The sequence below is a fragment of the Dyella sp. ASV21 genome (genome assembly GCF_016428975.1).
In the GTDB taxonomy this organism is placed as follows: Bacteria; Pseudomonadota; Gammaproteobacteria; order Xanthomonadales; family Rhodanobacteraceae; genus Dyella.
Genome location: NZ_JAELTT010000007.1, coordinates 1 through 57,671 on the forward strand (window position 1 = coordinate 1; position 57,671 = coordinate 57,671).

Genomic DNA, 57,671 nt, shown 5'->3' on the forward strand with positions numbered 1-57,671 from the left:
CGTAAGCGCGAGTTGCGGTAAACGAGCACGGATAGCCGCGATGGCCGCCTTGCCTTCGCGCCCGAAGCCCCACACCGCGACGCGGCGTCCGGCAAGATCGGCGATGCGCAACGCCGGGGTGTCGATCACGCGAAGAACGCCAAGGCCCGCTGCAGCCGTGCCGGGATGCGATGCTCGCCCGCCGGCTGCAACCAGGGCTCCAGTGCCAGCTCGGCGACATGGAGTTGCGGCAGGATCTCGCTACGGAAGCGCGATACCAGGGCGTCTTCCTGCCATTCCGAGCGCTCGCTCAACGCGTACATGGCCGCACGCGCTTCGGCGCCCTCGCCCACGCACTCGAACGGCTTGTGGTCCTGATATTCCAGCAGCGCATCGAAGCCCGGCGCAAGGTTCTCGTCGTCCAGCAGGTTGCGCCCGAAGATGGACAGCAAGCGCGGCTTGGCCAGGAACGGCGCCAGCGCCAGGAACACGAAGTGGCACTTGGGACACTGCCCGCACCAGCGGTCCGCCGGCTTGGGGCCGAGCAGTTTGAAGTTGCGGTTGCAGCTGGAGAACACGTCGAAGTACGGCGTGAGCCTGGCGAAGGCGCGCGTTACCGCCAGTTCGGAATACGGCCGCAGCAGCGAGCAGTAGGTAAGGTCCGCCGCCACGTGCTGATGCAGCCAATCGCCCAGCAATTGCTCAAAGGTATAGCCCTTGCTCCACTGGTGGTTGACCTGCTGGCCGTCGTACTCCAACGTCGCCGCCGATGCGGAGCGCTCGTTGGCGAAGGCGATGCTGTCGTAACCGTAGAGAATCGCCGCCACCGCCAGGATCGCCGAATTCACCGCCGTCACCGGAATGTGGCCGTTCCAGGCGCCCAGGCGATTGAGCTCGAACAGGCCCGGGGCCAGCTCGCGCTGGATGTTGAGCGTGGGCAAGCCGGTGCGTTCGGCGCAAGCGGCGATCAGCGGCGAATTGCCTACCCACACGGCAGTGGCTTCGCCGCCGATGGATTTGATTGCTTCCACCGCCACCAGCGAATCCTTGCCGCCACCGATCGGCACCAGGGTGCGGTGCGGCAGGTTGAGCGCGTGCGCCTCGGGCAGCACGTCGCCACCACGCGGGAATGCAATACGACCGCGCAGATCCAACCCGTTGCGGTACGCAAACTCGGCCAGCCCATGCAGGTAGAGCGCATCGAGCAGGTCGGCGGTGCTGCCATCCAGCGGACCACCGACTACCTCGATACGCGGTGGCACACCGGCCTTGTAGTAACTGACGCCAGCGATGAGGTGAAGCAGTTTCAGCGCCTGGTCAAAGGCAGCCTGGTGCGTGCCGGGCAACGCGGGCGCATGGGGAAAGCGCACGCGCTCGATCAGCTCCTCGCCATGATCGAAGGCGTACACCAGCTCCGCCACGCCATCGGCGTAGCTGCAACGCACGAAGCGGAATACCTGGGTCAGGCGGGGGTTGATGTTGGTTGTCACTCTCAAGTCTCCGTCGACGCTACTCCCTCTCCCATGCGGGGAGAGGGCGGGGGTGAGGGGCCGGGCTGGCCAAGGCCTCCAAAATCACCTCGAGCACGCCTTCCACGTTGTTCAGTACGTCATTGTTCCAGAAACGCGGCACGCGATAACCCTGTTGCTGGAGCTTTCTCGTGCGCCCTTCGTCATAAATCATCTGCGCGCCATGCCGACCGCCGTCCATTTCCATGACCAGGCCAGCTTCGAGGCGTTTCATTTCGAACCGTCCTGTGGAGCGGCTTCGCGAGCACCTGCCCTCCCGCCCTTTCCGGGACTCTCCCCGACCCTCTCCCCCGCAGGGGAGAGGGAGGGAAGCTTTACGCCAGGATGATCTCTTCCGCCTCATCGCGCAGGTTGTACGGCGAGGACATGACCTTGCCGTATGCACCCGCCTGGGCCACCAGCATCACGTCGCCTTCCTGCGGCTCCGGCAGGCGGCGATCGGTGCCGAGCACGTCGCCGCTTTCGCAGATCGGGCCCACCACCTGGAACAGCGAGGTGGCCGGCTCGTCGAGGCGGCTAAGGTTCACGATTTCGTGCCAGGCTTCGTACAGCGCCGGGCGGATCAGGCTGTTCATGCCCGTGTCCACGCCCAGGTAGCGGATCTGGCCATTGCCCTTGCCCTTGGTTTGCGTGACCTTGGTGAGCAACACGCCGGCATCGGCCACCAGGTAGCGGCCCGGCTCCATCCACAGCTTGTAGTGCGGATACGCCGCCTTGACCTCGCGCAGCACTTTGTCGAGCGCGGCTATGTCCAGCCGCGCCTCGCCCGGATGCGAGGGCACGCCAAGGCCACCGCCGATGTCCAGGAAGCTGATGCTGCCGATGCGTTCGGCAATGCTCGCCAACTGGCCGTAGACCTCGCCCCAGTGCCCGTCATCGAGAATGCCCGAGCCCAGGTGGGCGTGCAGGCCTCGCACGGTCACGCCATGGGTATCGGCCAGACGCAGGAAAGCGTCCAGTTGCTCCACCGGCAGGCCGAACTTGCTGCCGCTGCCACCCGTGCGCACCTTTTCGTGATGCCCCAGGCCGCGACCCAAGTCCAGGCGCAGCACCACTTCGCGACCACGGAACAACTCGCCCCACTGCTCCAACTGGTACAGCGAATCCAGCGAGAGCGTGGCGCGCGTGGTGAGCGCCCAGGCGTAATCTTCGCGCGGCGCGAAGTTGGGCGTGAACAGTAGCGGCGCTGATTCGGGCACCACCGCCATCACCGCCTTCAGCTCGCCCGGCGACACGCACTCGAAACCGAAACCTTCTTCGGCCAATGCCTTGAGGATGGCCGGGTGCGTATTGGCCTTCACCGCGTAGTGCAGGCGATCCACCGCCGCCAGCGATTTCAGCTCGCGCGCCTGTTGGCGCACGGTGGGCAGGTGATAGACGTAGCGCGGGGTGCTTTGCGCTCCGATCTTCAAAAGCTCGTCGCGACGCTCCTGGCGCCACCACGAGGCGGCCGGCGGCAGCACTTCACCGCTGCCATACAGGGCCTGCCAACTCGGACCGAACAGCGCACTGTCGTCCGTGCGCAGGGCACCGGCGGTAATCAGCAGTTCGTGCAGGTGCGGCAGCAATTCGTCCACCACGTTCTCATCCACCACGAAGGTGAGATTGAGGTTGTTGGAGGACTGCGAAATCATGTGCACGCGCAACTGACCGAACTCCGCCAGCACGGTGGACAGCGTGTGCAGCATGGAGCGCATGCCGCGACCGACCAGCGTGATGGCCGCGCACGGCGCGATCACCTTGACGCGACATACCTTGGCCAGATCGCTCGCCAGCGCGGCGAGCGCGTCGGAATCGAGCAGGTTTTCGGTGGGGTCCAACGACACCGTGACGTTGGTTTCGGCCGAGCCGATCATGTCCACCGACAGGCCGTGCTGCTTGAAGTTGGCGAATACGTCGGCCAGGAAGCCGACCTGCTGCCACATGCCCACCGATTCCATCGACACCAGGGTGATGCCCTTGCGTGCGCTGATGGCCTTGACGCTGGGGGCATGCTCACGCACTTCCGGACCGATCAGGGTGCCATCGAGCTCAGGCCGGTTGGTGTCCTTGATCAGCAGCGGCACGCGCGGCTCGCGCAGCGGCGACAGACAGCGCGGATGCAGCACCTTGGCGCCGGTGGAGGCGATTTCCTGGGCTTCTTCGTAATCCAGGCGCTGCAACAGGCGTGCGCTGGGCACCTGGCGCGGGTTGGCGGTGAACATGCCCGCCACGTCGGTCCAGATTTCCACGCGCTGCGCTTTCAGCAATGCGCCAAAGTACGAAGCAGACGTATCCGAACCGCCGCGACCGAGCAGCACCGTGCGGCCGAGTTCCTCGCGGGCAATAAAGCCTTGCGTGATGAACACGTTGCCCTGCGCGGCCAGGCGCGCGTTGAGCGCCGGGTCCGGCTTGGTCTCCACCATCGCCGAGAGCAGCTTGGTGCGCTCGTTCTGGTTGGGCAGCGCAATGGCCTTAAGGCAGTCGCGCGCATCCACCCACTGCGTGGGCAGCCCGCTATGACTCAGGAAAGCCGCGCCCAGCGCGCTGGACATCAGCTCGCCGTGTGCCTGCACCAAGGCCTGCCAGGCCAGCTCGCCCAGCAGCGAAGGACCATCCTCCGCAAGCTGTGCCAGTTCGGCCAGTCGGGCGCCGAGCGTGTCCGGAACCGCCAGCTGCATGTGATCGAGCAAGTCGTAATGACGTTGCGCGATCGCCTTGGCAGCCTCGATGCGTTTGCCCTTGTCTTCCTGTGCGCACAGTTGTTTGAGTGCGTCGGTGATGCCGGAGAGCGCCGAAACGACAACGAGCACGCGGGCGCCTTCGGCGCGGCGGCTGGCTACCAGCTCCAGAATGTTCTGCCAGCGCGGCAGGGTGGCGACACTGGTGCCGCCAAACTTCATCACGATCCAGGATGCGTCTGCAGGGAGCGACGCGGGGCTTTGCGGGTTCACGGTTACCTTCGGTAGTGGTGGTTGAAAAGACAATCTTGGAGTGTTGCGCCGCAGCAGGCGGAATGCAACCGCCACGCGCTGTCGGCGTTTGGATGGCTAAATGCGCTGGCGCATGGGAATCGTCTCAACCGATGACCCGCCGCATGCTCAGGAGGCGGCCGGTTGCCACCGACCTGCCCCGTCATGCCCGCGAAAGCGGGCATGACGAGGCGGGGTGCGTGCGGTTACCGCACCCCGCTCTGCCCTCCCCCTCGCGGGGAGAGGGAAAGAGCAACTTGGCGTTACGCCACCACCACGGGGATCTTGCCGATGCGGGCCTGCCATTCCTTGGGACCGGTCTGGTGCACCGAGGTACCGGCGGAGTCGACGGCGACCGTTACCGGCATGTCTTTCACATCGAACTCGTAGATGGCTTCCATGCCCAGGTCGGCAAAGCCCACCACGCGGCTGGCCTTGATGGCCTTGGACACCAGGTAGGCAGCGCCGCCCACGGCCATCAGGTACACCGACTTGTGCTTTTTGATCGCCTCGATGGCTGCCGGGCCGCGCTCGGCCTTGCCAACCATGCCCAGCAGGCCGGTCTGCGCGAGCACCTGCTCGGTGAACTTGTCCATGCGGGTGGCGGTGGTGGGGCCGGCAGGGCCCACCACTTCGTCGCGCACCGGATCGACCGGGCCCACGTAGTAAATGAAGCGGCCCTTGAAATCCACCGGCAGCGGCTCGCCCTTGTTGAGCATGTCCACCATGCGCTTGTGCGCGGCATCGCGACCGGTGAGCAACTTGCCGTTGAGCAGCAGCACTTCGCCGGGCTTCCAGCTGGCGACTTCTTCCGCCGTCACCGTGTCGAGGTTCACGCGACGACCCTTGCTGGCGTCGTAGGTGAGCTTGGGCCAGTCTTCCAGCGACGGCGGATCGAGTGCGACCGGGCCGGAGCCATCCAACGTGAAGTGGGCGTGGCGCGTAGCGGCGCAATTGGGAATCAGCGCCACCGGCAGGTTCGCCGCGTGGGTCGGGTAATCCTTGATCTTGATGTCGAGCACGGTGGTGAGGCCACCGAGGCCCTGCGCGCCAATGCCCAGCGCGTTGACCTTTTCATACAGTTCGATGCGCAGCTCTTCGGCCCGATTGCTCGGGCCGCGGGCGATCAGATCCTGAATGTCGATCGGCTCCATCAGTGCTTCCTTGGCCAACAGCATGGCCTTTTCGGCGGTGCCGCCGATGCCGATGCCCAGCATGCCCGGGGGGCACCAGCCGGCGCCCATGGTCGGCACGGTCTTGAGTACCCAGTCCACGATGGAGTCGGACGGGTTGAGCATGGCGAATTTGGACTTGGCCTCCGAGCCGCCACCCTTGGCGGCCACGATCACATCCACGGTGTTGCCCGGCACGATCGAGACATTGATGACCGCGGGGGTATTGTCCTTGGTGTTGCTGCGCTTGCCGGCCGGATCGGCCAGCACGCTGGCGCGCAGCTTGTTGTCCGGATCGTTATAGGCGCGGCGTACGCCTTCATTGACCATGTCTTCCAGCGACAGGGTGGCATCCCACTGCACGTTCATGCCCACCTTGAGGAAGACGGTGACGATGCCCGTGTCCTGGCACAGCGGGCGATGGCCTTCGGCGGCCATGCGGGAGTTGATCAGGATCTGCGCCATCGCGTCCTTGGCCGCCGGCGACTCCTCGCGCTCGTACGCGGCGGCGAGGTTGGTGATGTAGTCGACGGGGTGGTAGTAGCTGATGTACTGCAGGGCGTCGGCGACGGACTGGATCAAATCGTCTTGCTTGATGGTGGTCATGGCGGCTGCTTCGACTCCGGGGGGAAACGGCGCCGAAAACAGACTGTCAACGACGCACAACCCTTCTATTGTGCCGCAAACCAGCCTCAAGCCCGAAAAAATGCCCGCCAGCCCCCGGGCCACGCGACCCGCCGGACGACCGGGACACCCTTCCATCATTCTTATCTGCCAAAAGGCATAGCCGCAATTTCATGCGGAAGGATTTTGAGACAGCGCAACGATTTCGTATTTTTTTGCGCAAATCCAGTCACTTGCCGGATTCTTGCGCTCGCCGGTAGGGTCGTCTCGCCAGCACGGATATTTCAGGGGGCCGGGCTGCGCATGTTGGGGAAATGGATCAGTCGTAAGGCTCACTGTCTCGCCGGAAGTCCGGTGGCATTGCCCACGCCGCCGCACGCATCCGCCGGGCCGCTTCTACCCTGGAGAATCAAAACATGCTCTCGACCTTGCATCGCAAGTCGCTCGCGGCTTCGCTCGCTCTGCTGTTTTGTGGCTACACCACCGTATCGATGGCGGGCGCCGCCTCGCCCTCCGACCTCGGCCCCAGCGATACCAACCAGCAGGTGAGCGTCACCCTGGTGCTGGGCTTGCGCAACCAGGACTCGCTTGAGAAGTTCATCGAGAGCACGGTCACCCAAGGCAATCCGAACTACCACCGCTTCCTTACCACCGACCAGTTCGCCGATCGCTTCGGCGCCAGCGCCAGCGACATCGCGCAGGTGCAGGCCTTCGTCAAGCAGCAAGGCCTGACCCAGCTGGAGTTGCTGCCCAATCACCTGGCGATCAAGGTGAGCGGCACGGTGGGGCAGTTCAACAAGGCCTTCCAGACGTCCATCCACGACTACCGCGCGGCGGATGGCAGCACATTCCGTCGTCCCAACGCCACGCCTTCGCTGCCCTCCTCGCTGTCGGGCACGCTGGTGGTAGCCTCGGGCTTGAGCACGCAGGCGCGCTATCGCTCGCATCGCTTGAGCGCTATCGAGCCGCCGCAGCCGACCGCCGCGCTTGCACAGGCGCAGACGCTCGCCAAGAGCGCCACTGCCGCCGCGCCAGCCAGCAATCCCTGTCCGGGCAACGCCACCGCCACCTGCAAGCCGGGCGCGTTCACCGTGGGCGACGTCGCCAATCGCTACAACATCAACCCGCTCTATCGCGCGGGCATCAACGGTCGCGGCGCCACCATCGGTATCGCCACCCTGGCGGACTTCGTACCCGCGGATGCCTACACCTACTGGAGCACCATCGGCCTTCCGGTGAAGCCCAACCGCATCAAGCAGGTGCACGTGGATGGCGGCGGCCAGCTCGGCGGCGCCGCCGGCTCGGGCGAAACCTCGCTGGACGTGGAGCAGTCGGGTGGCCTGGCGCCATGGGCCGACATCATCGTCTACGACGCGCCCAACACCGACTCGGGCTTCTTCGACGTCTTCAACCAGGCCGTGTCCGACAACAAGGTGGACAGTCTGTCGGTGAGCTGGGGTTCGCCGGAGATCTTCTATTTCCCGCAGCTCAATGGCGGCGTGGACTTTACCGACGAACTGCGCGCGTTCCACCAGGTTTTCCTGGAAGCGGCAGCGCAGGGCATTTCCATGTTCGCGACGGCGGGCGATTCGGGTGCCTATGACACCGTGCGCGATCTCGGCGGCCTGCCCACCGATCCGGTGCCCCCGCCGCTCACTACGGATGCCCCGGGCTCTGATCCGTACATCACCACCGCGGGCGGCACCACCGTGCCCTTCACCTACAGCTTCCGCAAAGGACCGACCGCGTCGATCACCAAGGAATCGGTCTGGGGTTGGGATTACATCGCCAACTATTTCCAGAACAACCTCGGCATCGACCTGCTGCCCAATGTGTTCTCGGTGGGCGGCGGCGGCGGCGTGAGCGTGTACTGGCCGCTGCCGCGCTATCAGCAGTTCACCCAGGGCATCCGGCGCAGCGAAAGGAACCAGACGCTCTCGCTACCGGCGGATGGCATCAACTACACGCTGCCGGCCAACTACCGCGGCCGGAACGTGCCGGATATCTCGCTCAACGCGGACCCGGAAACCGGCTACAGCTTTGTATCCTCGACCGATGGCGCTGGCCTGCTTACCGGCGAGGGCGGCACCAGCTTCGTGGCGCCGCAGCTCAACGGCATCTCGGCGCTGATCACGCAAACCACGCACGGTCGCGTAGGCTTGTGGAATCCGCAGGTGTACGCCTTGCAGAACATCTTCGGCTACGGGCCGTATTCGGCCTTCGGGGATATCCGCTCGGGCGACAACTGGTTCTACTACGGCGCGCCCGGCTACGAGCCCGGCTCGGGCATCGGCACGCTCAACGTGACCAACCTGGCCTTGTTCCTCAGCGTGTTCTGATCGAAACGGTCTGACTCAACACAGCTCGCGTGCAACCCAGGGCCGGCGTCGCCAGACGTCGGCCCTTTTCATTGGCGAAGCGGCGCCAGGGCTTGCTGAGGGCGGGCCCAACCGCCATGCTCGCCCCATCTCCAGCATTGCAGAGTTCCATGAGCGACACCTCGACGCCCGGCGGTTACGTGCGCCGTCTCCGCCCGTTGGACGCGGCCATGATCGTGGTCGGCGGCATCATCGGCGGCGGCATCTTTCTCAATCCGTACGTGGTGGCGATGCGCACGTCGTCAGGCTTGTCGCTGCTGCTGATGTGGATCGGCGCGGGCCTGCTCACCCTGATCGGCGCACTCTGCTACGCGGAACTGGGCGCCCGGCGCCCGCATGCGGGCGGCAGCTATGTGTATCTGCGCGAGGCCTTCGGGCCGCTGGCCGGCTTCCTGTTCGGCTGGAGCATGCTGCTGGTGATCTATTCGGGTTCCACCGCGGCGGTCGCCACCATCTTCGCCAGCTACGCCACCGCTCTGTTCGGCCTGCCCGCCACGGCCACCACCAGCCTGGCTATCGGCGCGCTGGTGTTCGTGGCGCTGATCAACCTGTTTGGCTTGCGCCTGGGCGCGCAGGTGCAGAACCTGTTCACCCTGCTCAAGCTGCTGGCCGTTGCGGTGCTCGTGGTATGCGGGCTGTTCCTGGCGGGTGTGCAGGGCCAGGGCATACTGGCTACGGACCCGCAGACGGCCGGCGTGGGGTTCATGGGCGCGGCGCTGCCGGTGCTGTTTGCCTACTCCGGATTCACCTATCTCAATAACCTTGCTGGCGAGGTCAGCGAGCCGCAGCGCACCCTTCCTCGCGCGCTGTTGATTGGCATGTTGCTGGTGATCGCCGCTTACGCCCTGGTCAATCTGGCTTATTTGTCCGTGCTCGGCCACGCCGGCCTCGCCGCCAGCCGTGCGCCGGCTGCGGACGTGATGCAGCGCGTGTTTGGTACGGCGGGAGCCAAGCTGATTGCCGTGGGCGTAGCCATCTCCGCGCTGGGCTTTTGCAACATCACCCTGGTGGCGGGTGCCCGCGTGCTGCAAGTGATGGGCGAGGACGGCCTGTTCTTCCGCAGCGTGGCCCGGCTGCACCCGAAACACCGCACGCCGAACATCGCGCTGTTGTTGCTCTCCGGCTGGGCCATCGTGCTGGTGTGGTCCGGCAGCTACGGTCAACTCCTCGACTACGCCACCTTTGGCGACTGGCTGGCCTGCGCCGTGGGCGTGGGCACGCTGTTCTGGTATCGCCGCCACGACGGCGCGCAGGCGAGCTTCCGCGTGCCGGCCTACCCGCTGCTGCCACTGATTTTCATTGCCACCATCGCGCTGGTGATGGTGCAGAGCCTGCGTGCCAGCCCGGTCAATACCGGTATCGGCCTGCTCATCATGGCAGCCGGCATCCCGGTGTACCTGATCTGGCGACGCCTGTTCAGCCGCGTCACCTCCTAAGGCATGCCCTGCAATGCCACAATGGGCAGATAGAACTGGAGGCTTTCAACGATGGCGCACGCGCAAGACCAGATCCTGACGCCCCGAACCGGCACCACCATCGTGCCCGAGAAGATGCGCGATGGCGTCGATCTGGAGATCAACGGACGCTCCTACCGTCACACGGGTGACGAACAGATGCCGTTGCTGTGGTACCTGCGCGACGTGCTGCGCCTGACCGGCACCAAGTACAGCGGCGAGCACGGCGAAGGCGGCTACGACCTGGTGCTGGTGAACGGCAAGCTCGCTTCCGCCACCCATCTGCCGGTCATCGAACTGGCCGGCAAGTCGGTCACCACCGTGGAAGGGCTGGCAGCGGCCGACGGCAAATTGCACCCGCTGCAGCAGGCCTTTGTGGACGAGGATGCGATCGGCTGCGGCTATTGCACGCCCGGCTGGCTGATGGCATCGCTGGACCTGCTCAACCGCCATCCGCAACCCAGCGACAACGATATCGATCAATTGCCCAACCTGTGCCGCTGCGGCTGCCAGACTCGCGTACGCCGTGCGATCAAGCGCGTGGCCAATGGAGGCCACGCATGAGCGCCCGCCACGAGGCTTCCGCGCAGCTCTCCCGCCGCCGCTTCCTGCAGGTGCTGGCTGGCACCGCGGGCGCACTGATCATCGGTATCCCGTTCGCCGAGGCGGTGGATGCACCGGTACCGGCGGCGCTGCTGGGCGATACGTTGTACGGCCTGGGCGCTTATGTGCGTATCGATGCCGACGGCAGCGTCATCATCGGCGCGCGTGACCCCGATACCGGCACCGGCACCGCCACCGCATTGCCGCGCATCATCGCCGATGAAATGGATGCCGACTGGACCCGCGTCAGCGTGGTGCCGCTGGGCCTGGGCGTGGAAGACGACAACGGCAAGCCACGCTGGGCCTATGGTCATCAGACCAGCGGCCTGGGCGACTCCATTCCCGCCGCGTGGAGGGATCTGCGCCAGGCCGGCGCCCTTGCCCGCTGGTTACTGTTGCAGGCCGCCGCACGACGGCTCGGCGTGCCGGCCGATCGCCTGCGCTGCGAGGAAGGCAACATCATCGCCCCCGATGGACGCCGCCTCGGTTTTGGCGCGCTGGCCGAGGCCGCCGCGAAGATTGCGCCGCCCGCCACGCCGGTGCCGCTGAAGACGCCCGATCGCTACACCCTGATCGGCCAGCCGGCGGGTGATGTGGACGCGCGCGCCATCGTTACCGGCCAAGCCCTCTACGCCCTCGATAGCTACGCAGGCGACGCCCTGATCGCGGTGCTCAGTCATTGCCCCTGGACCGATGGCAGCGTGGAAAGCCTGGACACCACCGACACCCTGGCGGTGAAGGGCGTGGTCAAGGTGGTACGCCTCAAGCCGGAGGCCGGCGTACCGCTGGGCCAGACCGTACGCGCGCCGGCCATCGCCGTGCTCGCGGAAACCACCTGGGCGGCCCTGCAGGGCCGCGCCAAGCTCAAGCTGCAATGGAAGCCCGGCAGCCAGAGCGAAAGCAGCGCCTGGTTCGAACAACAGGCGGCGGACCTGGTCAACGACAAGGACGCCGCACCTACCACGCGCGTGCGCAACGACGGCGATATCGATACCGCCGGCAAAAAAGCCGCGCGTCGCATTGAGGCCACCTACGTGCAGCCCTGGCTGGCCCACGCCACCAGCGAGCCGATGAACTGCGTGGTCAGCGTGGACAAGGACAGCGCCAGCCTGGTGGTGCCCACGCAAGCACCGCAACAGGCCTGGCAGGTGGTGCAGCGCCTCACGGGCCTGGGCCCCGCGCAGATCCAGATCCGCGTGCCGCGTGTCGGTGGCGGCTATGGCCGTCGCCTGGACCACGACTTCGTCGCCGAAGCGGTGATGCTGGCCAAACAGGTCGACAAGCCGGTCAAGCTGATGTGGACGCGCGACGAAGACCTCGGCCAGGACTATTACCGCTCCGCCAGCGTGCACAAATTCAGCGCCACGCTGGATGGCAAGCGCCAGGTCGTTACCTGGAACCAGCGCATGGCGAGTGCCTCCGCGCTGGCGCAGCGCGGCGTGCCGGACAATCGCCTGTGGACGTCCGAAGTGGATGCGCATCAGTTGCCCGCCGGCCTGGTGCCCAACCTGCGCAATGACTGGTACGCACTGCCGTCGGTGATGCCGCGCGGTCCCGCTCGCGGCATGCCGCACCTGAGCAACGCGTTTGCGGTCGAGAGCTTCGTCGATGAAATCGCCCACTCGCTGAAGGAAGACCCGTTGATCACGCGCCAGCGCCTGATCGGCGCACCGCGCAGCATCGCGCTTGGCGATGGCCGCACGCTGGACACCGCGCGGCTGGCCAATGTGCTTCAGCTGGTGGCCGATCGCCTTGGCTGGAAGAACTGGCTGCGCACGGTCAATGGCTTCGGCATTGCGTGCTGGCACATCGACGGTGCCTACGTGGCGCATGCGGTGGAGGCATCCTTGCAGAGCGACCGCCTCAATATCGAGCGCGTGGTATGCGCGGTCGACGTGGGTCGCGTAATCAATCCGCTCGGCCTGGAAAAGCAGATCGCCGGCGCCACGCTGGATGCGCTCTCCACTGCGCTCAACCTGTCCATTACGTACAAGGACAGCCAGGTGCAGCAGCACAACTGGAAGGACTATCCGCTGGCAAACATGACGCAGCTGCCCGATACCGCCGAAGTGATCCTGGTACCGGGCGATCGCGACCCCAGCGGCGCCAGCTTCCTTGCCATGCCCACCGCGGCGCCCGCGCTGGCCAATGCCGTATTCCGCGTCAGCGCGGTGCGCGTGCGCCGCCTGCCGCTGATGAAGGAACTGCTGCGCATGCTGTAACCGTTTCGACACGGCAGCGCCGCGCGCTGCCGTGTCGAAACCGGGTAGACGTCATGGAATGATGGATGCTCATCGGCAACACCGTGCGCTCTGGCACGGTCCTGCCGTAGGATGCCCGCTGCGGCGAAGATGGGACGGCGCCGCCTTTACGGCTCAAAGGAACACCCATGCGCCTTTCCCTGGCCTGGTTCGCCATGCTCATGTTGCTGCCGGTGCTGCCTGCGCGGGCACAAACATCCACGGCTACCACAAGCCCCTCCTGCATCGGCTTGGTGCTCGGCGGCGGCGGTGCGCGCGGTGCAGCGCACATCGGCGTATTGCAGGTGATGGAGCGCGAGCACATTCCCGTTTGCCGCATAGCCGGCACCAGCATGGGCTCCATCGTCGGCGGACTTTACGCGGCGGGTTACACGCCCGACGAGATGGAACACATCATCTCCACCCTGGACTGGAAAGAGCTGTTCTCCGACGACCCTGCGCGCACCGAAATGCCCATGCGGCGCAAGGACGCCGACTACCGCTACCTGCTCAATTTCGAAGTGGGCTACAAGAACGGCCACATCGTTACACCGGCCGGCGTGGTACAGGGTCAAAAACTATTGCTGCTGCTGCGACGGCTGCTGATCTCCACCTGGAACGTCAACGATTTCGACCGGCTGTCGATTCCGTTCCGCGCGGTGGCTACCGACATCGTGGCGGGCAAGCCCATGGTTTTCGGCTCGGGCGATCTGGCGCTGTCGATCCGCTCCAGCATGTCGGTGCCTGGCGCTTTCGCGCCCACCCAGGTGGACGACCAACTGCTGGTCGATGGCGGCCTGATGGACAACGTTCCCATCGACGTGGTGCGCGACATGGGCGCGCAACGACTGATCGTGGTGAACGTGGGCTCGCCATTGCTGGATCGCGCGCAGCTGAGCAACCCGGTGGCGGTGCTCAACCAGATGGTGAGCGCGTTGATGGAGGAGAAGACGCGGCGCCAATTGGAAACACTCACCCCCGACGACATCCTGATTACGCCCGCGCTAGGCGACATGAGTGCGGCGGAGTTCAATCGGGGTGCCGACGCCATCGCTATTGGCCGCGCCGCGGCGGAAGCCGCGCTGCCGCGCCTGCGCGCGCTGGCGGTCGGCCCCGCGCAGTGGGACGCATTCGTGGCCCAGCATCGCAAGCGCGAGTTCGACCCGGGCTTGATCGCCTTTCTCAAGGTGGATGCCAAGCACACCGACACCGCCAAGTACGTCGACGAGCGCCTGGCCAAGGATGTCGGCAAGCCGTTCAATCCGGAGAAGCTCGAAGACCAGATCGGCAGCATCTATGGTCTTGGCAACTACCAGCAGATCGACTATCGGCTGCAACAGGATGGCGACCAGCGCGGCCTGCTGATCATCCCTCGCGACAAGCCCTGGGGGCCGTTGTACGGCAAGCTTGGTTTCCAGCTGGATGACGATTTCTCGGGCCGCAGCGAATACCTCGTGTCCGCCGAGATCACCGCCACCAACATCAATCGCCTGGGCGCCGAATGGCGCAACACCCTGTGGGCCGGCCGTCTCGGCGGCGTCGCCAGCGAGTTCTACCAGCCCTTCTGGCGCGGCGCGGGTGGTTACGTGATGCCGTATGGGCTGCTGCGCAATGAGGATTACCCGGTATTCGACGGACAGGGTAACCACCAACTGGCCGAATACCGCATCAAGCGCCGCTATCTCGGTCTGGAAACCGGCTGGTCGCCTTTCTCCAATTGGCGCGTGCTGGCAGCCATCCAGCACGGCCGCGACAGCGGCGATCTGCGTATCGGCAACCCCACCGACTTCCCGCCCAGTCGCGATGCCGACTACAGCATGGCCAAGGTCGGCATGGACTGGGACAGCCTGGACAGCGCGCAATTTCCCTCGCGGGGCGCGCGCATCAGCTTCGACTACGAGTGGTATCGCCACTGGCTGGGCGGCGGAGTGAATGCCGATGCCGTACGCCTGAATGCCGATTGGGTACCCGACCTCAGCAGCGTCGGTGACGGCCGTTACAACGTGCTCCTGGGTGTACGCATGGCCAGCACGCTCAACAACGCCACCTTGTTCGAAACGCAGAATTTCCTCGGCGGCTTCCTCAACCTGTCCGGCTATGCCGAGCGATCGTTGAACGGCAACCAGTCCGCCCTGGCTCGCGCCGTGGTGTACCGGCGCACCGGCCAGATGGACGCGATCTTCTCCACCCCGGTCTATATCGGCGCCAGCCTTGAAGCCGGCAACACCTGGGCGAGCAAGAATCAGGTGCAGCTCGGCTCGCTGATCTACGCCGGCAGCATGTTCCTCGGCGTGCAGACACCGATGGGCCCGCTGTTCCTGGGCTATGGACTGGCGCAGGGCGGCCACTCCTCCATCTATCTCACTTTCGGTTCCCTGCTGCGGCCATCGCCCTGATTGCTTGCAGGCCATCGCGCCGCGTGCACGCGGGGCTTTCCAGAATGGAGCGCCCACTTCAGGGGCGGTGCCCTATCCAGGAGCCTTTTCGATGAAACGACTGCGTGTTCTGTTTGCCATGGCCGCCAGCCTGGTGCTCGGCGCTTGCGCCTCCGTGAGCGTGACCAACCAATGGCGCGATACTTCCTGGCCCGGGCCGCCCGCATCGAACGTCGTGGTGGTGGGTATTTCGCGCAGTGACACCATCCGCCGCGTATTTGAAGACACCTTTTCCCAGCAACTGCTCGCGGCCGGCGTGCAAGCCGTGCCCAGTTACACGCAGATTCCGGCGGGGACCGACGGCACCGTAAGCCTGCGCGACCTGGTCAAGCGCAGTGGCGCCACCGCCGTGCTGGTGACGCGGGTGCAGCGCGTGGAACAGAAGGTCAGCGTGACGCCCTCCGGCCCGATGTACGGCGGCTTTTATGGCTGGTACGGCGGCGCCTGGGCGGGTACGCCGGATGTCACCCAATACGATGTGGTGACGCTGGAAACCAGCGTGTGGGACCCGCGCACCGAAAAGCTGGTATGGACGGTGACCACTGAAGCGGTGGGCACCAAGAACATTCCCAAGGCCACCACCCAGCTGGCGCAGACCTTGATTCCCAAGCTCAAGACGGACGGCATCCTGCGCTGAGCGCGTCCGTCTTGCGCGCATGATCGCCGCGGCGCCTCAGGCGAGGCGCCGCAGCCTCAATGGAATTGATCGCTGGCCGGCACCCAACTGCTGCTCGGGCGCGCCGGCATAGCGGACGGCAACGACGTATCGACATCGCAACCGGGCGGCAAGGGGCCACCCGCTACACGCGCCGCGGCGCACTGCGCGCTGTTATCCAGCTTGATCGTCGCCATGGTCGGCGCGCCCGCGCTGGGAGCCGGTGGCGGCACCAACGGCTGGCTCGGCGCCAGCTTCATCTTTTCGTAGACCACGTCATCCACCGGCTTGGCCGGCGGGTCGCCGTTGCCACAGCCGAACAGCGCCACCGGGAACAACGGCATTACCACGCACTCCACGCGCACGCCGCGCGGCAGGTGGAAGGTATGGCGAACGGTGGTCTTCTCCACCGCACGGCGTAGTGCGGTATCGATGGAGCTTTCGCCCTCCGGCGTCCAATCCTTTTCGAAGCGAGTCGCCTGGTAACCGATGTTCGGTGTGCCGTGCGACATGATCTCGGTATTGCCGTGGGGCTTGAGCTGCACATAGCTGCCATGGATGCCGTTCTTGGACTCGCCCTGCGCGTTTCCACCCGCGCTTTGCCCGTTGCCCTGCCCCGGCGGCAGCGCCAGATTGAGCCCGCTCTTTCCGGTGGCCGCCGATGACTGCGCGACGCCATTGGGCTGGCCCGGCGTACCACGGTCGCTACCTTGGGGCGTGGCATTGGGCGCACTGCTGACGCCGCTTTCGCCGGTGGCTTTGCTCGCCTCGTTGCCACTGGCGCTGGCCTGCGCGCTGGCCGCGCTTTGCGCCGCGTTGGCGCTGGACGGCGCCGAGGCCGCGGAGGGCTGATTGGCCGGCTCCGCCGCCGGCAGCTCCACTGAAATCTGCGGACGCGCCACGCTCGGCTGGTTGTCCAGGGCAATGGCGGCAGGCGCCACGGTTTGCAGGCGGGGCGCCTGCGGATGCTCCAGGCTCGGTTGCGGCTGCGGCGGCAACGGCACCGCCTCCAGCTCCGCTTCGGCCGCGCGAATGGCCTGGGCTTCCACACGCGGCTGTTCGCGGGGTACTACCGCGGTCACCGTGCTGGGTTGTGGTTGCAGGTTGACCGTGGGTGCGGCTTGCGCGGGCAATGGCACCGCCTGCATCTCCGGCTCCGGCGGCGCGGCTGGCAGCTCCGGACGCGTCACTTGGGCCACGCTCGGACGCGTATCCACCGGCGCGGGCTTCTCCATGGCGATGGTGGGCACATTGAGCTGGGGTGCCGACTGCGGGGGCACCTCAGGAATGGCCAGCGACGCCGGCGGCGGTTGCGGCTGGTTACCCTCGATCTGGGGCTTGCGCACCGGCTCGGGCTGGAACTTGGGCGGCGCTGGCGGCGCCGTCGGCGGTGTTTCCAAAGCGACCTGCGGCGGTTCGGGCGCCACCGGCACCGGCTGCAACTGCTCGGTCGGCGCCGGCTTGGGCAGGCTTACCGGCGGCAACGGCGCGGCGGTCATGGTGGGCTTGGGTGCGCTGGCCTTGGGCGCCATGGCGATCACCGGCGTCTGCACAGCCGGCACCGGGATGGGCGCCATCTCGGTATTCGTTTGGGTGGACGAACTGCTACGTCGTGCCGTATGCGGCGCATCGCTGGCATTGCCGCGATGCACCGGCCCTACCTGCTTGGGCGGTGTGCCGCGCACCGGCGGAGGCGGCGGCGGTTCTTCCTTGGGCTTCTCGATCAGGCGCACGACCAGCGGCGGACTTTCGTTGTCCGGCTCCTCCAGTTCATAGGCCGGCCCCAACACGATGCCGACCAGGAACCCCAAATGCACCAGCAGCGCGCCGACCAGCGCGAGAATGCGCAGCCAGCGTTCGCGCGGCCGCTCCGTGCGGCGGCGGCGATACACAAAGGCGGACTCCGCCGCCGACTTTGGCGATGGCAGTGTGACTGTCAGTCGGCGCGAAGATTCCCTATCCATGGGCGAAGTGTAACGGTCGCCAGCGACTTTCTGAGCAGCGACGAGCTAGGCTCAGCCGCCGCCTTGCGCTCCTTGCCGGTGTGCGCGCTCTTGCATCTCCGCATCCACCGAACGCGTAGGCGTATCCACCGGGCACCCCTGGGGCAAGGGCTTGTCGGCGCGATAGAGGGCGATGCACTCCTCCACACTGGGCGCCTTGGGCGAATTCACATCCGGCACCAAGGCGTTGGCTGGCGCCATGTTGAGGCGCATGTCGCCGCTCTTGCTCGACGGCGGTGGCGGCGGATCGCCGCCGCAGCCACCACCCAGCGCTAACAACGACACCGAGCAATGAATGCGCACGCCCGGTGCCACATGGAAGGTGTGCTTGACCGTGCTGCTGTCCACCGCGCGCTTGAGCGCATCATCCACACTGCTACCACCGCCCTGCGACCAATCCTTTTCGAAGCGCGTCGCCTTATAGGGAACGGGGGTGCTGTGCTGCATCAGCTTGGTGTCGCCCTGTGGGCCATGCGACACATAGCCAGGCTGTTCCGGCGTGGCCGGTGGGGTCGACGACAGCAGCGGCTGGCCCTGCGCATCGAATAACGGGGGTGCACTGGCCACCGATACGGCAGGGGCTGGAGCCGTGGCGGGCAGGCTTACGCTCATGGCGTTCTTGGACGGTGCCTCATGCACCGGCGGTGGCTTGGGCGCTAGCGGCGGGGGCGGAGGCGGCACCTCGACCGGCGGCGCGGCGGCGACGCGGGCCGGGCGCGGAATCAGCCGTACCAGCAAGGCGCCGGTGCGCACGGGCGTTGGCTCCGAGGGCCGCAGCCAGTGCATTTCATGCCAGGTCAGCAACGCAAACAGGACGTGGAGCACCAGCACGATGCCCAACACCAGCCAACGCCGCCGCCGCTGGGGCGGCATGCGTCGCCAGCGCAGCTCGTGCAGCAGCGCGCGCGTGGGTCCATCGAGGGGCGCCAGCCCACGCACATGGCTGTCGGGCGGCGTCCAGCGATGGTGTTCGACCTGCTCGGTACGTTCGATGTGGGTGCCCTACAGTCCAGCCGGGGATAGGCGCGGTCGGCGTGAATGACGACCGGCGCAGATGGAGACTTCTGCTGACAAGCAAGAGCCACCCGAGGTTCCCCGCAGTGCAGCTTGACCCTGGCAGGCAATGGTTCAAGGCTATACCGACGGTCGTCCCTGACCGTACCCGCCATGACCGCCCCCGCGTCCTGCACGCCTGGACGACCATGACGGCCCGCCATCGTCAGCCGCCAGCGCGGCGTCGTGCGGCGCCGCAGGTCATCGCCGGCACGATTCCGCGCCCTTGCATGGGAGGGTCGCATCGTGTCGTACACCACGGAAAACATCCGCAACATCGCGCTCGCCGGACATGCCGGCGCCGGCAAGACCAGCCTGTTCGAAGCTTTGCTGCATGCCGGCGGCGTCATCCAGACCCAGGGTTCGGTAGAGCGCGGCAGCACGCAATCGGATACCGATGAGCAGGAAAAAGCGCGTGGACACTCCATCGATACCGCCGTCGCCAGCGTCCCCTTCGGCGAAAGCCGCATCAACCTGATCGATACCGCCGGCTACGCGGATTTTCGCGGGCCGACGTTATCGGCCTTCGGCGCGGTGGAAACCGTGGCCATCGTCGTGAGCGCCATCAACGGCATCGAATACGGTACACGGCGCATGATGGAGCGCGCCGCCGAGCGCGGCGTGGCGCGCATCATCGTCATCAACAAGATCGATACCGACGCGGCCAAGGTGGGCGCCCTGGTCGACGCATTGCGCGAGGAATTCGGTAATCAATGCCTGCCGGTCAACCTGCCTGCCGATGGTGGCAAGCGCGTACTCGACTGCTTCTTCCATAACGAAGGCACCACCGATTTCTCGTCGCTGCACGAGGCACACCAGCGTATCCTCGACCAGGTGGTGGAGATCAACGAATCGGTGATGGGCCACTACCTGGACGCGGGCGAAGAAGCACTCAGCCCCAAGGAACTGCACGATGCGTTCGAGCAATGCCTGCGCGAAGGCCACCTGATTCCCATCTGTTTTGTCAGCGCGCGCAGCGGTGTCGGCGTGAAGGAGCTGCTGGAGCTGGCCGATCGCCTGCTGCCCAACCCGGCGGAGGGTAACGCGCCGCCCTTTCTCAATGGCGAGGATGAGCCGATCACGGTCAACGCCGATCCCCGCCAGCATGTCATCGCCGACGTGTTCAAGATCGTCAACGATCCCTTCGTGGGCAAGCTCGGCGTGTTTCGCGTCTGGCAGGGCACGATACGGCGCGATACCCAACTGTTCATCGACGACAGCAAGAAGCCGTTCAAGGTCGGCCATTTGTTCCGCCTGCGCGGCAAGACGCATGAAGAGATCGAGCAAGCGATTCCCGGCGACATCGCCGCAATCGCCAAGATCGAGGAAATGCATTTCGACGCCGTGCTGCACGACTCGCACGATGAAGACCGCATCCATCTGCTGCCCATGCGCTTTCCGCAACCCATGTTCGGCCTGGCCTTGGAACCCAAGCACAAGGGCCAGGAACAGAAACTCTCGCAAGCACTATCGCGACTGGCCGAAGAAGACCCCTGTTTCCGCGTGGAGCATCACAAGGAACTCAACGAAACCGTAGTGCGTGGCCTGTCCGATCTGCACCTGAAGATCATGCTGGAACGCATGAAGGAGCGCTACGGCGTGGAGGTGCTGACGCACCCGCCACGCATTGCCTATCGTGAAACCATTGCCGGTCACGCCGATGGCCATCATCGGCACAAGAAGCAGACCGGCGGCGCGGGGCAGTTCGGCGAAGTGTTCCTGCGGGTGGAACCGCTGGATCGCGGCGCTGGCTTTGAGTTCGTGGATGCGGTGAAGGGTGGCGTGATTCCCGGTCAGTTCCTGCCCGCCATCGAGAAAGGCGTGCGCCAGGCGATGGAGATCGGCGCCGTCGCCGGCTATCCGATCCAGGATCTACGCGTCACCGTGTACGACGGCAAATACCATCCTGTCGACTCCAAGGAAGTGGCCTTCATCAGCGCCGGCAAGAAAGCGTTCCTGGATGCCGTGGGCAAGGCGCGCCCTATCGTGCTGGAGCCGATTGTGGATGTGGAGGTGGCCATACCCGAGGGCAGCGTGGGCGACGTCACCGGCGGCCTCGCCGGCAAGCGCGCGCGCATTCTCGGTACCGATTCGCTGCGCGGCGGTGAACTGGTGATCAAGGCACAGGCACCCTTGGCGGAACTGGTGGACTACCCCACCGAGTTGAAGGCCATGACCGGCGGGCGCGGCCGCTACAGCCTGGACCTCAGCCACTACGAGCCGGTGCCCGCACTCGTGCAGAAGCAGCTGAGCGAAGCCTGGAAACCGCACCTGGACGACGACTGACCACACCCCTGCACCCGTGCGAACGCGGCGACGCGTGCCCGTCCGCGCGCACTGCATGCGCCTTGTGGCACGCCCCTCGCGTCGCCATGTGCATGAGTACACACACGCCGAGCGATGCGGCGTTGGAGGCATGCAATGAGCCGCTCCTTCGTTAAGGACGCGGACGAGTCCGTCGGCGAACGGCTGCCGGATATCCCGCTGAGCGAACACCCCAACTATGTGACGCCGCGCGGCCTCGCCCTGCTGCGCTCGCGCCTGGTGACGCAGCGCGAGCGGCGCGACGCCTTGCGCGCCAGCGGCGACACGCTGCCGCAACAACGCGAGCTGGCCGAAGTGGAGCGCGAGCTGCGTTGGCTGAATGCGCGCGTGGGCAGCGCCATCGAAGTGGATCTGGCGCAGCAGCCTCGCGACCGCGTGGCTTTCGGCGCGCGGGTCACTGTGGACAGTGAAGAAGGCCCGCTGCGCTATCGCATCGTCGGCGAGGACGAGGCCGACGTAGAGCACGGCCGGGTGAGCTACGCCTCGCCGCTCGCCAAGGCCCTGCTGGGCGCTCGCGTGGGCGAGGAGGTGGTATGGCCGCGTCCGGCGGGCGACGTCACCGTGGAAGTGGTGGCGATCGACTATCCGGCCGACGCGGACTGACTCAAGCGCTGGGTTTACTTTGGCGCGCCAGCCGGAGCATTCACCAGCACGTCGTCATCCTTGCTCCAGGCCGGCGTGGTGATGGCGTAGAAGGTGAGCGTTTCGCCCTTGCTGGCGCGAATGGAGCGCACCACCGAAGGGGGCACCAGGATGTAGTCGCCCGGGCCGACCGCATGCGGCGTGCTACCCGTCCACACTTCGCCGTGACCGGTGAGGATGAAGAACGATTCCTCGCCAACTTTGTTGTGACTCCACGCGCTGGCGTGGCCGGGATCGAGCTCGAACAAGGCCACGCTGCCCAACGCCGAGCGCGCCTCCATCGGCGCGGCGCGGCCGGTGAGTTCCTTCAGGCGGATGCCCGGCGACACGGTGACGAACGGCAGGTCGGCCGGCGAGATCACCTTGGCGGTGTCGGCGGCCTGCGCGGTGCCGATCACGCTCAGGCCCAGCAATACCTTCAGCAGCGCTTTCTTCATGGAAAACCGTCTCCAGGCACCACGACATCCATCGCGGCGCCTCGCTTGGGATTCAGGGACAACGCCTGACCACGCCCTATCGCGCGGCCAGCAAACCGGCTCGCCGATGACCTCAGCGCTTGGCCTTGAGCAACGTACCCGTGCAATTCTTCGAGCCGCACAGGCACTTCCACAGTTTCTTCAGGCGCGCGGTGTGTGGCACGTCCAGCGTAATGCCGTAGTCGTAGGTCAGCTCTTCGCCCGGCTTGATGTTGCGGATGGCCTCGATCAGCACGCGATCCTTGCGCGGATTGCCCTCGGCGTTTTCCTCGATCAGTGCCTGGCAATTGGGGTCGCAGCTGTGGTTGATCCAGCGCGCCGTATTGCCCTTGCGATTGGCGTCGATCAGGTACTCGTCGTTCAGCGTGAACAGGAACGTATGGCCCGTTTCGCCGCCATCGCCGTACAGCACGTCAGCTTCCGCGTGGGACATCAGCGTGCCCTTGTACTCGATGATTTCTTCGCCCTTCTTGATCGGGGCGACGGCAAAAACGCCATTGCCGTGAATGGGCGAGCGGCGGGCAACGATACGTCGGGTCATGGGCGAACAACGCTGAAAGGAGAGCAAGCGATGATGCCTGTTGCGCTGCGCAATGGGAACCTCTGGCGCCGTGCGGGCTCCATCACTCGAGCGTGATCGCATACACATTGAGATCGCCCCTTGCCTGCGCCCCCGTGGACAGACGGCAAGGTCATCCTGCTAAGATTCAAACAATCGTTTGAGGTGAACCCATGGGACGACTGCTGCGCTGTGCGGTGCTTCTTGTTCTGGTAGCCGGGCTGGTGGCCTGCGGGCCGCCGCGCAAGAGCGTGTTTCCGCCGACGGTAAGCATCCAGGAGATGACCACCCAGCCCAATGGCGAGTGGCGCATCACCCTGCGCATTCAGAACAACAGCTACGGCAGCATGGATTTCCACACCATCGACGGCACGCTCAAGGTGGCCGAGCTGGTACCCGTGCGCCTGCATACCGGCTTTGACCTGGATATCCCGGCGTTCGCCGCCGATGTCACCCAGATCACCCTGCTGCCCACCCCGGAAATGAGCGCCGCCCTCCAGGCCGCCGCCGTCAAAGGCAGCGCCGGCAGCGTGCCGTACAGCGTCAGCGGTACGGCCAACGCCAAGCCCGAGCAGGAGAAGGACGCTCGGGATTTCGCTTTCCACGGCAACGACTGGCTGTCGCCGGTGCCGGGCATCCCCAACACCTGGCGCTGATCTTCCAGCGCCCCGCATCACCACCGAAGGAACTTCGCCATGACCATCTACAAGGCCCCGCTCGACGACCAGCGCTTCGCCCTCTTTGACGTGCTTGGCGCCGAAGCCGTACTCACCCAGTTGCAGAATGGCGAAGGCCATACGCGCGACCTGCTGGACGCCGTGCTGGAAGAAGCCGGCCGCCTGAGCGAAGCGGTGCTTGCCCCGTTCAATGCCAGCGGCGACGCCGAAGGCTGCGTGTACGACAAGGCTACCCAGACGGTGACCACGCCCAAGGGCTTCAAGGAAGCCTTCAAGGCCTTCGCCGAAGGCGGCTGGACCGGCCTCACCCAGGGCGAGCACTTCGGCGGCCAGGGCCTGCCCAACACCATCGGCACCGCCACCACCGAAATCTTCCAGTCGGGCAACCTTTCGTGGAGCCTGTACCCGCTGCTCTCCGAAGGCGCCTGCCACGCGATGGAGCTGCATGGCACCGAGGAACAGCAGAACACCTACCTCAAGCCCATCGTGGAGGGCCGCTGGACCGGCACCATGTGCCTGACCGAGCCGCAGGCCGGTTCGGACCTGGGCCTGCTCAAGACCCGCGCCGAGCCCGGCGAGAACGGCAGCTACAAGATCACCGGCACCAAGATCTTCATCAGCGCCGGTGAGCATGACCTGGCCGAGAACATCATCCATCTCGTGCTGGCCCGCCTGCCCGACGCCCCGGCCGGTAGCCGCGGCATCTCCATGTTCATCGTGCCCAAGTTCAAGGTGAACGCCGACGGCTCGCTGGGCGCGCGCAATGGCGCCGCCGCTGGCGCCATCGAGCACAAGATGGGCCTGAAGGGCTCGGCCACCTGCGTGATGAACTTCGACGCTGCCGAGGGTTACCTGATCGGCCAGCCGCACAAGGGCCTGGCCGCCATGTTCACCATGATGAATGCCGCACGCCTGGGCGTGGGCGTGCAGGGCCTGGCGCTGTCCGAGCGCGCGCTGCAGAACAGCCTCAACTACGCGCGTGAACGCCTGCAGGGCCGCTCTCTGTCGGGCGTGAAGTTCCCGGAGAAGCCGGCCGACAACCTGCTGGTGCAGCCGGACGTGCGTCGCATGCTGCTCACCCAGCGCGCCTTGGTGGAAGCCTCGCGCACGCTGCTGCTGTACACCTCGCTGCAGACCGACGTGGAAGCACGCGGTGCCGACGAAGCCACCCGCAAGGCCGCCAGCGACCTCGTCGCCTTCCTCATCCCCATCGCCAAGGGCGTGGTGACCGAGCTGGCCCAGGAGTGCACCAAGGAAGCGCTGCAGGTGTACGGCGGCCATGGCTACATCGGTGAGAACGGCGTGGAGCAGTTCGTGCGCGACGCCCGCATCATCACCCTGTACGAAGGCACCACCGGCATCCAGGCCGCCGACTTGCTGGGCCGCAAAATCCTCCAGCTGCAGGGCGCGGGCTTCAAGCTGTTCGCCAAGGAAATCCAGGCGTTCTGCCAGCAGCACGCGCAGGATCCGGCCCTGGCTGGCCTGATCGGCCCGCTGGCCGCTTACACCAAGGAGTGGGCCGACCTGACCGTCTCGCTGGCACAGCGCGTGATGGCCAATCCGGAAGAACTGGGCGCCGCCGCCAACGACTATCTCTACTACTCCGGCTACATCACGCTGGCCTATATGTGGGCCCGCAACGTGGCCGCGCTGGCCAACAGCAGCCAGCAGGAGTCGTTCAAGCAGGCCAAGCGCGACACGGCGAAGTTCTACTTCGCACGCATCCTGCCGCGCTGCCTGATGCACAAGGCCGCCGTGGAAGCAGGCGTGGATACGCTGCCGGCCATCGCCTGAGGCGTGCTTCGTTGCCACTGATGGAGCACGGAGCGGCCCCTCGATGAGGGGCCGCTTTTTTGTAGGCCGTCGTTTCGCGGGCAGCAATGCGCCGGCGGGATGGGGTTGGCCTGGCTGTTGCCGGAACGCGGTGGTAGCAAGCGCTTCTTCATTCCCTCCTACACCCTCATCCCTGCGAAGGCAGGTATGACAGCTTGGATGTGGGTGACGGCGTGGCTCACACCCGACGCCGGCCCTAGGGGACTACCATCCCGCGCCCGCTTGGGTGTAGAAACGGCAAACCTCTTTCGCTGTCCGGTCAAGCCCGCATGAGCGATGCCACGTACCTGATCCGCCTCGCCGAGGACGATGACGAATTCATCCTTGGGCTGGTGCCCCGTTTCGTGGATTTCACCCTGCCGCCCTGGCGGCGGCGGCACGAATGCATCGACGGCATCCGCAAAGAACTGCTGCGCCACCTGGAAGACCAGCCAGCCAACAGTTACCTGTTCGTGGCCGAAGACGACGATGGTGAACCGGCGGGCTTTATCCACCTGCAGAAAACGCAGGATTTCTTCACCGGGCGCAGCAATTGTCATATTTCAGACCTGGCCGTGGCTGAGGAATACGAGGGGCGCGGCGTGGGTCGGGCCTTGCTCGACCATGCCGAAACCTGGGCCCGCGAGCACCGTTGCCAGTTGGTGACGCTGGCCGTGTTTCCCGGCAACGAGCGGGCACGCGCCGTCTACGAAAACGCGGGATACGCAGCCGACCTATTGCGGCTCGCCAAACCCGTTCGCTGAGCCAGCCACCCACGGGGAGACGCCCGACCGTGGCGCACACGGCCGCCGCATGATCGGAGACGATCCATGAACGAGCCGCTGCATGCTGTGCGTTTCCCCGGTGAAACCAGCGCGTATCGCATCGCGCGCGATCGCCTGCTGCGCGCCGAAATGGCCTTGCGCCGGCACGTGGAAGACACCGCCGCGCTGCGTCGCGCGCTGCCGCTTGGCGGCGTGGCGCCGGTGGATTACACCTTCACCGATGAGGGCGACACACCGCTCGAAACCGATATCGAACGACCAATACGCCTGTCGGCTTTGTTTGCCGACGGCAAGGACACGCTGGCGATCTACAGCTATATGTACGGCCCGGCGATGGCCCAGCCCTGCCCCTCATGCACCTCCATTCTCGATGCGCTGGATGGCCAAATGTTGCACCTGCGCCAGCGCGTCAACGTGGCCGTGGTGGCCAGATCGCCGATCCGGCGTATCCGTCAGTTTGCGCGCGAACGCGGCTGGCGCTACCTGCATCTGCTGTCTTGCGCGCACAACACCTACAACACGGACTATCACGGCGAAAGCGCCGATGGCCGCCAGATGCCGGCGCTCAATATTTTCGTAAGGCGCCAAGACGGCATTCATCACACCTGGTGCAGCGAGTTGATGTTCGTGCCACCCGAGGCGGGTCAGGACCCGCGTCACATCGATCCGATCTGGCCGCTGTGGAACATGCTCGATTGCACACCCGACGGCCGCGGCGTGGATTGGCGCCCCAGCCTGCGCTACGACAGATAGCCTTAGGGCAACGCCAACCCCATCTGGCGAAACATGGAGCCCGTATCGCGCACGCCCCAGCGGCGTTCGATATGCCCCTCTTTCACCACGAACCACTCCATGGCGAACACTTCGTAGCCGCGCCCGGTCACCGGGCCACCGCGGAACGAGGCGACCGAGCGACCGCGCTCGGTGTAACGCACCGCCACCGTGTCGCCCTCGGCCACCATCGCATCCACCTCCAGGCTCACCTGGAAGCAACGCATGAGATCGCTCCAGATTGGTCGAGCCGTCGCCACGCCGCCCCAGCCGAGCACGCCGTGGATCAAGGCATCGCTCGCGAAAATCGCGCACACGGCGTCCACATCGCCGCGGTTGAAGGCGTCGACGTAGGTAAGCACGACACGCTTGTTCTGCTCGGACACGCAGCGGCCCCTTCGCCAACGGTGCGCGTCTGCGCCCGAGACAGGCCGCCGGCTACGCGCCGCCAACAGTTTACCGAGCAGGGCGCGTGGAAGACGTGAGGACGGCTAAGCCATGGGGCGGGGGTGTTTCTCAACCCGTCAGGCGCATGGCGCGCCCCGGGGATCGGCGTCGCGGCATCCGGGGAAGCCGCGACGCCAGGTACCTCAGTTCTTCACGGCCGCCGACGCTTCCTCAACCTGCTCACGCTGGCTGAGGCGCTGCGACACGCGATCGATGTTGGCGAGCGAGAGCAGGTGCGCGTAGATCCAGCCGAACACGCCTTCGCGGGCGAACTCGAACGTGGTCTTCTCGTCGAGCTGACGCAGCTTGTCCTCGTTCACCACGAACAGGCCGTTGAGGTTGATGGCCTTGCCATCCTTCTCCAGGCGAATGTTGCGCGGCTCGAGCAGGTCATGCTTGCGCAGCTGCTCCATGAACCACTGCGTACGGGTCACGTGCTGCTGGAACTCGCCGAGGAAACGCACGGCGTTGGTCAGCATCTCGCTGTCGGTGCCGTCTTCCTTGAACAGACGATCACCTTCGGCGGTGTTGAAGCCTTCGTAGGCCTCGTCCAGGAACACGGTGAAATCGTCGCCTTCCTGACCGGCCGGCTTCTCGGCCAGCACAAACGGATAGCGGCGGATGAAGGCCGGGATGTAGATGTTCTGTTCCCAGAAGCCATCCGCGCCGATGAACAGGTTCTCGTTCTGACGCAGGCCGAGCAGGGCCATCGGGCCGGCCTCCTCCAAGGTGTTGCCGCCGAACAGGATCGGCAAGTCACGTGCTGCCGCGGGGAACTCCACGCCGGTGAGCGGCACCGAGTGCGCCGTGCCCGCGAACTTCAAGTTCGGCATGGGCTTGATGCGCAGGTCCTTGTGCTGGTTGCGGTTGAGCGGAACAGGACGCTCGTAGAAAAGAACTTCAGCCACGTTTACTACCTCTCCCCTGCCGTGCCGGGGTCGCCACCGAAGCTCCCCCTCCCAAACCCGGCCCCGGGTCTACAGATGAACAAACACTATATCAGCGCCCGGCGCCCTAGCGAACACCCCGCCAAAGGGCAGTTCTGCCTGCCCTGACAACTATTTGCGTGTGTTCTGTCATCAAAGATGGTCTATGCTGGCCTCGTTACGAGCATCGTTGCATCGCCCGAACGTTCATTCGCCACGGTTGAAGGACGGTTTTGCATGCTGATGGAAGTGCCTGGCCGCGTTGTCGACCTCCATTCGACCCGCGTGCTTTCGCTGGACGCTGCTGGCCGGATACTTGATTGGATCAGCTGGCAGGACGCGGTTTGCCTCTACGTACGCGAGGCCGTTGCCTGGACCCTGGGCGACCCCTGCCTTACGGTCCACGGGGGGCACAATCGGCACACGGGCGAGCAGAGCAAGCTGTCCCTGCACCCCATCATCGCCAGCACCGGCCACTGTCGGGATCACGCCATCGACCCTTCGCCCGCGCTCACCAATAGCGCCCTGTTCGCCCGCGACCGCTTTCTCTGCCTGTATTGCGGCGAGCGTTACAGTCGCGGCGAACTGACCCGCGACCATGTGGTGCCGATCTCCCATCGCGGCAAGGACACCTGGGAAAACGTGGTCAGCGCCTGTATGCCCTGCAACCTGCGCAAGGCCAATCGCACCCCGCAGCAAGCCAACATGCCCCTGCTGGCGGTGCCTTACCGGCCCAGTTGGGTGGAGCACCTGATCCTGTCCAACCGCAACATCCTGGCCGACCAGATGGAATTCCTGGTAAATCACCTGCCCCGCGACCGGCGCGCGCAAATGGCGTCCTGACGCGGTTCGGCGCCACTTGAGGGCGCCCTGCGACAACGCAAGCCACCGTGTGTCCGCATGTTTTCACTCGGCTGCCCTTGCCCCGCCTCCCGGCTGGGCCAACAATATGTCGATGAACGATCTGTCCCGCTTCCCCCATCTGGCGCCCATCGAAACGCCGGCCGACCTACGCCGCGTTGCCGACGAGGAGCTGCCAGCCGTTGCCGACGAACTGCGTCAGTATCTGATTGAAGCCGTAGCCAGCTCCGGCGGCCATTTCGGCGCGGGCCTGGGCGTGGTGGAACTCACCGTGGCGCTGCACCATGTGTTCGATACGCCCAACGACCGCCTGGTCTGGGATGTCGGCCACCAGTGCTACCCGCACAAAATTCTCACCGGCCGCCGCGACCGCATCACCACCATCAAGAAGAAGGATGGCCTGGCCCCGTTCCCGCGCCGCGAGGAAAGCGAGTACGACACCTTTGGCGTCGGCCACTCTTCCACCTCGATCTCGGCGGCGCTGGGCATGGCGATCGCGGCGCAGCGCAAGGGCGACCCGCGCAAATTCGTGGCAGTGATCGGCGATGGCGCCATGACCGCCGGCATGGCCTTCGAGGCGCTCAACCACGGCGGCGACGTGGAGCCGAACATGCTGGTCGTGTTCAACGACAACGGCATGTCCATCAGCGAGAACGTGGGCGCGCTGACCAAGATGGCCGCGCGTGCCATGTCCAGCCGCACGCTCAACCAGTGGCGCGAGCGCGCCAAGCGCGCCATTCCCAAGCAGTCGCTGTTCGGCCGCTTCTTCAAGCGCTGGGAGGAGCACGCCAAGGGCATGTTCGTGCCCAGCACGCTGTTCGAGGAACTGGGCTTCCACTACACCGGCCCGATCGACGGCCACAATATTCCGCAGTTGCTCGCCGCGCTGCGCACGGTGAAGGACCTGCCCGGCCCGCAGTTGCTGCACGTCATCACGACCAAGGGCAAGGGCTACGCCCCGGCCGAACAGGCGCAGATCGAATACCACGCGGTGGGCCCATTCGATCCGCAGGCAGGCCTGGTGAAGAAGTCCGGCCCGTCCAAGCCCACCTATACCGACATCTTCAGCGACTGGCTGTGCGACATGGCCGCGGCTGATGAGCGCCTGCTGGGCATCACCCCGGCCATGCGCGAAGGCTCCGGCCTGGTGCGCTTCTCCAAGGAATACCCGCAGCGCTACTTCGACGTGGCGATTGCCGAGCAGCACGCGGTAACGCTGGCCGCCGGCATGGCCTGCGAAGGCGCCAAGCCCGTGGTGGCGATCTACTCCACCTTCCTGCAGCGCGCCTACGACCAGGCCATCCACGATGTGTCGCTGCAGAACCTGGACGTGACCTTCGCCATCGACCGCGCGGGCGTGGTTGGCCCGGATGGCGCCACTCACTCGGGCAGCTTCGATCTATCGTTCATGCGCTGCCTGCCGAACCTGGTGATCATGGCGCCGTCCGACGAGAACGAATGCCGCACCATGCTCACCACCGGCTTCCAACACGCGGGGCCGGCGGCCATCCGCTATCCGCGCGGGACCGGCCCGGGCGTGGCGCTGTCGCAGGCGCTGGAAACCCTGCCGATCGGCAAGGCCGAACTGCGCCGCCGCGGTCACGGGCTGGCCCTGCTCAGCTTCGGCGCGATGCTGGCGCCCGCGTCGGTCATCGCCGCCGAGCTGGATGCCACGCTGGTCAACATGCGCTTCGTGAAGCCGTTGGACGAGGCCATGATCCTCGAACTGGCCAAGACCCACGAAGCCTTTGTAACGCTGGAAGACAACGCCATCGCCGGCGGTGCCGGTAGTGGCGTGGCCGAGTGTCTGGCCGCGCACGGTGTGGTCAAGCCGATCCTGCACCTGGGTCTGCCCGACGAGTACCTAGAGCACGGTAGCCGCGAGGAGGTGCTGACCATGGCCGGCCTGGACCTGCCCAGCATCCGCAACGCCATCCGCGCCCGCTTTCCACAACTTGGCAGTTTGAACCAGATCAGCGCCTGACCTCCGGGTCAGGCGCCGCAAGCGCCCGGCAACACCGCGACACCGGCCGCGCCAACCCACACGACGCGGTAAACCCAGGGGATTCGTGTCGTGACGGACTGGATTGCCCGCCTGGTCGATGCCAGCCACCGCCGTGCGTGGCTGGTTTTGCTCGGTTACGCCCTGCTGGGCGTCGTCAGCCTGCTGTACGCCCAGGGCCACCTGGGAATCGATACCGACACCGATCACATGTTCTCCGGGCAGTTGCCCTGGCGGCAGCAGTCGCTGGCGATGGATCGGCTGTTCCCGCAGTTCAACGATGTACTGGTAATCGTGGTGCAGGGAGCCACACCGGAAGAGGCCGAGCTCAGCGCCGATACGCTGATGCAGCAACTGCGCAAGGACACCGCCCACTTCCGCGACGTCAGCCGCCCCGACGCCGATCCCTTCCTGCGTCGTGAAGGCCTGCTGCTGCTCGATACCCAGGACCTCGCCCATTTGCTCGACGGGCTGTACGCGGCCCAGCCGCTGCTCGGCCCGCTGGCCGGCGACTCCTCCGCGCGTGGCCTGCTCAAGGGCATTTCGCTGATGGCCGAAGGCGTGCGCGTGGCGCATGCGGATCTCTCGCCTTACCACGCCGCGCTGGAGCAATTGCGGCAGGTCTTGCTCGCGGCCACGCATGGCAACCCGCCACCGCTGTCCTGGCAACAGATGCTGAGCTCGGATGCGATCGCACAGGCGCGTGGCCCCGAACTGTTGCTCGCCCACCCCCTGCTCGATCGCGGCGCCTTGCAGCCGGGCCTCGCCGCGACGCAGGCCGTGGAACGCGCGGGCGCCGCGCTGCCCGAAGTGAAGGCCGGACGCGTCAGCGTGCATTACACCGGTTCGGTCGCGCTCTCCGATGTGCAGTTCGGCGCGCTCACCGACGGCATCGTGGGCAGCACGGTAATCAGCCTGTTGCTGCTCGCACTGTGGCTTTTCCTGGCACTGCGTTCGTGGCGATTGATCGTGCCGATCCTGCTTACGCTGTGCACCGGGCTGATACTCACGCTGGGCTTCGCCGCGCTGGCGGTAGGCACGTTGAACCTCATCTCGGTGGCCTTCGCGGTGTTGTTCGTGGGCCTGGCGGTGGATTTCGCCATCCAGTTCGCGGTGCGCCTGCGCGATCAGCGCCTGCATCACGCCGCACTGGCCGAGGCGCTGGACGCCACCGCGCGCTCGGCGGGCAGCCAGATCGCCGTGGCGGCCGCAGCCACCGCGTGTGGCTTTCTGGCGTTCGCACCCACCGCCTTCGTCGGCGTGGCCGAGCTGGGCATCATTGCCGGCACCGGCATGTTGATCGCGCTGGCGTGCACGCTGAGCTTGCTGCCTGCGCTGTTGACCCTGCTGCATCCTGCCGACGGCGCCGGCCACGTGGCGCTGCCGCTTGGCGACGCCTGCGACGGGTGGCTGAAACGGCGGCGACGCGAGGTACTGGGCGCATTCGCCGTGCTCGGCCTGCTGGGCCTGGTCGCTGCCTGGCGCATGCCCTTCGACGCCAACCCGTTGCATACGCAGGCGCCGGACACCGAACCGATGCGCACGCTGCGCACACTGGCCGATAACCCGATCACCGATCCATTCAACATCTACCTGCTGGCGCCAGACCTGGATCACGCCCGCACATTGGCCGCGCGCGTGGAAAAACTGCCGGAAGTCTCCAGCGTGATCCACGCCGGCACCTTCGTCCCCACCGACCAAGCCGCCAAGCTCGACCTGCTGGAGCAGGCGCAGGATCTACTGCTGCCCTCCATCAGCACTGGCGACCGCGCGCCCCCCATCACCCCCGCCGCGCTGCGCGAAGCCATGGGCGATAGCATCGACGCCATTGCGCAAGCCAACGCGACCTTGCCCACCGATTCGCCGCTGCGCGGCATCGGCCAGGCATTGCAGTCGCTGCAGCACGCACCGGACGCCAACCTGCTCGCCATGAACGCCGCGATCAGCCGCTTCCTGCCCACCCAGCTCGATCGCCTACGCGCATCGCTGGATGCACGCCCCATCACCCTGCAGGACGTACCTGATTCGATCCGACGCGACTGGATCGCGCCCGATGGCCGCGTGCGTATCCAGGTATCGCCCACCCGCGACGTGCAGGACACCGCCCTGCTACGCCGCTTTGTCGCCGCCGTGCAGCGCATCGCGCCGGACGCCGGCGGGCCGGCCGTCACCACCATCGCCTCTGCCGATACCATCTTGCGCGCGTTCCAGCAGGCCGCCGTGCTCGCCATCGCGGCCATTGGCCTGGTGCTGTTGCTGGTGCTTCGTCGATGGCGCGACACGGGCATTGTGCTGCTCACGCTCGGCATGTCGGCCGCGCTGACGGCCCTTGGCGCGCGTGCCGCCGGCATGGCGATCAACTACGCCAACATCATCGCGCTGCCGCTGCTGCTGGGCGTGGGTGTGTCGTTCAACGTGTACTTCGTGATGAACTGGCGCGCAGGCATGGATCAATTCGTGGGCTCGGCATCGGCGCGCGCCGTCCTTTTCTCCGCCCTCACCACCGGCACCGCCTTCGGCTCGCTCGCGCTATCGCACGACCTTGGCATGGCCAGCATGGGCCGCCTGCTGCTGCTCAGCCTGGGCGCGGTACTGCTGGCAACGTTCGTATTCCTGCCTTCGTTGCTCTACGCGCTGGGCCACGCCGACTCAATGAAACGGCACGTTGAATGACACACCGATAGTGCGCGGAGTGGATTGCTGCACCAGCATGGGGCCACCCAGCGCCGCCAGAAAGTTGATGGTCTGCGCATTGAGCGTACCGATCGCCACGCGCCGGTTCAGCGCATTGCGCAGATACACATCCACCGTGACACCGTGCCCCAGCGTAGCGCCCGCGTTGAGATCGAGCAGGCCAAAGCCGGGCAGATGGAAATCCGGATCGCTGTTGTCCCCCGCAAAACCGGCGTGGCGTTGCGTGGAAAGCCGCTCGGTGACCCCCGCATAGGCGCCATAGCCGCCCAATGGGAACTGATAGCGTGCCCCCAAGGTGCCGGTGGCGCGAGCGGAATACGGCAAGGGATCACCCGCCTTGATGCCGATGGCCGTGTCATCGTCCAGCATGCGCGCATAGGTATAGGCGCCCGATGCGTTGAGGCTCCATGGCCCACTGGTATAGGTAAGTTGCGCCTCCAGGCCGTTGACGCGTGCGTCGCCCGCGTTCTGGATGATGGTATTGCCCAGCGTGTAGGTGTAGAGCTGCACGTGATGCCACTCGATATCGTAGGCATCCACGCCGACATTCAAATGGCCATCCAAATGACTTCCCTTATACCCTAGCTCATAACTTTGCAGCTTGTCCGAACCAAAGGTATCCGTCGCGGTGGGCACCGGCCCCAGCACGCTGCTGGTCAAGGGCGCCTGCAGGCCGCCGGGCCGATAGCCGGTGGACACGCGCGCGTAATAGCTGTGCTGGGTATCCGGGCGATACGTCGCGGTAAGCATCTCGGTGATATCGGAGCTGTTGCGACTGATGCGGAAACCACCCGGGCTACCCGCTACCGGGCCATTCTCGGTGCTGGACAGATGCTGTGTATCGCCATTCACGCGCGCCCCCGCTGCCAAGTCGAACACGGGCGACACATGCCAGGTCGCATCGCCGTAACCGGCATACTCCTCAAAGCGTGCACTGGTGTACTGGTGGATCAGGGCGGTACTTCCCGGTACGCCCAGGTTGTCGCCCAACAAGCTGTAGCGCTGCCACACGTCTTCGCGATTGAACCACAGACCAGCCAGCCAATCGAAGTGATCGCCCTTGGCGGACGTCAAGCGCAATTCCTGGGTGCTTTTGTGCACATCGATGAGGGAATCGACATACAGGTTGCGCAGGGGTTGATCCACGCCAATCGCCGGCCCCAGCACGTTGAGCAGATCGAGGAAGCCGTTGGGGTAGTCCTGCACGCTGTGGTTCTGGAAGTCCTGGTAAGCGCTGATCCAGTCCAACGTAGACCAACCCAAGTCATAGCTCGCCCGCAAGGAATACAACTGCAGCGTTTGCGTGAACGGCTCGCGGTGATTGAGCGCGCGGTTATAGGGGCCTCCGGAAATCGGCTGGCCTTGGAGGTTGTAATCGGCCATGGACAACCCGTCCGCCGCCACCTTCTGCGCCATGGCGCTCAGGTTGATGCTGAGCTTGTCGGTGGGATCGATCTGCAACTGCGCACGAATACCTTGCGTGTGCGTGCGATCGGCGCCGCCCGCCGGCACCGTACCCACGGCGTCGTAGACGCCGGCCGTATGCTCATCCACCACGCTGAGCCGCAACGCCGCCACGTCCTTCACCAGCGGCACATTGAGCGTGCCGCGCTCGGTGTAATTCATGCCACCGTGCTGGGTGTTGGAAATATCCGCGCCCGCGCTGGCCGATACCGCGCTGGCATCCGGTTGGCGCGTCACATACTTGACCAGCCCGCCCATGGAACCCGCGCCATACAGCGTGCCCTGCGGGCCGTAGAGAAATTCGATGTGATCGAGGTCGAGCAGCACGGGATCGATCAGGAAGGTGGCGGCCGCGGCATATACCGTGCTGCCGCCGATAGGCACGTCGTCGATGTATACCGATACCGTGGGGCTGGTCTGGTTGCCGGTGGAGACGCCGCGCATCACCAGTTCGCCCTGGCCCGAACCGCCCTGGCTGGCCAGAAACACGCCCGGTTGATACGACACGTAATCGTTCATGGTGTGTGCGCCGATCTGTTGCAGCTCCTCGGCCTTGATAACCTCCACATGCATGGGCACTTCGCGCGAAGGCTCGCGCCGGCGATTCGCCGACACGATCACCTCGCCCAGCGTGATCACGCGCTTGTCCGGTTGCTTGGCCGCGCTGCTCGGCGGCGGTGGCGGCGACTGCGTCGGCGGCGGTGGCGGCGACTGCGGCGGTGCGTCCGCCTGCTGGGCGAACAGCGAGCACGGCAACAGGGAAACCCATGCGCCGGCCAGTGTGCAGCGACGCAAAAGACCCAAGGAACGAACGGAACCTCGCCACTGGTCGAGCACAACGTCTCTCCCCTGCCGGATGGATTCGTATGCCCGGCTCTAAGCTGCGCGCCGGACCGCGCCGATGCGCGATGAGCGCAGTTTACGCCCGCCCCCGGGCCCGACGACAAGCGCACGATTCCACGTTCAGCGACATCGCATGCAAGGCGGGGCGTGCTTCAAGCGCCGGCCCAGCGCCCACCGCTTACGCGATCGCGTTGCTCCAGATCCTGGGCGGTGAACACCTCACCGTAACCCGCCGCTTCCAGCACGGCGCGGACGGCCAGGCCTTGGTTCCAACCGTGTTCCATCATCAACCAGCCGTTGGGCAGAAGATGCGCGCGTGCGTCGCTCACGATGCGGCGGATATCGTCCAGTCCATCCGCCCCCGACGCCAACGCACTCGCCGGCTCAAAACGCAAGTCGCCCTGTTGCAGATGTGGATCATCCGCTTCGATATAGGGCGGGTTGGACACGATCACCGCGAACCGCTCGGCCGCCAAGGGTGCCAGCCAATCGCCATGATGAAAACGCACCTGGCTCAGGCCCAGGCGTTCGGCGTTACCGCGCGCCACGGCCAGCGCATCGGCGCTGGCATCGGTTGCGCTGACGCGAAGATCCTTGCGCTCATGCGCCAGCGCCAGCGCAATGGCACCGCTGCCGGTGCCCAGGTCCGCCACGGCGGCACCGGCCGGCGCGCGTTCCAGCGCCAGCTCCACCAGCAACTCGGTTTCCGGACGCGGAATCAGCGTGGCCGCCGTTACCTGCAGCTCCAGCGACCAGAAGCCGCGACGCCCCGTGATATAGGCCACCGGCTCCCCCTGATGGCGGCGCCGCACCAAGGCATGGAAAGCCGCCAGCGTAGCCTCGTCCAGCGCATCGTCGGCATGGGCGAACAGCCAGCTGCGCGGCTTGCCCAACACATGCACCAGCAGAAGCTCCGCCTCCAGCCGATCGCCCAGCGCCACGGCGGCCTCGGCGATGGCCTGGCGCACCTCACCCACGCAGGTAGCCCCCGCATGCGAAGCGGTAAGACAAGGGTGGGGACACACAGGACATGAGCCATTCCATCGATGGGTTGGATGCCAGTGTAAAGCCACCCCCGTGGAATCAGCTCGCCTCGGGGTGCAGGTAGCGATGCACCGCCTGGATCACCACCGACCCTTCGCCAACGCCCGAGGCCACCCGCTTGACCGAGCCCGCCCGCACATCACCCACCGCAAAGATGCCCGGCTTGGTGGTCGCATAGGGCGAATCCAGCAGATGACCATCGGCGCAGCGCCCGCTCAGCACGAAGCCATGCGGATCGAGCGCCAGGCAATCGCCCAGCCAATCGGTGTTGGGTTCGGCGCCAATCATCACGAACATGTTGCCCACCGGTCGCTGGGTAAGCTCGCCACTGTCGCGATGGCGCCAGGTCACCGTGCGCAATCGGTCGTCGCCCTCCAGCGCCACCACCTCGCTGCGCGTATGCAGGGTGATATCCGCGGAAAGAGCGATGCGTTGCACCAGGTAGTCGGACATGGTGGCGGCCAAGCCGTTGGAGCGCACCAGGATGTGTACGTGCCTGGCGATGCGCGACAGGAATACGGCCGCCTGCCCGGCGGAGTTGCCGCCGCCCACCACCACGACCTCCTCGTTCTTGCACAGCTGGCCTTCCATCGCGGTGGCCGCGTAGTGAATGCCCTCGCCTTCGAAGCGTTCGTAGCCGGGCACATCGAGCTTGCGATAGCGCGCGCCGGTCGCCACGATCACCACCCGCGCCAGCAACGACTGGCCATCGTCGAGCTGCAATCGGTAAGGCTGCTGGCTGCAGTCGATGCCGGAAGCGTGACGCGAAATCGCCATGCGCGCGCCGAACTTCTGCGCCTGTGCCTGTGCACGCCCGGCCAGCGCCTGGCCGGAGATGCCGGTGGGAAAGCCCAGGTAATTCTCGATCTTGGACGACGTGCCCGCCTGCCCACCCGGCGCCAGCCCTTCGATGACAATGGTGGACAGCCCCTCCGATGCGGCGTACACCGAGGCGGCCAATCCCGCGGGGCCCGCGCCGATCACCGCCACATCGTAGAGGTGCTGGGGATCGATGGTTTCGGTCAGTCCCAGCTCGTCGGCCAATTGCGCTGTGCTGGGATTCTGCAGGAAGCAATGCTCGGGGCAAATCACCACGGGCAACTGTTCGCGCTTCAACTGGAAGCATTCGACCAGGCCGTCCGCGTCCGGGTCGAGCTCGGTATCGATCAGTCGATGCGGATATCCATTACGCACCAGAAAGCGCTCGATGCGCAGCGTATCGGCGCTGTGCCCCGGCCCCACCAGCACCACGCCACCGTAGCCCGTGCGAATCAGGCCCACGCGACGCAGGATGAAGGCGCGCATGATGATCTCGCTGATGTCCGCCTCGGCGCCCACCATGCGGCGGAACGCTTCCGGATGCACACGAATGACCCGGCTATCCACCGCTGCGCGTGCCGACACCATGATGCTGCGCCGGTTGAGCAGGTTCATCTCGCCGCTGAACTGTCGCGCGGCATGCATGGTGAACACGTTGGGCTGGCCGTGCTTGTCCCGTTCGAAGATTTCGATCAGGCCTTCCAGCACCACAAAAAAATCCACCCCGCGCTGTCCTCGCTCGAACAGCAAGGTGCCGCCCGGCACGCTTTCCTCCTCGCCATAGGTGGCGATGCGCTGAATCATCTCCAGGCTCAGGCGAGGAAAGGTCTGCTCCTTGCGTCGCATGGGATCGGTGGGGTCATAAACGACCTCGGGCGACGCGGACTCATCGGACATGCAAGACACCTCCCCTTGGCGAATCCCCACCCTGCGCGGCTGCACATGCACAACCGGCTCATACGGCGGGCCATCCGGCCATCCTGCGCTTGCGGTCGTGTCGGTAGCAAGTCAATGCGTGGACGATGGCATCGTCTCGGCGATCGACGTGACGAGGCGTTCACGAAACCAGCGATGCGCCTGGTCATCCTCCTTGCTCGCGTGCCAATACGCCAGGATCGGAATGACCGGCAGGCGGATCGGCAACGCGCGTATGGCGATGGGCAGCAAGCCGGCCAGGTGTTCGGCATAAGCCATGGGCACCGTAAGCAGCAGCTCGCTGGCGGCCGCAATCTGGCAGGCGGCAAAATAGTGCTGGCAGACCATGCGCACCTCGCGAAACATGCCGTTCTGGCCCAGCAGAAGGTCAAGTGCGTTCGCCTCGCCCAGCGGCGAGACGACCACATGCCGCGCCGCCAGATAGTCAGCGCGACGCATGGTGCTCGCGAGCGGATGATCGCGGCGCATTACCACCACCAGCGTTTCATCCAGCAAATGATGTTGGGAGAGTCGCGACGCCGCGCACAGCGGACGATCCACCGCCAGGTCGAGGGCGCCGGCCGCCAGCTCGCGCTCCATCTCATCGGCCGCCACACGCCGGCTCACCACGCGCACCGCCGGCGCCTCGCGCTCGATGCGCGCCATCAACCCGGGCAGCACGATGGATTCGAGAATGTCGCGAAACCCCAGCACGAACTCCATGTCCAGTTGCGCCGGATCGAACTGCGGCAGTGCGCGCGCACTGGCCAGCAAGCCCTTCAGGTGAGCCTGCACCGCCGGCATCATCGCGCGCACCTTGTCGGTCGGCAGCAGGCGATTGCCCTGGCGGATGAACAGCGGGTCACCCAGCTGATCGCGCAGCCGACCCAGGGCGTGGGTCACCGCCGGCTGGGTCAGGTGCAGCACCCGCGCCGCCGCGCTGACGCCGCCATGGGTGTAGATGGCGTCCAGCACGCGGAACAGGTTGAGGTCGATACGGTGATCACGTTCCACGGGGATCTCCTGACGGGCCGGCGAGCGGCCCATACATATGCGCAGTATTTATGTAACGCCATAAAGCATATTCATTTCACTGATTGCATGACACCAGCGTAGGCTGACCGGACGCCAGGAGCACCGCCATGGACTTCCGCCCTTCCGAACGCACCCGTGTGTTACTCGAACGCCTCGATCGCCTCATGCGCGAGCAGGTAGAGCCGGCCGAGACGGCCTACGCCGCCGCACTCAGCGGCAGCGCCGACCACCGTCAATGGCGCCAGCCGCCGGTGATGGAGGAGCTGAAGCAGCGTGCCCGTGCCGCCGGCCTGTGGAACCTGTTCCTGCCGGAGCTGGAAGGCGGCGAAGGCCTGAGCAACCTCGACTACGCCCCGCTGGCCGAACGCATGGGGCACTCCTTCATCGCGCCGGAGGTGTTCAATTGCGGTGCGCCGGACACCGGCAACATGGAGGTGCTGCTTCGCTACGGCTCACCTGAGCAGCGCGAGCGCTGGCTGGACCCGCTGTTGCGCGGCGAGATCCGCTCGGGCTTCGCCATGACCGAACCGGACGTGGCCTCCTCCGACGCCACCAACATGCAGGCCACCGCCCGCGTGGAAGGCGACTCGGTGGTGCTCGATGGCCGCAAGTGGTGGACCACCGGCCTGGGTCATCCGCATTGCCGCTTCGTGATCTTCATGGGCCTGAGCGATGCGAGCGCCGAGCCACACCGTCGCCACAGCATGGTGATCTGCCCGCTCGACGCACCGGGCGTGCAGATCGAACGCATGCTGCCGGTGTTCCATCACTACGACGAACCCTCCGGCCACGGCCAGATGCGCTTCGAGCAGGTGCGCCTGCCATTGAGTCACGTGATCCTGGGGCCGGGCCGTGGCTTTGAAATTGCGCAAGGGCGCCTGGGCCCCGGCCGTGTGCATCACTGCATGCGTGCACTGGGCGCGGCGGAACGTGCGCTCACCCTGCTGTGCCGCCGTGCCAGCGCACGCGTCGCCTTTGGGCAGCCGCTGCTCACGCTGGGCGGCAACGCCGATATCGTGGCCAACCTGCGCATGGCCATCGAGCAGGCGCGCCTGCTCACGCTCAAAACCGCCTGGACGCTGGATACCCACGGCACCAAGGCCGCGCTAAGCCTGATTTCCCAGATCAAGGTGGTTGTGCCCGCGGTGGCGCAGCAAGCCGCCGATGCGGCCATCCAGATCCATGGCGGCGCGGGGCTCACCGACGACTTTCCGCTCGCCCAGCTCTACGCCTATGCACGCGTGCTGCGCCTGGCCGATGGCCCGGACGAAGTGCACCGCGCCGTGGTCGCCAAGCTCGAAGCCAGGGCCCAACTCGCCGCGGAGAACCACGCATGACCGCCATCCCCGATCAGGCGCGCGCCGTGCGCGAGGAAGATGCCTTCGACCTCGCCCCCGTCGATGCCTTTCTCAAGCAACACATCGACGGCCTGCAGGGCGCGCTGACGGTCAGCCAATTTCCGGGTGGCGCCTCCAACCTCACCTACCTGCTGAGCTACCCCGGGCGCGAACTGGTGCTGCGCCGTCCGCCGCGTGGCGCCAAGGCGAAATCCGCGCACGACATGCTGCGCGAAGCCCGCATCATCGGTGCGCTCAAGCCAAGCTATCCGTATGTGCCCGCCATCCTGGCGCGCTGCGACGACGAGCGCGTGCTCGGGCAGCATTTCTATGTGATGGAGCGCTTGCATGGCACCATTCTTCGCCGCGACCTGCCGCGCGAACTGGGCCTGGACCGCGATGGCGTGCGCCACCTGTGCACCGGCTTCATCGATCGACTGGTGGAACTGCACCACGTGGACGTCGACCGCTCGGGCCTGCGCGAACTGGACAAAGGCGAAGGCTATATCGCGCGCCAGGTCGCCGGCTGGAGTGAACGCTGGCGACAGGCCGCCACCGAGGGTGCGGACCCGTGCGAAGACGTCATGGCGTGGCTGCACGCCCACCAGCCCGCGCAGGACAACACGCGCTGCGTGATCCACAACGACTTCCGCTTCGATAACGTGGTGCTCGCACCGGACAACCCGCTCCACATCATCGGCGTACTGGACTGGGAGCTCGCCACCATCGGCGATCCCTTGATGGACCTGGGCAGCTCGCTCGCCTACTGGGTCCAGGCCGATGACGACGCCGTATTCCAATCGTTCCGCCGCCAGCCCACGCATGAGGCCGGCATGCTCACGCGTGCCGAGGTGGTGGCCTATTACGGCGAGCGCAGCGGGCTGGATATATCGCGCTTTGGCTTCTACGAGGTGTTTGGCCTGTTCCGCCTGATGGTGATCATCCAGCAGATCTATCGCCGCTTCGCGCTCGGTCAGACCACCAACCCGCAATTCGCTGGCTTTGGCGACGCCGCCCGCTATATGGGCATGCGCTGCCGCCGGGTGATCGCGGCCATGGACCGCTGAGCATGCGCGAACTGCTGCTCATACGCCATGGCCAGGCCAGCTTCAGCGCCGACGATTACGACCAGCTCTCGGCCGTGGGCGCGCAGCAATCGCGCCTGCTCGGCGAATGGCTGGCGGCTTGCGGCCCGACGCCCGATCAGGTGGCGATGGGGCCGCGCATGCGCCATCGCGACACGGCCACGCATTGCCTGCACGCGGCGGGCGTTGGCCACACGCCGACCGTGCTGGATGGCCTGGATGAAGTCGATCACCTCGAACTGCTCGCGCGCCTGCGTCCCGACCTCGCCGCACCAGGGGCGCTGCGCGCGGCGATGAAGCAAAGCGACCATCCGCATCGCGCGTTCCAGCACCTGTTCGTGCAGGCGCTGGAGCGCTGGACCAGCGGCGCGCACGACGACGAATACCGCAAAAGCTGGCCGCGTTTCCGTGCCGATGTGAGGCAAGCCCTCGAACAGCTTGCCGACAGCGGCGCCGCTACGCTCTGGGCATTCACCTCCGGAGGCCCCATTGCCGTGATCGCCGCCGAGCTACTGCAGACCCCACCCGCACATGCGTTCGCATTGAGCTGGCCGCTTGTGAACACCGGCGTGACGCGCCTGCGCCTAGGCTCCGGCCGTCCGACCCTGCTCACCTACAACGCCTGGCCGCATCTCGAACGCACGCGCGATGCCAACCTGGTCACCTTGCGATGAACATTCACGCAGTTCCGTACACAGCACGCCCTTTGATGAAGCCCTTCACGCGCCTCGCCACTTTCAGGACGCCCCAACCATGAGCCAAGCCGCCACCTTCGACCTCACCGGCAAGATCGCCATTGTCACGGGCGCCAGCCGTGGCATCGGTGCCGAGATCGCCAAGCTGTTCGCCCTGCACGGCGCCCATGTAGTGGTGTCCAGCCGCAAGCAGGCCGACTGCCAGAGTGTGGTCGATGCCATCGTCGCCGATGGCGGCTCGGCCGAAGCGGTCGCGTGCCATATCGGCGAACTGGAACACATCGAGACCTTGTACGCGCATGTCGAGAAAACCCATGGTCGCCTCCACATCCTGGTGAACAACGCCGCCACCAACCCGTTCTACGGGCACATTCTGGATACCGACCCGTCGGTGTTCCAGAAGACCGTCGACGTGAACATTCGCGGCTACTTCTACATGTCCACCCACGGGGCGCGCTTGATGGCCAGGAACGGCGGCGGCGCCATCGTCAACGTCGCCTCGGTGAATGCCGTGGTGCCGGGCCCGCAGCAAGGCATCTACTCCATCACCAAGGCCGCCGTCATTTCCATGACCAAAGCCTTCGCGGTGGAGTGCGCCGAACAGGGCGTGCGCTGCAACGCGCTGCTGCCGGGCCTCACCGACACCAAGTTCGCCTCGGTGCTGGTGAACACGCCGGCCATCCTCAAGGCGGCGCTGGCGCATGTGCCGATGCGCCGCGTGGCGCAGCCATCCGAAATGGCCGGTGCGGCGCTCTATCTCGCTTCCGACGCTGCCTCCTACACCACCGGCACGGTGTTGAACGTGGACGGTGGCTACCTCTGTGTCTGACAAGGACCACAGCATGACCTTCCAACCCGCTCCACGCGCCGCCGGCAAGCGCGCCTTCGTCACCGGCGCCGGTGGCGGCCTGGGCGCCGCCACCGCGCACATGCTGGCCCGCCATGGGGCCCAGGTCTTTCTCACCGATATCGATGCCGATGCCGTCGCCAGCCAGGCGGCCGACATCAATCGCGAACTCGGCGCCGACGTCGCGTGGGCGGCGCCACACGACGTGCGCGAAGAATCCCAATGGGAACGCCTGCTCGCCGAGGCAGCGCTCGCCATGGGTGGCCTCTCGGTGCTGGTGAACAACGCCGGTGTCGGCTCGTTGGGCACGGTGGGCGAGATCGAGCTGAAGGAATGGCGCCGCGTGATGGCCGTGAACGTGGAAGGCGTGATGCTGGGCTGCAAGCATGCCCTACCCTACCTGCGCGACGCGCAGCCAGCGTCGATCATCAACATTTCCTCCCTGGCCTCCTTCAAGATCGACCCCAACTACACCACCTACAACACCTCCAAGGCGGCCGTGGCGGCACTCACCAAATCGGTGGCGGTGGACTGCGCACGGCAGAAGATCGACGTGCGCTGCAACTCCATCCATCCGGCCTTTATCCGTACCGGCATCGTGGCACCGTTTTTCGCCGCACTCGGCGAGGAAGAGGCCACGCGCAAGCTGGTGCGCGGCATCCCCATGGGACGCCTGGGCGAGCCGGACGATGTCGCCTACGCCGCGCTGTATCTCGCTTCCGATGAAAGCCGTTATGTCACCGCCGCCGAGCTGGTGCTCGATGGCGGCGCCCGCGCCGTGTAATGCCGGAGTACTCACCGATGAACCCGATCAATCGCCAATTGCTGCTCAAGACCCGCCCCGAAGGCCTGGTGCGCCAGGACAACTTTGAGCTACACGAACAAGCCGTGCCCGAACTCGCCGAGGGCGAAGCGCTGGTGCGCGTGCTCTACCTCTCGATGGACCCCACCAACCGCGTGTGGATGACCGATAGACCGCAGTACATGCCGCCGGTCGCCATTGGCGAAGTGATGCGCGGGATTGGCCTGGGCCGCGTGGTGGCGTCCAGATCCCCGCGCTTTGCCGTGGGCGAACTGGTGCAGGGCCTGGTCGGCTGGCAGGACTACGCGGTGATTCGCGAAGCACACGCCAAGGACTGGGTAAAGCTGCCGCCCAAGCCCCCGGTGGCGCTGCCCACGCTGCTGGGGGCGTGCGGCTTCAGCGGCATCACCGCGTACTACGGCCTTACCGAGATCGCGCCGGTGCAACCGGGTGAAACCCTGGTGGTGTCCGCCGCTGCGGGCTCGGTAGGTTCCATCGCCGGACAGATCGGCAAGCTGCGTGGCGCGCGCGTGGTCGGCATCGCGGGTGGCGCCGAGAAATGCCGCCACCTGATAGAGGACCTCGGCTTTGATGCCGCCGTCGACTACAAGGCCGCCGACTTCAAGCAGCAATTGGCCGCGGCCACGCCCGATGGCGTGCACGTGAACTTCGAGAATGTCGGTGGCCCGGTCATGCGCGCGGTGCTCTCGCGCATGGTCAACGGCGGCCGCGTGGCGCTGTGCGGACTCATCGCCAATTACGCCAGCGGCGAGAAACCCTCGGACGACTACAGCGTCATCATCGTCAAGCGCCTTACCGTGCGCGGTTTCCTCGCCTTCGACTACCGCGACCAGCAACGCGCGGTGCAGGATCTGGTGGGCTGGGTGGTGAACGGCCAGATCAAGGCCGGCGAAACCATCGCCGAAGGTTTGGAGAACGCACCGCAAGTGCTCAACCGCCTATTCGACGGCAGCCACACCGGCAAGCTGGTGTTGCGCGTGGCCGAGGATCAATAAAACCCATCGAGGTCGCTGCGGCGCCCGCCACAGCGACCTCGTTCGCCTTACTCCGTCGCCTCAGGCACTGGCGGGGGCACCTTGGTCTTGCGCTGGCGCGCGCGCCAATAGCCGCCTTCGCTCCACGACTGGAAGCCCCAGCGCAACCAGCCGATCAGCGCGTTCGCCAACCACAATGCCCACAGCAGCATGGCGATCTTGTAGACCCACAACGATACGCTGAACACACCAGCCACCGGCAACGCGCCATCGGTCTGGTCGGCGAACCAGTTCAACCGCCAGGCGGTGGAACCGTTGCCGGCCACGTGCATATCCGGCAAGCCGAGCAAGCCCTTGGGCACCGCCGATATCAATACCGCCAACGCCACCAGCGTGAGCAACGCCAAGGCCGCCTGCTGCAGATTGAAGGTGGTGCCATAGCGCTCGGGCAACACATGCCGCGCGCGCAGGCCAAGCAGGATCAGCCATACCACGACCAAGGCATAGGCGCCCCATGCGAACGCCGAGAAACCCAGCCCCAGCAGCAGCCACTGGTAGAAGCGCAGCGGTGTGGGTGCGTAGCGCGCGAGCAGCCACGCCGCCAGCAAGAGCACCAGCAACTGCGACCAGTACAACACCGCCGGCCCCATCGACGGACCCCAAGTCCACAGCACCCAGCGGTCCTGCGGCAACGCCTGATGCAAGGTGAGATTGGCCGCTGGCGCATTCAGTGTGAGCGTCGGCGTGTGCGTAAACGCCCCGATACCTTGCGGCAGACGCAGGCGCAACGCATAGCGATGCACGCCCGGCAACAGCGGCAGACCGATCTTGCCGTCACGAATGGCGAGATTGATCGGTCGCTCGTCACGCCGTGCCTCCAGCAACTCGGCGCCGGGCGGCAAGCCCAATGCGTGTTCGCCACCGCGCGTGCTGCGCGCCACCAGGGTCACCTGGGCTTCGCTCGAACGGTCGCCCGCCTGACTTTGCACACTGACCGCGTCGAAGGCGAGGCTGGGGCCAACCAGCGCCTTGGGCTGGGTGATGGACAGTGCCAGCGTCTCTCCAGGCAGCGGCTGATACAGCAAGCCGTCGTCGCTCAAGGTGCCCGGCATGCCTTTGGCATCGACATGCCAGATCGGCGCCGCCTGCACCACCCACTGCTCCGCACGCTCGCCCAGGGCTGGCGCGGTCAGCGCCAGTTGCTCGCCGCGATCCAGGCGACTGGTCCAGCTCACCTCGTTGATGCCCGCATTGAAGGTGACGCCGATGCGGCCATCCTTCACCCGCGCGTTGTCGCCCAGCGGATGCTCGCCCGGCAGCAACGGCAGATCGAGGCTGAAACCGCCTTCGACCGGCGCAATGCGCTGCACCGTGTTGCGCACGTTCCATTCGTTGCCGAGTTGCAGGGTACGCACCACGCGCACAAACGGCGGAAAAGTCTGCGTGGCGCCCACCCGTGCCTGGCCGTCCGCCGCGGTGCGCAGGCGATTGAGTGTGAGGTTGTCGCCAAGCAGGCGCCCCTCATCCACGCCATCGGCGCTCCACTCGGTGCCACTGAAGAGCACGCGCTGGGGATGCGATGGGAATTGCACATTCGCGGTGTCGACGGGCGCCACGCGATAACGCAGGGTCACGCGATGCACGCCGCGCTCCATGCGCACCATCAACGCGCCGATATCCGAACGCAGCAAGTCGGCGGGCTTGCCGTCCACGTCCACCGTCTGCAGTTGCAGCGCATCGTCGCCTTGCGGCAACGACACCGCCGCGGCAGCGCCCGCGTGCAGTTCCAGCTCCAGGGACAATTGATCGCCATGGGCCTGGACCGTCGCTTGGGCCGTACTGGTGCAGTCCGGCTCACATTTGGGTGCCTCGGTAAGGCGCTCGCGCAGCGCGTTGAGCACCTCGTTGCCTGGCGTGGCCTGCGCGTGCGCACCGGGCGACAGCAGGCTGAGCGCGAGTAGCGCAACCGCGCCGGCGCGCAGGCGCCAGCCACCAGCCGAGCCAGGCCATGCGCGCCATGCACCCAGAGCCAGCTTGCCAAGCAGGGCCACCAGCAAGGCCAACATGCCCACGCGTAACAGACGCACCAGCCAGGCCGGCGCGATCACCAGTCGCGTCGACTGCTCCGCCGTGACCGGCCCGGACCATCCCAGGCGATAGTTATTGCCGACATTCCACGACGGCGTGCCACGACCGGCCTGGATCACGCTGTGCGCGTCCACCTCCTGGCCCACCGTGTTGGCGGCGGTGATGCGAGAGCCGGTGACCACCGCCGAGGCAAGCGAGGCCACCTTGCCGTTTACCGAGGGTGCATAGGACTGACGCTCCTTCCGCGTCCGTTGGGCAGCCGCGATGCCGGTGGCTGGCGCAGGCGGTGCGGGGGGCGCGTTGACCGAGGCTTCTTCCACCGCCGGCGCGACCTCGGTCTCTTCGTCCATGGCCACCGAGGGTGCTTCGTTGTCGGGCTCAAAGCCTACCCGGCCCATGTAGGCACCCTGTTCCAGTTGCGGATGCAGTGCGTAGTTCATCTGCGTGGCGGCGAACGGTAGTGTCCACAACGCCGCCAACACCAGCAAAGCCAATGCACCGATACGCGAGAACACGCGCAGGCGACCTTCCGGCAGGGCGCGCGTGAGCAAGCCCAGCGCGAGCACCACCGCCAGTGTCCAACGCGGCGCGCCGCCTTCATGCAGGGACAAGGCAAGGAAGCCCAGTGCCACCAGTGCCCACGGCCAGCCCAGCAGGCGGCCCGCCAGCAAGGCGATCAGTGCCACCACGAACAGATCGAGCAGGCTCCACTGCGCGACCCACGAATCGGGCGAACGATCCGCGCCGATCGCACCCAGCAAGCGATACCCGTTGGGCAGATAGAGCGTGCCGTCGATACGTTCCAGCGCCAGCTGCCAGCCGCCGCTGGGCGCATGACCGCGCTCGGGCAAGCGCAGGCCCGCGCTTACGTCGATCTTGGTGCCACGCAGTTCCACGCCCTGCCGACCCGCGCCATCGGCAGTGACCAGCAGCGGCGTCGCGTCCTGCGTCGCGCTCTGCAGCTGCCACGGCGCGCTCACATCCAGGCGCTGGCTGCGGCGCAAAGTACCCGTGAGATGATCGAGCGCGGTAAACCCGTGTCCGTCGAAATCCAGCCACAACTTGCGCTGCAGCGTGAGCTGATCGCCCTGGCCACCTTCGCCACCGCGCGTGCCCGACTCGATGGACAGGCCATGCGCGCCATCGAGCGCGTAAGCCGGCAGCGATTGCCATTCCGCCGGCACATCGGCCTGGGCGGCATCGGTGGCCTGCCCTTCCACCCGCGTGCTGCGCAATGCGCCGGCGTCGGCATAGCTCCACACTTCCTGGGCCGGCCACGGCTCGCCGGGCGGCATCAACGCGACTTTCTCCAGCACGCCGGTGGAGCGCGCTCCCAACGATACCTTCCATTGGCCAGGGCGCAGTTGCACGCGCAGCCGCCCATCGCTCTCCAATCGCGCAGGCAGCTCGCCAGCCAAGGCCGTGGCGACGAAACCGGGGGGCAGCACCGGCCCAAGCACCTGCTCGCGCGCGCTGCCGGTGACATTGAATTGCAGCTGCGTTTCCAGCGTGGCGGGGAGTCCATCGGTGAGACGGCGATACACCCGCACCGACAGCGCATCGGCGGCGCGTTGCGCGGCGGCGGCCTCGCCCAGCGTGAGCTGCTCGCCGTTGCGTTCGATGCGACTGACCGCCGTGCCATCGAGGTTCAAGGTGACCAGACCGATCGACGTCGGCACATGCAGGCGCGCAGGACGGCTTACCCAGGGCAGCTCGCCGCGCAAGGTGTAGTCGCCCGGCTCCAGGCGCAGCGCCGGCCCGTTGTCGTGCTGCAGGACCGGTAGCGGCTTGCCGTTAACCACGACCTGTTGCGGCCACACGTCGCCGTTGCCCGGCAGCGCCACCCAATCGGCGGCATCCACATGCACCTCGAAGCTGAAGTGCGCGCCGTCCTTGCCGGCCTCGATGGACAGGCGCCCTGGCCACACGCAGGCACGATCACCGTCAGTGCGCAGCCAGGGGCATGCGTGCTCCGGCACATCGTGCAGCACCCAGCCCTGCCAATCCTTCAACGCTGGGGGCACCTCCTGCGCCAGCAGCGGCGCCGCCAACAACGCCAACGGCAACAACCATTCCCACGGACGACGCATGTCTTTCTCCCTGACTACCCTGGGTGGGCCGGCCCAGTGTAGGTGCCGGCGGGAGGGGTCGGCCAGGGAAGCGTGAGCAAGTGGCCGCCGACTGCACCGGCGAGGCGGCGAGTGCGATGGGTCCGGCGCCTCCCTGGACGCCCTTCTGTCATGAAACGTCGCACGATGCGGCGCGGGGTTTGCCGGGGCTAAAAAAAAGCCGGGCGGTTGGCACCGCCCGGCCTTATACACGCGTGAGCGGAATCAGCGCAGGATGGCGGAAGCGTCCTGCTTTTCCACCAACGCACTGCACAGCACGGTGGCTTCGGTGGTCTGCGCCAGGCCACGCTCAGCGCCGCTCACGTTCTTGGCGCGATCCTTGAAGAATGCCTGCAAACGATCCGCCTCGGCCGAGGCGCAACCGCCGCCGCCCATCATGCTCGGCAGTCGGCCGCCGGAGAAGCTGCCGGTGCGCTCGATGATGCGGTCGTAGTTGGCGGTGGCCCACTGCCAGGTGGCATCGCGCTGGGCACGGGTGTCGCGGCCACCCGCCAACAGCATCGCCATCTCGCCCACCTTCACCTTCTTGTCGAGGGCAAAGTTACGCACCTGCTCGGCGGTGTCGGGGGTATTGGCTTCGCTCAAGCCACTGAGAATGGCGTTGCGCAACGCCGGGTCGCTGGTCTGCGGCAATTCGGCGATGAGTGCGTCCACCGCGCTCTTGCCACGCTCCTGCACCGCCACGCCCAGCGCCACGCCCAGCAGATCCGGATCGGCAGCGGTCAGGTCAAGGCGACCATCGGCCTTGCGCTTGAGCGCCGCGTCGCCCTGCTTGATCAGCTCGGCGCGCACCGCCGGCACGCGCACGCCCAACGCCAGTTCCTCGGCGAGGCTGTTACGCAGCAGCGAATCGGTATCGGCTTCGTTGGGCTTGCGGTGATAGCCCAGCTGGGTGAGGCGCGGCAGGTACGCGTCCTTGGCCCAGGCGGCCAGCTTGGCGCGCTGTGCGTCGGTGCTGGCGAGGTTGCGGTAGATCCAGTTGAAGCTGGTCAACGGTGCGGTAGCCACTTCGCGCGTCTTGGAGGCCGTCAGCGGCTTGAGCGCGGCGAGCACGTCGGCGGCATCGAGGTCGCCATGCTTGAAGCTGGCATACACCGCATCCGCGTAGGCAAGCTGCTCGGCATCGTCGAGCTTGTTGATCTGCTTGCCGAGGTTGGCCAGGTCGCTCTTGTCCATGGCAAAGCGGTAGTAACCGGTGCCATTGGCGTTGGGCAGCACCCAGGTGGCCTTGCTGGCGCCATTGAGCACCATCTCGCCCTGCGCCTTGTCGAACAGTTCGCAGCTCACCTTGCTGCCATCGGGCGTGCCGTAGCGCACGCACATCGGCACGCCCCACACCTGCTTGTCGTCGCCCTTGCTGCCCACCGGCAGATAGCGGCTCTGGCTCAGGTGCAGCACGGTCTTGCCGTCTACCTGCTCCAGCCTGGTCTGCACATAGGGCACGCCGGGCTGGTTGAGGAAGCTCTTGAACGCCTGCTTGAAGTCATCGCCCTTGTCGGCGGCCGTGGCAATGGCGTTGATCAGGTCGTCGGCGGTGGCGTTGCCAAACTTGTGGTCCTGAATGTAGGCACGCATGCCCTTCTGGAACACCGGCTCACTCACATAGCCTTCGAACATGCCCAGCACCGCGGCACCCTTCTGGTAGGTGATGCCATCGAAAGCGGTTTCGATGTCGCCATTGCCGGTGATCGGCTGGCGGATCTTGCGCGTGGTGACCAGGCTGTCGCCATTCATCGCGCCCTGGGCGCCGCGCACGCGGTCGAGGTCGGCGCGGTACTCCGGGTGCACCTTCTGCGTCACCTTCTGCTGCATCCAGGTGGCGAAGGCTTCGTTGAGCCACAGGTCGTCCCACCAGGCCATGGTGACGGTGTCGCCGGTCCATTGGTGTGCCAGCTCATGCGCGGTCACGTTGAACGAGCCGCGCACGTAGCTGGCCGGGGAATCCGGATCGAGCAGCAACAGCCAGTCGCGGAAGGTGACCAGGCCCGGGTTTTCCATGGCGCCGGCGGAGAAGTCGGGCGCGGCGAGCAGGTCGAGCTTGTCCCACGGGTAGCCGAAGCCGTAGTAGTCCTCCAGCGTGTGGATGATGCTCGGCGTTTCGTTCAGCACATGCTGCATGCGATGGCCTTCGCCCTTGGCGGCCACGCCACGCAGCTCAAGCGTCTGCGTGCGGTAAGCGGTGGGCGAAATATCGGGGCCCTTCACCACGTCCCATGGACCCACGCCAAACGCCACCAGGTAGGTGGGCAGCGGCTTGGTGGTGGAGAAGGTCAGGCGCTTCCAGCCGTCGCCGGCAGCCTCTTCCTTCACCTGCTTCGTGTTGGCCACGCCCACTTCGTCGGCGGGAATGGTCAGGCGGATATCGAACGGCGTCTTGAACGCCGGCTCATCGAAGCCGGGGAACGCATAGCGCGCGCTGATCGGCTCCATCTGCGTCATCGCGTACGGCTGGCCCTCGTGGCTCACCTTGTACAGACCCTGCAACTGCTGGTTGAGCGGCGCGGTGTACTCGATGGCGAGGGTGAGCTCCTGCGGCTTGAGCGTGCCGCCGAAATCCACGCGCACTACGCCTTCCTGCGGCGCCACGTCCACGTACTTGCCTGCATGCGCCTTGCCCGCGGCGTCGGTCACGGTGACCTTGCCCACCTTCAACTCGCGGCCGTGCAGCCAGACGTGATCGGAAGCCTGCGCGAGCTTGAGCTTGATGACGGTGGTGCCGGAAAAATCGGGCTGGCGCGGATCGACCTTGAAGTCGAGCTGATAAGACTCGGGCTGTGCCCAGGTCGGCAGCTTGCCGTGCGGCTGGTCATTGGCGGCCGGAGCGGCCAGGGCGGCACCGCAGCAGGCAGCGAGCGCGGTGAGAACAAACGGACGAGCGAGACGACGCATGTAAACCATTCCCCAGGGACAATCGAACCCGCAAGCTAGGCGTATGCATGACGAATGACCCAGTGCCAGAAGGCATGGGCGACAGTTCAGCCCAGGGAAAACCCATTGCCCATTGTTAGAAGCAATGAGTAGCCTCACAATCATTGACCTGAGCTATCAACTGGCTGCCGCCCATGAACCTGCGCGACCTGCACTACCTCGTGGCCCTGGCCGAGCACCGGCATTTCGGGCGCGCGGCCGAGGCGAGCTTTGTCAGCCAGCCCACGCTCTCCACCCAGATCAAGAAGCTGGAGGATGAGCTGGGTGTGCCGCTGGTGGAACGCACGCCGCGCAAGGTACTGCTGACCGAGACCGGCCGCGAAATTGCCCGTCGCGCGCGCGGCGTGCTGGCCGAGGTCGAAGAGATCAAGGCTATTGCGCAGCGCACGCGCGACCCGGAATCGGGCACGCTGCGACTGGGCATCTTCCCCACCCTCGGCCCCTACCTTCTGCCGCACCTGGTGCCCCTGGTACGCACGCATTTCCCACGCCTGGAACTGCTGCTGGTGGAGGAGAAAACCGAGCACGTGGTGCGGATGCTGCGCGAAGGTGCGCTGGATGTCGGCGTACTCGCCCTGCCCCTGCACGAGGATAGCCTGCACGCCGAGTTTCTGTTCGAAGAGCCCTTTGTGCTCGCCGTGCCCGAAAGCCACCCGCTGGCGCACAAGCAGAAACTACTCAAGCTCGGCGACCTGGAGGACGAAAGCCTGCTACTGCTGGAAGACGGCCACTGCATGCGCGACCAGGCGCTGGAGGTGTGCCACCTGGCCGGAGCGGGCGAACGTTCCGGCTTCCGCGCCACCAGCCTGGAAACCCTGCGCCAGATGGTGGCCGCCAACGTAGGCATCACCTTGTTGCCCACGCTCGCCATCAAGCCGCCGGTGGCGCGCACCGACAACGTGCATCTGCTTGAATTCGCCGGTCATCCGCCAAGCCGGCGCATTGCGCTGGTGTGGCGCAAGAGCTCCTCGATGGGCCCCTTCCTCAAACGCTTCGCCGACGTCGTGCGATCCATGCCCGATGAGCTGCTGCGTCCGGGCCTGGCGGACGCCAAGCCCACGCGCCGCAGCGCGCGCTGAGTACCGCGCATGCCACGCTGGTGGGTTGCCGGTCTCCTGCTGATCGCCGTGCTTGGCGGTGTGCATTGGTCGCGTCACCGGCCCATCGCGCCGCCGCCCGGCGTGCTCGCGCCCGATGCCCCCACGCAGATCGACCTGGATCACGGCGCCACACTGCAACGTGGCGACATCACGCTGACCACACGCGCACGCTTTGAACTCACCGCCCGCGTGCTATCCCGTGAGGATTACCACGTCGACGGCGGCGCCTCACTCGCGCCCACCGATCTGGCGTTGGGCTGGGGCCGCATGTCCGACAGCAGCGTGCTGGCACGCATCCAGATCAGCCAGGAAAACCGCTTCTACCACTGGCATGTCACCAGCTTTCCGATTCCGCGCCGCGAGATCGAACAATCCAGCGCCAACATGCACATGATTCCCGCCGACGCCGCCGTGCGTGCACAGCTCGATCGCCTGCGCGTGGGCGAAGTGGTGCACCTGCAAGGCTTCCTGGTGGATGCCGCGCGCCCCAACGGTTGGCGCTGGCGTACTTCGATGACGCGCGACGATACCGGCGACGGCGCCTGCGAACTGGTCTACGTCGAAAGCGTGGCACCGGCCACGCCGTAGCGATATCAGCTGGCGTGCGCCACGCCGATGGGGCAGCTCACGCCGGTGCCGCCCAGGCCGCAGTAGCCGTCCGGATGCTTGGACAGGTACTGCTGGTGCTCATCCTCGGCAAAGTAGAACGGCCCCGCCAGCGCGATCTCGGTGGTGATGGCGCCATAACCGGCGCGCTGCAGCTCGGCCTGAAAGCGCTGGGCCGAGGCTTCCGCCGCCGCGAGTTGCTTTACGTCGCTCAGGTAGAGGGCCGAGCGGTATTGCGTGCCCTCATCGTTGCCCTGGCGCATGCCCTGGGTCGGATCGTGGTTCTCCCAAAACACGCGCAGCAGCGTTTCCAGGTCCACCTTCGTCGGGTCATACACCACACGCACCACTTCGGTGTGCCCGGTCTGCCCCGAGCACACTTCGCGATAAGTGGGATTGGGCGTGTAGCCGCCGGCATAGCCCACGGACGTGCTCAACACGCCAGGTACGCTCCAGAACTTGCGCTCGGCGCCCCAGAAACAGCCCATGCCGACCACCAGAACCGCCGCGCCCGGAAAGGCTTCCGCCTGCAACGAACTGCCCAGCACATGATGCGGTGCTTCCGGCAGGATGGGGCGATCGCGCCCTGGCAAGGCGTCCTCGCGATGCGGCATGCGTTGTTTGAAAGCGCCGATACCTAGCATGGGAAACCCTCCGGTTACTGCGATGTTTCCGATATGGCGGCTACGCCTGCTCAAATCAACGAAACCGGCGGCCTCCCTCCTCAGTAACGCAGCAAGGCGTGCAACGGCGTACCGCCCAGCCACCGCTCGCGCCCCTTCAGCTCCGCCAACTCGATGACCACGCTGGCGCCCACCAATAGCGCCCCCAGCTTCTGCACCAGCGCGCTCGCCGCAGCGAGGGTGCCACCGGTGGCGAGCACATCGTCCACGATCAGGGCGCGTTCGCCAGGGCGCAGCGCATCGTCACGCGCCTCCAGCCGATCCACCCCGTACTCAAGCTGGTAATCCACGCCCACCACCGGCGGCGGCAGCTTGCGCGGCTTGCGCAGCGGCACAAAGCCGGCATGCAGCTTTTGCGCCAGCGCGGCGCCAAAGATGAACCCACGCGATTCAATGCCGCACACCGCCTGTACGCCGCTGCCCTGCCAAGGTTCGGCCAGCGCGTCGATGCAGCGGGCAAAGCCGCCAGCATCGGCAAGCAAGGGAGTGATGTCGCGAAAAACGACGCCAGGCTTGGGAAAATCGGGCACGGCGCGAATCAGCGCCTGGATCTGTTGCAGCGACTGTTGCATGAAAACTCCTGTGGCGCGGCCATCTGGCCAACCTGTCCAAGCGCGACGGACGGTGGCGGCGCCAATGGGTTGAATTGCGGAATGATACGGTGGAGCCTCAACGGCTTCGCTAACCCAGGGCCGGCAGCGGCGCGTCGGGATCGTCCTCGATCTCACCAAGTGCGAGCCGTGCTTCCATCAGCATCGCCTCCACCTCGCGCACCACCCGCTCCGCCGCGGGCAGGCTGGTTTCCGGTACCAGCACGGCCACATAGTCCAAGGCAGGCAGCTGCCCCACCGCGCCGGTAAGGTATTCGCCGGAGACAAACGCAGGGATCTCCACGCGCTCCAACGCGTCCTTCACCAGATGGGCGTCGATCAGGCTTTCGGCTCGATAGGCGATGCGCATAGGGCCACGCTAGCGCGGTGGGCAGATCGGGGCAAGTTTTGACCGTTTTGGGGCGATGTCGTCGAAGTCGACCTTCCTTCGCCTTCTCCGGCTCTCCTTGCTCCGCCAGGGCTAAAGTTGCCCTTGCCAGTTCGCCACGCCAGCGAGGTGTCTCTCAACCGCCGAAGGACGAGTTACCTATGTCGTTCGCCGCCGCTCTAGCGTCGCCGCAATTCGGGCTTTTCGCGATCGAAGGGCAACATGGTCTGATGACTCGCCCTCCCAGGCAGGAGCTTCGTATAGCCAAAGCACGTCTTGCCGAGATCGTCCCTATCGCGGGTCTATTTGGGGCGCCTAAACACTATGTTTGCGGTGGCTTGGAAGCAGATATCTCCACGAAGATTCTGCTTCTCTATCAACACGATCACCAGGGAAAAGGTATGGCTTACGCGTTTAGACACCCTCTTTCCCTGGCATGTCCGGGTCACAGTTCGGGCGACTGAGAACGCATCTTGACGGCGCTGTCGAGTGCCAGGCTCTCTTCGCCCGACGAAGACTTGAGTGGCTCCGCAGGCGAGTCGACGGAGCGTTCAAGCTGAGGATCGTATTGGAGCCCGCTGACGGTATCGCGCAGGTTGAACGATATCGGGACGCGAACCCACGTCTCCACGGCATGCCCATCAACCGTCTCGGGCTCAGCATGCCAGGAGCTCATGGCTTCTGTCGCCGCTCGGACGAACTGGGTGGTCGGCCGCCGGCCCGTGCTTTGCGCTGACTCAAGCCGAATGTCGCTCAGACTCCCATCCGGGTGGACCAATACAAGCATGGTCAGCTTGGCTTGGACGCGGGCGCTGACCATGTCGCGCGGGTACCGTGGCGCTGTGCGCTTGTCGAGTTGAGGGCCATTCCCAATGAATACAAAGCGGGCCTCATAACTTTTACCCTTTGGGCGAAACTCGAAGACACCGTGCAGAAACGTTTGAGCTTCTGCCGGTTTGCCATTTAAGGTTGCAGGTACGAATTCCCAATGAGACATGGTGGATTGGGCAAGCGGGGTGAGCTGTGCCGCAAGCTCCTTGCTGCCCTTGTCATTGCGCTCGACAGGTAGCAAATCGATATGCGTGACCTTGCCTTGCTGGTCGATAACGGCAACGCCCGTTACGTATAGCCCAGACCGCTTCCAATCGTTTGGAGCCACCTCTGAAGCCAGGACAGCATGGGTAAATACCAGTGCGGAAGCGCCCGCAATCAAGCGTTTCATTTG

Annotated in this window: 43 protein-coding genes; 23 read left to right on the forward strand and 20 right to left on the reverse strand. The window is 65.9% G+C overall.

Annotated elements, in window-relative coordinates; genetic code table 11:
* Positions 1 to 125 precede the first annotated feature (125 nt).
* The 4 genes from murL to JHD67_RS03960 all read right to left on the reverse strand — a co-directional run bounded on the left by murL (position 126) and on the right by JHD67_RS03960 (position 6,237).
* Positions 126 to 1,469 carry a UDP-N-acetyl-alpha-D-muramoyl-L-alanyl-L-glutamate epimerase gene (gene murL, locus JHD67_RS03945; RefSeq protein ID WP_199097532.1) on the reverse strand — a complete coding sequence of 448 codons (1,344 nt, stop codon included), beginning with the start codon at positions 1,467 to 1,469 and terminating at the stop codon, positions 126 to 128.
* 19 nt (positions 1,470 to 1,488) lie between these two features.
* Complete coding sequence (locus tag JHD67_RS22265; protein WP_233171624.1) at positions 1,489 to 1,722, reverse strand: DUF559 domain-containing protein; 234 nt, start codon at positions 1,720 to 1,722, stop codon at positions 1,489 to 1,491.
* Positions 1,723 to 1,822: 100 nt separating this feature from the next.
* Positions 1,823 to 4,441 carry a bifunctional aspartate kinase/diaminopimelate decarboxylase gene (locus JHD67_RS03955; RefSeq protein WP_343214298.1) on the reverse strand — a complete coding sequence of 873 codons (2,619 nt, stop codon included), beginning with the start codon at positions 4,439 to 4,441 and terminating at the stop codon, positions 1,823 to 1,825.
* Between the two features lie 281 nt (positions 4,442 to 4,722).
* Complete coding sequence (locus tag JHD67_RS03960; protein ID WP_199097536.1) at positions 4,723 to 6,237, reverse strand: fumarate hydratase; 1,515 nt, start codon at positions 6,235 to 6,237, stop codon at positions 4,723 to 4,725.
* 434 nt (positions 6,238 to 6,671) lie between these two features.
* Here JHD67_RS03960 and JHD67_RS03965 point away from each other — a divergent pair, with 434 nt between their 5' ends.
* The 6 genes from JHD67_RS03965 to JHD67_RS03990 all read left to right on the forward strand — a co-directional run bounded on the left by JHD67_RS03965 (position 6,672) and on the right by JHD67_RS03990 (position 16,002).
* Positions 6,672 to 8,594 (forward strand): S53 family peptidase, encoded by a 1,923-nt coding sequence (locus JHD67_RS03965; protein ID WP_199097538.1) that lies wholly within the window; start codon positions 6,672 to 6,674, stop codon positions 8,592 to 8,594.
* 149 nt (positions 8,595 to 8,743) lie between these two features.
* Positions 8,744 to 10,069: an amino acid permease gene (locus JHD67_RS03970; RefSeq protein ID WP_199097540.1), complete on the forward strand. Its 1,326-nt coding sequence runs from the start codon at positions 8,744 to 8,746 to the stop codon at positions 10,067 to 10,069.
* A gap of 51 nt (positions 10,070 to 10,120) precedes the next feature.
* Positions 10,121 to 10,651, forward strand: coding sequence for a (2Fe-2S)-binding protein (locus tag JHD67_RS03975; RefSeq protein WP_199097542.1), 531 nt, complete (start codon positions 10,121 to 10,123; stop codon positions 10,649 to 10,651).
* Positions 10,648 to 12,912 (forward strand): molybdopterin cofactor-binding domain-containing protein, encoded by a 2,265-nt coding sequence (locus JHD67_RS03980; protein ID WP_199097544.1) that lies wholly within the window; start codon positions 10,648 to 10,650, stop codon positions 12,910 to 12,912. The genes JHD67_RS03975 and JHD67_RS03980 overlap by 4 nt, the downstream gene beginning before the upstream one ends.
* Before the next feature lie 167 nt (positions 12,913 to 13,079).
* Complete coding sequence (locus tag JHD67_RS03985; protein WP_199097546.1) at positions 13,080 to 15,326, forward strand: patatin-like phospholipase family protein; 2,247 nt, start codon at positions 13,080 to 13,082, stop codon at positions 15,324 to 15,326.
* 91 nt (positions 15,327 to 15,417) lie between these two features.
* Positions 15,418 to 16,002, forward strand: coding sequence for a hypothetical protein (locus tag JHD67_RS03990; protein WP_199097548.1), 585 nt, complete (start codon positions 15,418 to 15,420; stop codon positions 16,000 to 16,002).
* Positions 16,003 to 16,058: 56 nt separating this feature from the next.
* On the opposite strand, the gene JHD67_RS03995 is transcribed toward JHD67_RS03990, so the two are convergent.
* Both JHD67_RS03995 and JHD67_RS04000 read right to left on the reverse strand, forming a co-directional pair.
* Positions 16,059 to 17,912 (reverse strand): hypothetical protein, encoded by a 1,854-nt coding sequence (locus JHD67_RS03995; RefSeq protein WP_343214299.1) that lies wholly within the window; start codon positions 17,910 to 17,912, stop codon positions 16,059 to 16,061.
* Between the two features lie 123 nt (positions 17,913 to 18,035).
* The gene (locus JHD67_RS04000; protein WP_343214300.1) at positions 18,036 to 18,962 is read right to left on the reverse strand and encodes a hypothetical protein; all 927 of its coding nucleotides are present in this window, start codon (positions 18,960 to 18,962) and stop codon (positions 18,036 to 18,038) included.
* 360 nt (positions 18,963 to 19,322) lie between these two features.
* Between JHD67_RS04000 and fusA the strand changes: the two genes are divergently transcribed.
* Both fusA and JHD67_RS04010 read left to right on the forward strand, forming a co-directional pair.
* Entirely contained in the window at positions 19,323 to 21,362 is a 2,040-nt protein-coding gene (gene fusA / locus JHD67_RS04005) for an elongation factor G (protein WP_199097552.1), read from the forward strand.
* Positions 21,363 to 21,497: 135 nt separating this feature from the next.
* Positions 21,498 to 22,004, forward strand: coding sequence for a GreA/GreB family elongation factor (locus tag JHD67_RS04010; RefSeq protein ID WP_199097554.1), 507 nt, complete (start codon positions 21,498 to 21,500; stop codon positions 22,002 to 22,004).
* A gap of 14 nt (positions 22,005 to 22,018) precedes the next feature.
* Here the strand turns inward: JHD67_RS04010 and JHD67_RS04015 are convergent, their stop codons facing one another.
* Together JHD67_RS04015 and JHD67_RS04020 are read right to left on the reverse strand one after the other, a co-directional pair.
* Complete coding sequence (locus JHD67_RS04015; protein ID WP_199097556.1) at positions 22,019 to 22,480, reverse strand: cupin domain-containing protein; 462 nt, start codon at positions 22,478 to 22,480, stop codon at positions 22,019 to 22,021.
* A gap of 112 nt (positions 22,481 to 22,592) precedes the next feature.
* The gene (locus JHD67_RS04020; RefSeq protein ID WP_199097558.1) at positions 22,593 to 23,060 is read right to left on the reverse strand and encodes an SET domain-containing protein-lysine N-methyltransferase; all 468 of its coding nucleotides are present in this window, start codon (positions 23,058 to 23,060) and stop codon (positions 22,593 to 22,595) included.
* 191 nt (positions 23,061 to 23,251) lie between these two features.
* Between JHD67_RS04020 and JHD67_RS04025 the strand changes: the two genes are divergently transcribed.
* The 4 genes from JHD67_RS04025 (at position 23,252) to JHD67_RS04040 (ending at position 27,105) form a co-directional block, all read left to right on the forward strand.
* Positions 23,252 to 23,734, forward strand: coding sequence for a hypothetical protein (locus tag JHD67_RS04025; protein ID WP_199097560.1), 483 nt, complete (start codon positions 23,252 to 23,254; stop codon positions 23,732 to 23,734).
* A 39-nt stretch (positions 23,735 to 23,773) separates the two neighbouring features.
* Positions 23,774 to 25,549 (forward strand): acyl-CoA dehydrogenase C-terminal domain-containing protein, encoded by a 1,776-nt coding sequence (locus tag JHD67_RS04030; protein WP_199097562.1) that lies wholly within the window; start codon positions 23,774 to 23,776, stop codon positions 25,547 to 25,549.
* Positions 25,550 to 25,857: 308 nt separating this feature from the next.
* Positions 25,858 to 26,331: a GNAT family N-acetyltransferase gene (locus JHD67_RS04035; RefSeq protein WP_199097564.1), complete on the forward strand. Its 474-nt coding sequence runs from the start codon at positions 25,858 to 25,860 to the stop codon at positions 26,329 to 26,331.
* 66 nt (positions 26,332 to 26,397) lie between these two features.
* Positions 26,398 to 27,105: a DUF899 family protein gene (locus JHD67_RS04040; RefSeq protein ID WP_199097566.1), complete on the forward strand. Its 708-nt coding sequence runs from the start codon at positions 26,398 to 26,400 to the stop codon at positions 27,103 to 27,105.
* 2 nt (positions 27,106 to 27,107) lie between these two features.
* Here the strand turns inward: JHD67_RS04040 and JHD67_RS04045 are convergent, their stop codons facing one another.
* Together JHD67_RS04045 and JHD67_RS04050 are read right to left on the reverse strand one after the other, a co-directional pair.
* Complete coding sequence (locus JHD67_RS04045) at positions 27,108 to 27,509, reverse strand: ester cyclase (protein WP_199097568.1); 402 nt, start codon at positions 27,507 to 27,509, stop codon at positions 27,108 to 27,110.
* A gap of 204 nt (positions 27,510 to 27,713) precedes the next feature.
* A complete protein-coding gene (locus JHD67_RS04050) occupies positions 27,714 to 28,478 on the reverse strand; it encodes a SapC family protein (protein WP_199097570.1) in 765 nt (254 codons plus the stop codon).
* 255 nt (positions 28,479 to 28,733) lie between these two features.
* Here JHD67_RS04050 and JHD67_RS04055 point away from each other — a divergent pair, with 255 nt between their 5' ends.
* The 3 genes from JHD67_RS04055 (at position 28,734) to JHD67_RS04065 (ending at position 34,032) form a co-directional block, all read left to right on the forward strand.
* The gene (locus JHD67_RS04055; RefSeq protein WP_199097572.1) at positions 28,734 to 29,339 is read left to right on the forward strand and encodes an HNH endonuclease; all 606 of its coding nucleotides are present in this window, start codon (positions 28,734 to 28,736) and stop codon (positions 29,337 to 29,339) included.
* A 112-nt stretch (positions 29,340 to 29,451) separates the two neighbouring features.
* Positions 29,452 to 31,341 (forward strand): 1-deoxy-D-xylulose-5-phosphate synthase, encoded by a 1,890-nt coding sequence (dxs, locus tag JHD67_RS04060; RefSeq protein ID WP_199097574.1) that lies wholly within the window; start codon positions 29,452 to 29,454, stop codon positions 31,339 to 31,341.
* Positions 31,342 to 31,431: 90 nt separating this feature from the next.
* Positions 31,432 to 34,032: an MMPL family transporter gene (locus tag JHD67_RS04065; protein WP_199097576.1), complete on the forward strand. Its 2,601-nt coding sequence runs from the start codon at positions 31,432 to 31,434 to the stop codon at positions 34,030 to 34,032.
* On the opposite strand, the gene JHD67_RS04070 is transcribed toward JHD67_RS04065, so the two are convergent.
* From JHD67_RS04070 to JHD67_RS04085, 4 genes are all read right to left on the reverse strand, one after another.
* Positions 34,009 to 36,354, reverse strand: coding sequence for a TonB-dependent receptor (locus JHD67_RS04070; RefSeq protein WP_199097578.1), 2,346 nt, complete (start codon positions 36,352 to 36,354; stop codon positions 34,009 to 34,011). The two genes, JHD67_RS04065 and JHD67_RS04070, sit on opposite strands and share 24 nt — an antisense overlap.
* A gap of 158 nt (positions 36,355 to 36,512) precedes the next feature.
* A complete protein-coding gene (gene prmC / locus JHD67_RS04075; RefSeq protein WP_199097580.1) occupies positions 36,513 to 37,337 on the reverse strand; it encodes a peptide chain release factor N(5)-glutamine methyltransferase in 825 nt (274 codons plus the stop codon).
* 106 nt (positions 37,338 to 37,443) lie between these two features.
* Positions 37,444 to 39,120 (reverse strand): FAD-dependent oxidoreductase, encoded by a 1,677-nt coding sequence (locus tag JHD67_RS04080; protein WP_199097582.1) that lies wholly within the window; start codon positions 39,118 to 39,120, stop codon positions 37,444 to 37,446.
* Between the two features lie 111 nt (positions 39,121 to 39,231).
* A complete protein-coding gene (locus tag JHD67_RS04085) occupies positions 39,232 to 40,152 on the reverse strand; it encodes a LysR family transcriptional regulator (RefSeq protein WP_343214301.1) in 921 nt (306 codons plus the stop codon).
* A 128-nt stretch (positions 40,153 to 40,280) separates the two neighbouring features.
* On the opposite strand from JHD67_RS04085, the gene JHD67_RS04090 reads away from it, so the two are divergent.
* From JHD67_RS04090 to JHD67_RS04115, 6 genes are all read left to right on the forward strand, one after another.
* Positions 40,281 to 41,510, forward strand: coding sequence for an acyl-CoA dehydrogenase family protein (locus JHD67_RS04090; protein ID WP_199097586.1), 1,230 nt, complete (start codon positions 40,281 to 40,283; stop codon positions 41,508 to 41,510).
* The gene (locus JHD67_RS04095) at positions 41,507 to 42,577 is read left to right on the forward strand and encodes a phosphotransferase family protein (RefSeq protein ID WP_199097588.1); all 1,071 of its coding nucleotides are present in this window, start codon (positions 41,507 to 41,509) and stop codon (positions 42,575 to 42,577) included. Before JHD67_RS04090 ends, JHD67_RS04095 begins: the two co-directional genes overlap by 4 nt.
* A 2-nt stretch (positions 42,578 to 42,579) precedes the next feature.
* Positions 42,580 to 43,269, forward strand: coding sequence for a histidine phosphatase family protein (locus tag JHD67_RS04100; protein WP_199097590.1), 690 nt, complete (start codon positions 42,580 to 42,582; stop codon positions 43,267 to 43,269).
* Positions 43,270 to 43,348: 79 nt separating this feature from the next.
* A complete protein-coding gene (locus JHD67_RS04105; protein WP_199097592.1) occupies positions 43,349 to 44,119 on the forward strand; it encodes an SDR family oxidoreductase in 771 nt (256 codons plus the stop codon).
* A gap of 13 nt (positions 44,120 to 44,132) precedes the next feature.
* Complete coding sequence (locus JHD67_RS04110; RefSeq protein WP_199097594.1) at positions 44,133 to 44,921, forward strand: SDR family oxidoreductase; 789 nt, start codon at positions 44,133 to 44,135, stop codon at positions 44,919 to 44,921.
* A 17-nt stretch (positions 44,922 to 44,938) separates the two neighbouring features.
* The gene (locus tag JHD67_RS04115) at positions 44,939 to 45,955 is read left to right on the forward strand and encodes an NADP-dependent oxidoreductase (RefSeq protein ID WP_199097596.1); all 1,017 of its coding nucleotides are present in this window, start codon (positions 44,939 to 44,941) and stop codon (positions 45,953 to 45,955) included.
* 47 nt (positions 45,956 to 46,002) lie between these two features.
* On the opposite strand, the gene JHD67_RS04120 is transcribed toward JHD67_RS04115, so the two are convergent.
* Both JHD67_RS04120 and JHD67_RS04125 read right to left on the reverse strand, forming a co-directional pair.
* The gene (locus JHD67_RS04120) at positions 46,003 to 50,112 is read right to left on the reverse strand and encodes a hypothetical protein (RefSeq protein ID WP_199097598.1); all 4,110 of its coding nucleotides are present in this window, start codon (positions 50,110 to 50,112) and stop codon (positions 46,003 to 46,005) included.
* 243 nt (positions 50,113 to 50,355) lie between these two features.
* On the reverse strand, positions 50,356 to 53,040 hold the full coding sequence (locus JHD67_RS04125; RefSeq protein ID WP_199097600.1) for a M1 family metallopeptidase: 2,685 nt from the start codon (positions 53,038 to 53,040) through the stop codon (positions 50,356 to 50,358).
* A 173-nt stretch (positions 53,041 to 53,213) separates the two neighbouring features.
* Here JHD67_RS04125 and JHD67_RS04130 point away from each other — a divergent pair, with 173 nt between their 5' ends.
* A complete protein-coding gene (locus tag JHD67_RS04130; protein ID WP_199097601.1) occupies positions 53,214 to 54,158 on the forward strand; it encodes a LysR substrate-binding domain-containing protein in 945 nt (314 codons plus the stop codon).
* A 9-nt stretch (positions 54,159 to 54,167) separates the two neighbouring features.
* Positions 54,168 to 54,767 (forward strand): hypothetical protein, encoded by a 600-nt coding sequence (locus tag JHD67_RS04135; protein WP_199097603.1) that lies wholly within the window; start codon positions 54,168 to 54,170, stop codon positions 54,765 to 54,767.
* A 5-nt stretch (positions 54,768 to 54,772) separates the two neighbouring features.
* On the opposite strand, the gene msrA is transcribed toward JHD67_RS04135, so the two are convergent.
* The 4 genes from msrA to JHD67_RS04155 form a co-directional block, all read right to left on the reverse strand.
* Entirely contained in the window at positions 54,773 to 55,429 is a 657-nt protein-coding gene (gene msrA / locus JHD67_RS04140; protein WP_199097605.1) for a peptide-methionine (S)-S-oxide reductase MsrA, read from the reverse strand.
* A gap of 80 nt (positions 55,430 to 55,509) precedes the next feature.
* Positions 55,510 to 56,040 (reverse strand): adenine phosphoribosyltransferase, encoded by a 531-nt coding sequence (locus JHD67_RS04145; RefSeq protein WP_233171626.1) that lies wholly within the window; start codon positions 56,038 to 56,040, stop codon positions 55,510 to 55,512.
* A 109-nt stretch (positions 56,041 to 56,149) separates the two neighbouring features.
* Positions 56,150 to 56,428 carry a DUF2007 domain-containing protein gene (locus tag JHD67_RS04150; RefSeq protein ID WP_199097607.1) on the reverse strand — a complete coding sequence of 93 codons (279 nt, stop codon included), beginning with the start codon at positions 56,426 to 56,428 and terminating at the stop codon, positions 56,150 to 56,152.
* Positions 56,429 to 56,891: 463 nt separating this feature from the next.
* Complete coding sequence (locus tag JHD67_RS04155; protein WP_199097609.1) at positions 56,892 to 57,668, reverse strand: energy transducer TonB; 777 nt, start codon at positions 57,666 to 57,668, stop codon at positions 56,892 to 56,894.
* Positions 57,669 to 57,671 lie beyond the last annotated feature (3 nt).

Bases quoted from the DNA above. Each gene is read 5' to 3' on its own strand.
- JHD67_RS04145 (WP_233171626.1), bottom strand. From the start codon at position 56,040: ATGCAACAGTCGCTGCAACAGATCCAGGCGCTGATTCGCGCCGTGCCC.
- JHD67_RS04125 (WP_199097600.1), bottom strand. From the start codon at position 53,040: ATGCGTCGTCTCGCTCGTCCGTTTGTTCTCACCGCGCTCGCTGCCTGC.
- JHD67_RS04155 (WP_199097609.1), bottom strand. From the start codon at position 57,668: ATGAAACGCTTGATTGCGGGCGCTTCCGCACTGGTATTTACCCATGCT.
- JHD67_RS04025 (WP_199097560.1), top strand. From the start codon at position 23,252: ATGGGACGACTGCTGCGCTGTGCGGTGCTTCTTGTTCTGGTAGCCGGG.
- JHD67_RS04010 (WP_199097554.1), top strand. From the start codon at position 21,498: ATGAGCCGCTCCTTCGTTAAGGACGCGGACGAGTCCGTCGGCGAACGG.
- JHD67_RS04115 (WP_199097596.1), top strand. From the start codon at position 44,939: ATGAACCCGATCAATCGCCAATTGCTGCTCAAGACCCGCCCCGAAGGC.
- JHD67_RS03970 (WP_199097540.1), top strand. From the start codon at position 8,744: ATGAGCGACACCTCGACGCCCGGCGGTTACGTGCGCCGTCTCCGCCCG.
- JHD67_RS04110 (WP_199097594.1), top strand. From the start codon at position 44,133: ATGACCTTCCAACCCGCTCCACGCGCCGCCGGCAAGCGCGCCTTCGTC.
- JHD67_RS04135 (WP_199097603.1), top strand. From the start codon at position 54,168: ATGCCACGCTGGTGGGTTGCCGGTCTCCTGCTGATCGCCGTGCTTGGC.
- JHD67_RS03980 (WP_199097544.1), top strand. From the start codon at position 10,648: ATGAGCGCCCGCCACGAGGCTTCCGCGCAGCTCTCCCGCCGCCGCTTC.
- JHD67_RS22265 (WP_233171624.1), bottom strand. From the start codon at position 1,722: ATGAAACGCCTCGAAGCTGGCCTGGTCATGGAAATGGACGGCGGTCGG.
- JHD67_RS04100 (WP_199097590.1), top strand. From the start codon at position 42,580: ATGCGCGAACTGCTGCTCATACGCCATGGCCAGGCCAGCTTCAGCGCC.
- dxs (WP_199097574.1), top strand. From the start codon at position 29,452: ATGAACGATCTGTCCCGCTTCCCCCATCTGGCGCCCATCGAAACGCCG.
- JHD67_RS04035 (WP_199097564.1), top strand. From the start codon at position 25,858: ATGAGCGATGCCACGTACCTGATCCGCCTCGCCGAGGACGATGACGAA.
- JHD67_RS04105 (WP_199097592.1), top strand. From the start codon at position 43,349: ATGAGCCAAGCCGCCACCTTCGACCTCACCGGCAAGATCGCCATTGTC.
- JHD67_RS04130 (WP_199097601.1), top strand. From the start codon at position 53,214: ATGAACCTGCGCGACCTGCACTACCTCGTGGCCCTGGCCGAGCACCGG.
- JHD67_RS03975 (WP_199097542.1), top strand. From the start codon at position 10,121: ATGGCGCACGCGCAAGACCAGATCCTGACGCCCCGAACCGGCACCACC.
- JHD67_RS03985 (WP_199097546.1), top strand. From the start codon at position 13,080: ATGCGCCTTTCCCTGGCCTGGTTCGCCATGCTCATGTTGCTGCCGGTG.
- JHD67_RS04150 (WP_199097607.1), bottom strand. From the start codon at position 56,428: ATGCGCATCGCCTATCGAGCCGAAAGCCTGATCGACGCCCATCTGGTG.
- JHD67_RS03965 (WP_199097538.1), top strand. From the start codon at position 6,672: ATGCTCTCGACCTTGCATCGCAAGTCGCTCGCGGCTTCGCTCGCTCTG.
- JHD67_RS04090 (WP_199097586.1), top strand. From the start codon at position 40,281: ATGGACTTCCGCCCTTCCGAACGCACCCGTGTGTTACTCGAACGCCTC.
- JHD67_RS04040 (WP_199097566.1), top strand. From the start codon at position 26,398: ATGAACGAGCCGCTGCATGCTGTGCGTTTCCCCGGTGAAACCAGCGCG.
- msrA (WP_199097605.1), bottom strand. From the start codon at position 55,429: ATGCTAGGTATCGGCGCTTTCAAACAACGCATGCCGCATCGCGAGGAC.
- JHD67_RS03990 (WP_199097548.1), top strand. From the start codon at position 15,418: ATGAAACGACTGCGTGTTCTGTTTGCCATGGCCGCCAGCCTGGTGCTC.
- JHD67_RS03960 (WP_199097536.1), bottom strand. From the start codon at position 6,237: ATGACCACCATCAAGCAAGACGATTTGATCCAGTCCGTCGCCGACGCC.
- JHD67_RS04055 (WP_199097572.1), top strand. From the start codon at position 28,734: ATGCTGATGGAAGTGCCTGGCCGCGTTGTCGACCTCCATTCGACCCGC.
- JHD67_RS04120 (WP_199097598.1), bottom strand. From the start codon at position 50,112: ATGCGTCGTCCGTGGGAATGGTTGTTGCCGTTGGCGTTGTTGGCGGCG.
- JHD67_RS04095 (WP_199097588.1), top strand. From the start codon at position 41,507: ATGACCGCCATCCCCGATCAGGCGCGCGCCGTGCGCGAGGAAGATGCC.
- JHD67_RS04080 (WP_199097582.1), bottom strand. From the start codon at position 39,120: ATGTCCGATGAGTCCGCGTCGCCCGAGGTCGTTTATGACCCCACCGAT.
- JHD67_RS04030 (WP_199097562.1), top strand. From the start codon at position 23,774: ATGACCATCTACAAGGCCCCGCTCGACGACCAGCGCTTCGCCCTCTTT.
- JHD67_RS04020 (WP_199097558.1), bottom strand. From the start codon at position 23,060: ATGACCCGACGTATCGTTGCCCGCCGCTCGCCCATTCACGGCAATGGC.
- JHD67_RS04015 (WP_199097556.1), bottom strand. From the start codon at position 22,480: ATGAAGAAAGCGCTGCTGAAGGTATTGCTGGGCCTGAGCGTGATCGGC.